Raw genomic sequence first — 57,671 nt, 5'->3', positions numbered from 1 at the left:
ATCAGCTGGTCAATCGCACGTTGTTCAAGGGCATTGTGTCCGTTCAGGGCTGCTGCGATTTCGTTGTTGACATAGTTTACCGCGGTCAGTACACCTTTACCCAGGTAACGAGCTTTATCACCGTCACGTAATTCAAGTGCTTCGCGAGTTCCTGTTGATGCACCTGATGGTGCACATGCGCGGCCCCATGCGCCCGACTCTAAATGAACATCGGCTTCAACGGTAGGGTTACCACGTGAGTCCATAACTTCACGGCCAATCACTTTTACGATTTTTGACATCTTGATTCCTCTTTTCCCAAAGTGGTGAGTGTGTTGTGTGTCTGCTTTCGCATTGCTATATACCCGCTTGTTGCAGTTACATAGCAATACGCTGTGTTATTACGGTGATTAAAAAAGCCGTGCACTGAGGCACGGCTTTTCATTATTAAGAGTCAGCTTTTTGATAGCTGAACGCAGCTGCAACGAACCCTTCAAATAGAGGGTGGCCGTCACGTGGCGTTGAAGTAAACTCAGGGTGGAACTGAGCCGCAATAAACCAGGGGTGATCTTTATTTTCGATGATCTCAACCAGTTTTTTGTCTTCCGACAGGCCAGTGAATGCAAGACCTGCCTGCTCAAGGCGCTCAACGTAGTGGTTGTTTACCTCATAGCGGTGACGGTGACGTTCGGTGATCTCAGCATTACCGTATACGTCGCGTACTTTTGAGCCTTCTTTAAGATGACACAACTGAGCGCCCAGGCGCATCGTACCACCCAGGTCTGACTCTTCAGTACGGGTCTCAACGTTACCATCAGCATCTAACCACTCGGTGATCAGACCAACTACCGGATGAGGTGATTTAGCATCGAACTCTGTTGAGTTAGCGCCTTCCAGACCCGCCACGTTACGTGCATATTCAATCAAAGCAACCTGCATACCTAGACAGATACCCAGATAAGGCACTTTGTTTTCACGAGCATATTTGGCCGCCAAAATCTTACCTTCAACACCCCGGTTACCAAAGCCGCCCGGTACCAAAATGGCGTCCAGATGGTCAAGCAGTTCAGTGCCTTTGCTCTCGATATCCTGTGAATCGACATACTCGATGTTTACAGTCACTCGATTCTTCAGACCTGCGTGCTTAAGCGCTTCGTTCACTGACTTGTAGGCGTCCGGCAATTCAATGTATTTACCAACCATACCAATGGTCACTTCACCCGTCGGGTTTGATTCCTGATATAGCACCTGTTCCCATTCAGACAAATCTGCTTCCGGTACATCCAGGTAGAAACGACGACAAACCAGGTCATCCAGTTCCTGTGATTTAAGCAGTGCCGGGATTTTGTAGATGCTGTCTACATCCTGCAAAGAGATTACAGCTTTCTCTTCCACATTTGTGAACAGCGCAATCTTGGCGCGCTCATTAGCAGGCAGCTTGCAGTTTGAACGACACACCAGGATATCAGGCTGAATACCAATTGAACGCAGCTCTTTCACTGAATGCTGAGTTGGCTTGGTTTTTACTTCGCCCGCAGCGCCCAGGAACGGCACTAAGGTCAGGTGCATAAATAAGGCATGTTCACGGCCCAGCTCTGTACCCAGCTGTCGGATGGCTTCAAGGAAAGGCTGTGACTCAATGTCACCCACAGTACCACCGATTTCAACGATAGCGATATCATGGCCTTCAGCACCTTCCAGTACACGACGCTTGATGTCGTTCGTGATGTGTGGGATCACCTGAATGGTCGCGCCCAGGTATTCACCTTTACGCTCGCGACGCAGTACATCTTCAAAAACACGACCCTGCGTGAAGTTGTTGCGGCTGGTCATTTTGGTGCGAATGAAACGCTCGTAGTGACCTAAGTCCAGATCAGTTTCTGCGCCGTCTTCCGTTACAAAGACTTCACCATGTTGGATCGGGCTCATTGTGCCAGGGTCAACATTGATATAAGGATCCAGCTTTAGGATAGTGACGTTTAAACCACGCGCTTCTAATATTGCAGCCAATGAAGCAGCTGCAATACCTTTACCCAAGGAGGAAACAACTCCGCCCGTTACGAAGATAAATTTTGTACTCATGCGAACCCTAGAATATCAGGAAAAATGGAATTTAAATAAGAATCAAGACGGGGCAATAGTATAGCAAAAGCGCAAGGGGCAATCCAGCGAAAAATCACCCCCTTTAATTATTCTCACCTGAACGCTGACGTCGCTTAACTTCTTCCCAGGCGTCATCCATTTGCGCCAGACTTGCCTCGGATAAGGCAATCCCCTGCTCTGTCAGAATGCCTTCAATTGCACTAAAACGGGCAGTAAATTTGTCACTGGCACGGCGCAATAACTGCTCCGGGTCGCGTTTAACATGGCGCGCCACATTCACGGTGGCAAACAATAAGTCACCCAACTCTTCGGCACTGTGTTCAGAATAAGGGTCCTGGCTGAGTGCTTCACTGACCTCCGTCACTTCCTCAGCTACTTTGTCCAATGCGCCCTGATAGGTGGGCCAGTCAAATCCTAAAGAGGCAGCGCGCTTTTGAATTTTTGCAGCGCGAGACAAGGCGGGCAGATTTAAAGGTACATCATCGCCAAAACGGACCGGCTTTGCACTACGCTCCTTATCTTTGATGGCCTGCCACTGCGCATTTAAATCAGCTTCGCTCAAAGTGCTACCCGGTGTCTCAAAGACATGTGGGTGGCGGCGTACCAGTTTGTCGTTGAGGCCTTTCACTATGTCGTCAAACTCAAAAAGCCCGGCTTCTTTGCCCAACTGAGCATAAAAAATCACCTGAAACAGCAAATCGCCCAGTTCGTCTTTAAGCCCGGCAAAGTCTCGCTGCTCTATGCTGTCGGCCACTTCATAGGCTTCTTCCAGTGTATGCGGCACTATGGTTTCAAAGGTTTGCTGTTGATCCCAGGCGCAGCCCTTTTGCGGGTCGCGCAGGGTCGCCATAATTTCAAGTAGTTGCTGTAATGAGGCACTCATACTCAGTGTTGTCTCCTGGCTTCAAACACGCCTTCTATTTGCATCAGTTTAGTCAGTAAGCGGTTCATGGCAGACAAATCACCCACTTCGAGTTTCATAGTGAAAATGGCAATGTGCTTATCATCCTGAGTATTAACGTTCATATTCATCACATTAAGCTTTTCATTGGCCAGTACCGAGCTGATATCACGGATCAGACCATGACGGTCATTGGCTTCGATGTGTAAGGTGACCGCATAACTGGCACGTACTTCATCTGACCAGCTAACCGCAATTTCCCGCTCCGGATGCTGCTCGCATATATGCGCAAAGGAATCACAGTCAGCGCGATGCACGGCAATGCCCCGCCCTTGGGTAATATAACCAACAATCTCATCACCAGGGACAGGCTGACAACATTTGGCTACATGGCTCATCAGGTTACCAACGCCTTCGACCACAATGCCATTGCTATCGCCTTTGTGCTTTTTCGGCGTGCTCATTTTAAGCTTAGGCATAGGGTCTGGCTTGTCCTGAACATAATTCAGGAACTGATTGATACGGATATCACCTGCCCCAATGGCCACCATTAAATCGTCGAGCTCTTTAAAGTTAAAGCGCTCAATAGCTGAGTCCAGGTCTTTGTATGTTAAATCCAGCTTTTGCAAGTGGCCATCGAGGATCTCTTTACCAGCCTGCAGGTTTTTATCTCTGTCTTGTTGCTTAAACCAATGATGGATCTTGCTGCGCGCTCTGGATGAGTGCACATAACCCAGCGACGGGCTGAGCCAGTCTCGACTTGGTGAGGGGTTTTTCTGGGTCAGTATCTCAACCTGATCGCCGGTTGATAACTTATGGGTAAAGGGCACGATTTTGCCAAATACCTTAGCACCGATGCAGCGATGTCCAACATTGGAATGAATGTAGTAGGCAAAATCCAGTGGCGTTGCACCCAATGGCAAGTCAAAAATATCGCCTTTGGGTGTAAAAACATACACCCGGTCTTCTACAACCTGGTTTTTGAGTTCTTCGGCCAGCTCGCTACCATCAACGACCTCTTCTTGCCATTGCAGCAATTTTCTCAGCCAGCTGATCTTCTGCTCATATCCCGAACCACGGCCCGGCAAAGCCCCTTCTTTATACATCCAGTGTGCCGCCACGCCCAGCTCAGCATCCTGGTGCATTGCCTGGGTACGGATCTGGATCTCAACGGTTTTGCCTTCAGGACCAAATACCACAGTATGGATAGACTGATAACCATTCTGCTTTGGTGTGGCAACATAGTCGTCAAATTCTTTATGCAGATGACGCCAGTTGGTGTGCACTATGCCCAGCGCGCCATAGCAGTCCTGAATTTCATTGACCACCACCCGCATCGCGCGGATATCAAAGAGCTGATCGAATTCATAATTCTTCTGCATCATTTTTTTATAGATGCTGTAAATGTGTTTGGGTCGACCATACACTTCAGCCTCAATGCCCGCTTCCTTAAGCTTACTCTGGACCAGGTCGACCATATTGGTCATATAGGCTTCACGATCAAGACGTTTATCCGACAGCTGCTTAGCGATGCTCTTATAGGTTTTCGGGTGTAAATAGCGAAATGAGAGATCTTCTAGCTCCCACTTAAGCTGTCCGATCCCGAGGCGGTTCGCCAGTGGCGCAAAAATGTTGGCCGTGGCTTTAGCTGCCACCACCCGCTCTTCCTCGGAGGCATTTTTAACGGCCCGCAGATAACAGATCTGCTCTGCCAGCTTGATCACCACAGCACGTACATCTTCCACCATGGCCAATAACATACGCCGGATTTTGTCTATTTGCAGGCTGCCTTTGCCCTGATGTGCCAGGGTGCTGATTGAGGCCATCTGCTCAACCCCTCTGAGCAATAAGGCAACATTTTCGCCTTGTGCTTGTTCTATCGCATCTATTTCAACCTGGCCGGATAAAAAGTAGGGCGTCAGGAATGCGCCGGCCAGTGATTCTGAATCGAAATTCAGTTCCGCCAGGATCTCTACCATCTCTATGGCTTTGGCCAGGGTCGTTGTCGCTTCCTCTTCCGGACACAAGGCATAGACCTGATCCAGCCTGTCTCGCTTTTCCTGCGATAAGTTGAGCAGTGCAAGCCGGGCATGAAAGTCTGCCGGAAGACCGGATTGATGAGACTGGCGAGTCGCAACCATATGACTACCTCCTTTGAAACAACGCCATGGTTTCTATATGTCCAGTGTGCGGGAACATATTCATTAAACACACTTTATCGACCACAAAGCCAGCTTCCAGTAACAGCGCCGCATCTCTGGCCATAGTCACCGGATCGCAGGACACATATAAAACCTGTTTAAATTGCGTCAATGGCAACTGACGTAATATCTCATATGCCCCGGTACGTGAAGGGTCCAGTACTAATACATCCAGCGACGAGTGAAACCAGTCGGCTTCAGTCAGTGGCTGGGTGAGGTCGAACTGATGAAAGCTAACCGTGTCGATGTGGTTAGTGTGCGCATTTTGGCGTGCCATTGCAACCGAGGCTGCGACCCCTTCGACTGCGACCACTTCGTTTGCATGTTTTGCCAGCAATAAAGAGAAATTGCCAATTCCACAGAACAGGTCCAATACTTGTTCGTCGCCAGTAAGTTCAAGCCACTCTAACGCCCTGTGAAGCATTTGCTCATTGATATCGCGGTTAACCTGAATAAAGTTATCGAGTTTAAACTCAAACGTCACCCCGGCACTTTCATAGGCAGGTAATAACGCATACTCAGGCTGCGACTTTCCATCATCCCAGACAAACTCCCAGTTCTGAGCAGCAAGGCGCTCTGCAAATTGTGCTTTCACCTGAGCGCTGATTGAACGGGTATGACGCAACAATACAAATGCACCATTATCCGCTGCACAAAACTGGATATGACTGACACTACGCAGCTCCGGATGCGCATTTAAACTCTGACGCAACGCCTCAAAGCCACCAGCGAAGGCATCGTCCATGACCGCGCAGTGATCAACTTCTACAATCTTCTTTGACCCGGCAGCACGAAACCCCAGTTTGAGCTGGTGATTTTGTTTGTCATAGATGCAGGCAATGCGCCCGGCGCGGCGATAATGGCGCTCAGGCCCTGTCAGTGCGGGTAGCCAGGGCAACTCAGTTGCTTTGGCGAATTTGTCAAATAAGGCCGACACTGCCTGCTGTTTGTGCACCAACTGAGCACTGGCTTTCAGGTGTTGTAATGAACAGCCACCACATTGCTGATAGTATTCACAAAATGGCGTAACCCGCTCCTCACTTGGCTCAAGCACTTTCATGGTATGCGCTTCGAAAACACGACTTTTTTGTGCCTTGATACGTGCTTTAACCCGCTCTGAGGCCAGTGCGCCGTCCACAAAGCCGACTTTACCCTGATGCCTGCACACCCCCCGCCCCTGATGATCCAGCGAGTCGATTGTCAGCTCAACTGTTTCTGCTTGTTTACTGCGTTGTTTAGAAGATTTTCCAGCACGAAATATTTGTGCCATATTGCCGCCCCTATAAGATTGCTAAACACCTGTTAACTCGATACTCTAGGACTCAGACTACTTACTGTTTTACATCCAATTTATGTCTAAATTGAGTTTGCGCGACAGCGTATTAGTGTTGACCCTGATCCCAACGGTGTTAATCGGCCTGGTACTTGGCGGCTATTTTACTATAAATCGCTACGTTGAGCTTGAACAAATCCTCAAGCAACAAGGCACCAGCCTGGCCAACACCCTGGCAATGACGGTGGAGCAACCGCTGGCAGAACGAGATAAAGCCAGGTTACATCGGGTGATCACCACCACCCACAATCAACATGGCAACTTCGTCAATAGCATCGCGCTGTTCAATGAAGACAATCAACTGCTGCTAACCAGTAATTATCACAACGATTTTGACCAACTGCATTATCGCGGCAACGTGACAGAGTTACACGCCACAGAAATAGTGCAGTATCTCGACAGGTACATCATTTTTGCACCGGTTAAGCTACAGCAACAACCCGCCGCTGACTGGCAAAATGCCCACACTCGCACCACCGCAGTACTCATGATTGAGCTCAGTAAAGACCAGGCTATCATTGGTCAGCAGCAAGCCCTGTTGTTTAGTGGTGCCATCATTATGGTGGCCTTGTTGCTCAGTGCCTTTGTGTCGACCCGACTCAGCCGGATGTTCTCCACCCCCCTGTCTCATCTGTTACTGGCAACAGATAAACTGCTTGAGGGCAAAACTAAAATTGGCGTAGATCAGCCCATGCAAGGGGAGTTTGACTTGCTCCGTGAAGGGTTGATCACCATTAGCGAAAAAATGGTGCTGCAGCGGGATGAAATGCAAAAACACATAGATCAGGCCACCTGCGATTACCGTGAAACCCTGGAGCAGTATGAAACTCAGAACATTCAGCTGAACATTGCCAAAAAAGAAGCGCAGGTTGCCAACCGGGTTAAGTCTGATTTTCTGGCCAAAATGAGTCATGAATTAAGAACCCCGCTTAACGGCGTGATTGGTTTCACCCGCCAGCTGTATAAAACCCCACTCAACAAACACCAGAAAGACTATCTGGATACCATAGAGTTATCTGCCAACAGTTTGTTGACCATTATCAGTGACATACTAGATTTCTCTAAACTCGAAGCCGGTGCCATGGAGCTTGAAAGTATTCAATTCCAGCTCAGGGATGCAGTAAATGAAGTGATGACCCTGCTTGCCCCCAGTGCTTATGAGAAGCAACTGGAGCTGTCGATTGCCATTAATCGACAGGTCCCGGATAATCTGGTTGGTGACCCCACACGCTTTAAGCAGGTGCTGATCAACCTGATCAGCAATGCCATCAAGTTTACCGAAAAAGGCTCAGTCAAAGTCGATATCAGCCATCGCCTCAAAGGAGATAGCCAGACATCGCTCCTGATCTCTGTCAGTGATACCGGGCTGGGCATTGCACAGGAAAAGCAGGACACTCTGTTTACCCCGTTTGCTCAGGCTGATTCCAGCATTACCCGCAAATTCGGCGGCACAGGACTTGGCTTAATCATCACTAAACATATTGTCGAAGCCATGAGTGGCCGCATCACGCTAAACTCTGCGCCGGGCAATGGTTCGTGCTTTACCTTTAACGCCATTTTTAATCTGCCAAGCCGATTGTTCGACGACGACCTGCCAACCAAACCTCTGGAAAACAAGCGCGTGCTTTACTTTGAGCCACAGGAACACACCCGCAATGCCGTTCAGGCTCAGCTTGAGGATTGGGCAATGCAGGTGACTTGCTGTAAAAATGAAGAAGCATTCTTCGAAGCTCTGGAGCAGGAGTTTAAATACGACATTTGCCTGATCGGGAATATGGCAACGGTGGACGATATGCAAACCGTGAAGGCCTACATTGCACAGGCCAGAGAAATGGCGGATTATCTGTATCTGATGGTTAATACCATTTCTCATAATATGCGCGAATCCTTAATCGGTAGCGGTGCCGATGCCTGTATCAGTAAACCCATGCACCACCGTAAACTGTGCGATATGCTGGCAGCGCCTTACCGTTTAGATCACCCTAGCGTGTCGATTGACGACACTGACTTAGCACACCTGCCGCTCAAGGTGCTGATCGCCGACGATAATGACGCTAATTTGAAGCTACTTTATACGTTGCTCGAAGAGCAGGTCGATACCATAGATACTGCTCACAATGGCGCGCAAGCAGTGAGTTTATGTAAATCGCAAAAATATGACCTGATCTTTATGGATATTCAGATGCCTATCATGGATGGCATCACCGCATGCAGAACCATTAAAGAATCTTCCTTAAATGATGATACTCCTATCATTGCAGTGACGGCGCACGCACTCACAGGTGAAAAAGAGCAATTGATAAAGGATGGTTTTAACGGTTACATGACTAAACCCATAGATGAAGATATGCTGCGTCAGATCATTTGCGACCACAGTCCTTCATTGCCTCCAGAAAAGCAAAAGGTACAACAACCTCAAGTCGCCAGCATAGCCCCGTTTGAGAGTCACTTACTGGACTGGGAATTGGCGCTTCAGCGCGCTGGTAATAAACCAGAACTGGCTCTGGAGATGTTGGATATGTTGTTACAAAGTGTGCCGGAGACACTTGGTCAGTTGACTGAATCGGCGCAGCAGGAAGACACTCAGACCCTGCTGACCGTGATCCACAAGTTCCATGGTGCCTGCTGCTATACAGGTGTACCGACGCTTAAAAACCTGGCCGAAACCCTGGAGACCGCCTTAAAACAGTCACGCGATTTTGATTATATAGAGCCGGAGTTGCTCGAATTAATTGATGAGCTGCAACACCTGGAGCGGGACGCACAGGTCGTGCCTGGGCCAACATTGACCCACTAGCTCACAAGCATGTCGACCTGTAAATGTCTTTATCGGGAATGAATAGACACTAAAAAAGGCGCTGACGCGCCTTTTTTGTTTTAGCATGAAATTTTATGCTTATAGTGCTGCAAAGATCTCGTCAGTTTTCGCTGCACAGATGAAGTCATTTTTGTGCAGACCTTTGATAGAGTGGCTCCACCAAGTTACTGTTACTTTGCCCCACTCAGTCAACAGACCAGGGTGGTGACCTTCATCTTCCGCCATATCACCTACTTTATTGGTAAATGCGATGGCTTGCTTGAAGTTCTTAAACTTGTAAACACGCTCAAGCTGCATAATGCCATCACGTACTTCTGGCACCCAATCCGGGATCAGCTTGATCAATTCAGCTAATTCGGCATCTGACACTTTAGGCGCATCCGCACGACACGCTTCACATTTTTGTGCACTTAAATCAGACATCAATAAATCCTTAACTTGCTAGTTTATTTTTAGGTGGGAACTTGGGTTCAAACAGACCCAGTTCTTTGGCCTTACGTACCTGCGCCATAATATCCATTTGTGAGATATCAAACAAATCGTCAATGGCGTTAATGGTGTAGTACAAAGGCTGCATAATATCAATTCGGTATGGTGTACGAAGCACGTCAAGTACTTCTAACGGGTTGATCTCTGGCTCACCGCTGTAAACATACTGAGTTTCACCCGGGCTTGATAAGATCCCGCCGCCATAAATGCGCAGGCCATCTTTGGTTTGCATCAGACCAAACTCAACGGTAAACCAGTACAAACGGGCCAGGTATACGCGGTCTTTTTTCTCTGCAGCATAGCCCAGCTGACCGTACTTATGCGTAAACTCCGCAAATGCCGGGTTGGTCAGCATCGCACAATGGCCAAAAATTTCGTGGAAAATATCCGGCTCCTGCAGGTAATCAAATTCCTCGCGACTGCGGATAAAGGTTGCAACCGGGAACTGCTTGTTAGCAAGCAGGCGGAAAAACTCATCAAAGTCTATCAACGCAGGTACTGGCGCGACCTGCCAGCCCGTTTCACGCTCCAGTACCTCGTTCAGCTCATGTAACTGAGGGATACGATCGTGCGGTAAATTGATTTTTTGCAGGCCTTCGAGATACTCATCACACGCTTTGCCTTTGATGCACTCAAGCTGTCTGGCAACCAGTTCAGACCAGATCTGATTTTCTTCTTTTGACCATTCGATCAGGCCCTGCTCATTGGGCTGTTTAGACGTGTATTTACTCGATTTAGCCATAGTAACCTTCTTGGTAGTGCGTCGCATCTGAACAAAAACAACGCGTCAAAGTGTTATCCGGATACTATGTAAAAGTGAGGAAAAGTTTAATAGCCAGGCCTGAAATCGGCCCGGCCAGAAAGGTCAATTTTGTATACCTTAATTTACACAACTGACCACAAAAAAGAACACCCTATACAAACCAACCCCTACAGGGATATCAAGTGTAAATTTTTATATACACAAAAACGCTTTATCCAGGTCTTCGATGATATCTTCGACAGCCTCAAGTCCGACAGAAATGCGGATCAGGCCATCCGAGATCCCCGCAGCCTGACGCTCTTCAGGCGTGTAAGGAGAGTGCGTCATAGATGCAGGATGCTGGATCAGTGTTTCCGGATCGCCCAAACTCACCGCCAGGGTGCACAACTCAGTCGCATTGATGAACTTTTCACCTTCACTGACCCCACCTTTGATTTCAAAAGCAATCACCCCCCCGGCGCCCTTCATCTGCTCGCCAAGGAAACGGTAGCCAGGGTGAGATGGCAAACCTGGGTAGTAAACGGTGTCGACCTTAGGATGATTATCGAGAAACTCGGCCACCTTCTGCGCATTTTCACAATGCCTTGCAACGCGCACATGTAAGGTTTTAAGCCCCCGATTGATAAGCCAGGCATCGTGTGGGCTGATAGTTGCGCCGATGTCTTTTAGTACGGTGAGCTTGATTGTCTCTATGTGCTCAGCACTGCCACAGACAATACCGGCTACGACGTCACCATGACCATTGAGGTACTTGGTCGCACTGTGGATCACGATATCGATACCAAAGTGTTTGGGCTTTTGTAGTAATGGCGTCATAAAGGTGTTGTCGACCACACTGATCAACTTGTGCTGCTGAGCAAACTGTCCCAGCATAGCTAAATCCAGTACCGTCATATTGGGATTGATCGGTGTTTCGGCAAACAACATCTTACTGTTAGGCTGCAGCGCATCGGCCAGTGCTTGCGGATCCGTCATGTCGACAAAAGTTACCTCAATGCCGAACTTGGGTAACATGTGTGCAAACAAAGCAAAGCTGCACCCATACAAGGCTTTGGATGCGATCAAATGATCGCCCTGCTGTAAAAAGCTCAGCACGGAGGCTGATACTGCGCCCATGCCTGTCGCCGTAGCGGCAGCATCTTCCATTTCTTCGAGCTGCGCCAGCTTTTCTTCCAGCTCACGGGTGGTCGGATTACCAAGACGCGTATAGATGTAACCAGCTTCTTCGCCAGCAAAACGCGCAGCGCCTTGTGCTGCATCCTTGAATTTAAACGTCGAACTCTGATACAGAGGTGCGGTCAGGGCACCATGTGGATCATCAAAGTGGTGTGGACCATGAATACAATTGGTCTGATCATGTAACTTCTTCATTGCTTGCCTATTTTTGTTATTCGGACGAATACCAATTAGATATTCCAAGACACCGCAATGTACAAGCGTGCCGGACGCGCAGATGGCTAACCCGGGTCGGTTAAATTAACCCGGGTGTACACATAAGTTGTCAAACGGAAGAAGGATTTAAGTCAAAACTCAGACGATTCAGGAGCAAAAACAAAAGTAAGTATTTACACGCTACTTTCTAGCTTTCTCATCGGACCTGTCAGTAGACTGACGGATTAACAGGTTCGCCAGTTTACGTGCAGTCTGTGATAAGTAGCCAGAAGCAGGCGCACTGGCGGGAATAGGTCGACATAAGGCCATGGCTTTGTATCCCAGTCGAGCTGTGAAAACACCTGCGCTGAGCCCCTGTGCAGAACGCGCCGACAGTTTACCCAGTAATTCTGCACCCAGGCTGGTTGCCGCCAGATCGCTCAGTAATTCACTGGCCCCGACAAAAACGATCTGCTTGAGCAGCAAACGGTACAGTTCAATGCGGCTGCGATAACCCAGTTTGATGCCGTATAACTGGCTGATCTTCTCTATCAAAACAACGCCTCTCCACAACACAGCCAGCATATCGGTGATGGCCATGGGGCTGATCGCCACCATCAAGGCTGACGTACTGGCAAACTGAGCAATGAGCGCTCGGGCGCGCTCATCTACATCCTGAAGTAAGGTTTTGTCGTACAGTGCCAGTACTTCCCTATCAGTAAAATGAGGTTGTATGGTCGCCATAAACTGGCTGACCTGCTGCTGGTCGTGTTGCTTCAGAAGTGGCTTTAACCAGGTTTGTGCCTCTCCAATTTGGTTGCTGCTCAACAACCTTTGTGCCCCGACGCGTTGCTGCTCGAGCTTTTTTAACCTGCCAAGGGCGCGGACTTCAGACCAGCCGAACTTGCAAAGCACGGCCAGTGCACTCACAATCACAAACCCATATAGTGCGGCCAAAACCCAGCTGCGGTTTAGCGCATCCAGCAGGGTCAGGGTCATTTCTACCGGGATCAGAACAGCCAACCCCAGCAGCAACAGTTTGCGCCAGGTCAATCCAGATCGGGCCGGTTTTGTAACAGGCTCTATAGAAAGTGACGGCAACTGAGTATCAAAGCTTTGATCGGGCGCAGATGAAGTACTTACACTCTCCTGCTCAGGGTTTTGTTCGACGCGTCGGGCCTGTTGTTCGGCTTCAGGTGCTGTCGATGACTGGGGCGCCTCGGGATCCGCTTCAACCTGAACTCGTCGTCCGCGATATGACTGGGCTGGCTCACTCATTGAAGTTTATCTCCCAATAAAAACTGTAATACATGATCGAGGCGGATATGCTCAATTTGTCCCTGGTAGGCCGGATAAGGCTCAAAGGACAAAAATTCATATCCCTGTTTGGGCCATTGTTGTGCATCGGGCAGATGTTCTGGCGGGATCGGAGGTAAGTAGCTGATATACTTAGATTCACCGACCGGCTTACCATAAACACAGGATAAAGTTTTCCCCTGCTCAATCACCTGCTTCGGCTGCGTGCTTTTCACCGAAGAAATTGCCATAGTATCGATTTCCACGCCTGAAAATTTCAATTCGTTTTCATTGGGTAAAAGCAATGAATGCAATAGGCGCGTCAGCTTATCCTGGTCGGCCAGCGCCACGCTGTCGCATTTATTCGCTGCAAACAACACTTTATCTATGCTGGGACGAAATAGCCGTGACAAGATCCCACTTTTACCATGACGAAACATTGCCAGCGTATCACTCAATGCACTTTGCGTTTCCGTCAACGTGGTATGGCCATCGTTAAGTGCACTGAGCAAGTCCACCAGTACCAACTGGCGGTCAAAGCGGCAAAAGTGCTCACGATAAAAAGGCGTGATCACTTGCTTTTTATACGCCTCAAAGCGCTGTTCAAGGTGATGATACTGAGTCTGCTCCACAGTATTATCTGGCACGGTTAATGGGAAAAACTGTAAAATAGGCGCACCATCGAGCTCTCCGGGGATCAGCATACGCCCGGGCTGCAACTGCGCCAGCCGAGTCTGAGCCTTGAGCTGTTTTAAGACACCCGCGTAGACACTGGCCATTGCCGTCAGTTCGCTTTCATTGACTGTTGCGTGCGCATCAAACTGAGCCAGTTGCTGCAAAAAAGGCGCGCTTACCTGCGCGTAGTCAGGTTGAGCCAGTCTCCTGAGCTGTTGTTCGCTCCACTGAGCAAAACTTTGATTGAGCATAGGCAAATCCATCAACCACTCACCCGGATAATCAATCAGTTCAAGATAGACGGTATGGGTTTCGCTCAGATGCTGCCTAACGCCCTTCGCGGATCGAAATTTCAATGCCAGTGTGAGTGTATTGATCCGCTGCGTTGAGGGCGGCCAGCTGGGAGGATCCGCTAATAAATGACTTACCGCATTGTGGTATTCAAAGCTGGGAATATCCAGCGCGCTTTGTGGCACCTGTTTGCAGGCTATCAGGCGCTGTTCTCGCACCACCTCCAAAAAGGGCAGGTTTTGTGCCGTAGCCTGAGTGGTTAGGTGTTTTACCAAAGCCGTGATGAAAGCGGTTTTACCGCTACCACTGAAACCTGTTACAGCCAGTTTGACATGTCTATCCAGGCTTCGGGTAAGGGTTTTGTGGGTAGTTTGCTGTAATTTTTGCAGCGCTCTGGCAGTCAGGCCCGATACACTCATAAAGGCACACATTCCTTATTCTGTCAGCAAAGGTGGCTGGGCTGCCGACGCCCGGGCAGCGCCCCTTTGCGTATCTGTCAGTTACTATATGTCAGTTACTATAGTTTATTGATTTCGCGTTTTACCGTGTACTCGCTCGACGTCACATACGTTTCCATGTGCTGGATACGACCATCGAGGCGCGTTAAACGCTCTTTCAGGTCAAACAGCGCCTGGCGTGGCGGCTCGCCTTTTTGCCAAACTTTAAACTTTACCGACACCGGATCTTCGTCTTTGCTAGAGTAGTTACTATCTGCGCCTGGCGTCTGAACTGTCTCTGCTTTTTTATCCAGAATGAACCAACAGGCGATATAGACTACAATAAACAGTGGACCACCGGATAACAGCACCGCAGTGACAAACAGGATCCTGACCAGCCATAACTCCATATCAAAGTAGTCGCTCAACCCCGCACACACTCCGGCTAACTTGCCCCTTTTTGGGTCACGGTATAATTCTCGTCTACGTTTACTCATACTTTGCGTCTCCATTCTGGTGACTCTTGATCAAGCAGGGCCTCCAACGTTTCAACGCGTTGCGCCATTTTCTCTGCTTTATGCGCCAACTCGACCAGCTGGCGGTGCTCGTGTTCGCTCAGCCCCTGACTGACCTGCTTTTTGCTGCGATAGTGCAGGATCAACCATAGCGGTGCCACTACAATCATAAAGATGATGATCGGGGCGACTAAAATCTCTGCATCAAACATATTCCTCTCCTGTCTAACCTGGGCACGTTGTTCTTTTCATTATTGCACCTACCTTAACAGCAGGTGCAGTCAAATTCACTTGTCGGCCAATTTTTTCTTCAGTGCCGCAAGCTCGTCGTCTACTTTCTCATTCTTTTGCAGATCGGCAATTTCATCTGCCAGTGACTTTTTACCCAAGTCGTAAGACTCAACCTGAGACTCCAGTCCGTCGATTTTGCTCTCATAGCGCTCAAAACGATTCAGGGCATCTTCGACTTTACTGCTATCCAGTGCCTTTTTGACATCCAGGCGAGACTCAGCTGAACGCTGACGCAATACAATGGCTTTTTGCCGCGCTTTGGCATCGGCCAGTTTTTCCTGCAACGTGGTCACTTCCTGCTGCAGCTTCTCGATGTGCGACTCAACATGTGCCAGCTCCTGTGTCACGCTGTCTGCCGCATCGGTGGCTTTTTGCTTTTCCAGCAACGCCGCACGAGCCAGATCTTCACGGTCTTTGGTCAGCGCCAGTTCGGCTTTTTGTTGCCAGTCATCCGCCTGAGAGCGTAACTGCTCAACACGACGCTCCAGCTCCTTTTTCTCTGCCAGCGTTTTGGCTGACGTCGAACGCACTTCAACCAAGGTGTCTTCCATTTCCTGAATAATCAACCGGACCATTTTTTCTGGATCTTCCGCTTTATCCAGAATCGCATTGATATTAGAATTAACAATATCAGCAAAACGTGAAAAGATTCCCATAATCTATTACCTCTTTGGTTAGTAATTTAGTTTGCTGATTAGATGTATCAATTAGCTTGCCAACTTTTCAATAAAATTAGCTTATTAAAATCAATAAGTTATAATAATAGAAAAACACTTTCGCTTCACTGCTTTTTAAAATACACTAGATGTTAGTCAAAAATACTAAGAGTTAGGCAATATGAGTCAGTTTCGCCAACAGGATAATTTGCTCGGCCAGTCGGATAGCTTCCTTGCTGTATTGGATCAGGTGTCTCAGCTTGCTCCGTTGGAAAAGCCGGTACTGATCATCGGTGAGCGTGGAACAGGTAAAGAGCTCATTGCAGCTCGGTTACACTACTTATCCGAACGATGGGATCAGAACTATGTCAAACTCAACTGCGCGGCATTGAACGAAAACCTGTTGGAAAGCGAGCTGTTTGGTCACGAAAGTGGTGCTTTCACCGGCGCCAGTAAACGACACGAAGGCCGCTTTGAGCGCGCCAACGGTGGCACACTGTTTCTTGATGAGCTAGCCAATACCTCAGCCATGGTGCAGGAAAAACTCCTGCGGGTCATAGAATATGGCGAATTTGAACGGGTTGGCGGTAAGCAAACGGTCAAAGTCGATACCCGACTTGTCTGCGCGACTAACGAAGACTTACCAACCCTCGCGGATAATGGCGAGTTTCGCCACGACTTGCTCGACCGATTAGCCTTTGACGTTATTACATTACCGCCACTGCGTGAGCGTAAAGAAGACATCCTGCTATTAGCTGAACATTTTGCAATTAACATGGCTCGCGATTTAGGCTGGTCTTTATTCAGTGGTTTTACCCGTAGCGCCACTGAAATGCTGCTCGACTATGCCTGGCCGGGCAACATTCGTGAACTTAAGAATGTGGTAGAGCGTAGTTTGTATCGTCACGGCAGCGAACAATTGGCCGTACACCAGATTGTATTCGACCCGTTTGCCAGTCCCTACAGGCCCACTCAAAGAATTAAAAAAGCCGCTGATATTCCGGCTCAGACGACTGCCGCCCCCGTGCTCATGTCAGACACGCCGCAGACCAAACCATCTGTTTCCTCATTCCCGTGCGATCTCAAATCGCTCTCCAATGAATTTGAAATCGACCTGCTGCGCAATGCGCTGGAGCATAGCCAGTTTAACCAGAAAAAAACCGCTCAGAATCTGGGGCTGACCTATCATCAGCTGCGTGGTTATCTGAAGAAGTACAACCTACTGGACTCGCAACAAGAGGCTTAGCCGTGGCTAACAGAGCAACCGATAAACCACCTCGCCAGACGCCTTGCGTCCGGCACCAGCGTCGATATCTAGCTAAACACTGGCTATTACCGGTCACCGTTCTGTTAGGTACACTGCTCAGTGGTTGCAGTGACAACACTGCACAGGCCCAACGCAAAATCCAGGGTATCGTATACTGCGCCGAAGCCAATCCGGTGTCATTTAATCCGCAAGTGACCACCACCGGCTCGACCATAGATATTATCGCTAACCAACTATATAACACGCTGATTAGCATTGATCCCCTTACCGCGGAGTTTCGCCCTGAGCTGGCAACCAGCTGGGAAATTAGTGAAGATGGCAAGCAAGTCACTTTTGCACTGCGCAAGGATGTGACCTTCCACAGCACAGATTATTTTACCCCCACTCGTACCATGAATGCGGATGATGTGGTGTTTTCATTCAGTCGCCTGTTCGATGTTTATAACCCATTTCATTTTGTGGGTGATGCAAACTACCCCTATTTTCAAAGTGTGGGCATGGATCAGCTGATCCGCCAGATAGTCAAAGTAGATGACTATACTGTGCGTTTTGAACTGTTCAGCAGTGAAAGTAGTTTTTTGTCAAACATTGCTACAGACTTTGCTGTTATCCTATCGCATGAGTATGCCATGCAGCTGGTCGCACAGGAACGCAAACAAGATTTCGATATTTTGCCTGTGGGCACCGGCCCCTACAAATATAAGGGGTTCCTGCGAGATAACCTGATCCGCTACCACAAACACTCAGGCTACTGGAAACACGACCTGGCCATGGATCAGCTGGTATATGACATCACCACTAACAATACCAGCCGTATCGCTAAGATGCTGACTAAAGAGTGTGATATCACCGCCCACCCCAGTGCCACTCAACTCGAAACGCTGGCCGCGCGCAAAGACATCCGAGTTGATAAAGCTGTCAACCTGAATGTCGGTTACTGGGCGTTTAACACTGAAAAGCCGCCCTTTGATAATGTTCTGGTCCGCAAAGCACTGGCACACAGCATCGACTTTCAAAAAATCATGAAAGCGGTATTCTATGGCAACGGGATCCAGGCACGATCGATATTACCCCCCTCATCCTGGGCCTTCCAGACTCAGGCCATGCCCAGCTATGACCCGGAACGCGCCCGAGAGTTTTTGACGCAAGCAGGCTATCCAGATGGGTTTGAAATGGATTTGTGGGCCATGCCGGTTTCTCGCATTTATAACCCGAATGCCCGAAAAATGGCCGAACTTATTCAGAGCGACCTGCGTGAAATAGGGATCCGTGCGACCATAGTTGAATACGAGTGGAACACCTTCCTGGAACGAGTTGGTCGCCACGAGCATGACAGTGTTCTGCTCGGCTGGGCTGCGGATACCCCGGATCCGGACAACTTTTTCAGTCCCTTATTAAGCTGTACGGCCACATTTAGCGGTAAAAATCCGGCGAACTGGTGTAATCCCGAGTTTGACTTATTGCTGACCCAAGCCCTCGACACCACAGATCTGCAGCAGCGTAAACAGTTTTATCAGCAAGCTCAACAAATGCTGATTGCGGAGCTACCTGTTGTGCCAATCGCTCATGGTATGCGTTTTCAGGCAAGTAGCACCAGCGTGATGGGCATAGAGCTACGCCCTTTTGGTGGTATTTCATTGGCTAACGCGAGGAAAAACTGATTATGTTTGCAGATTTTTTATTTCGTCGCCTCAGCCTGCTGCTATTTATGCTGTTTGCACTCACCGCATTTACCTTTGCGCTGAATTATCTGTTCCCGGGAGATCTGCTGACCAACTTCAGTGGTGAACTGAATGCAAACTTCAGCCAGACACAAATTTTACAGCAGAAATACCATATCGATGACAGCCTTCTGGTCCAGTATCAAGCCTTTCTGATCCGCCTCTTTCAGGGGGACTGGGGATTATCTTTATCTTCTGGTCAGGAAGTATTCGGCCATGTAAAACAGCTGTTTCCGGCCACCATAGAACTTTGTGTCTATGCACTGATTGTCGCACTGTGCCTTGGCATCCCAGCCGGCGTGATTGCCAGTGCTTATCACAACAAGTGGCCAGATAAAGTGATCAGTTCACTGACCTTACTCGGCTTTTCAATACCGGTCTTCTGGCTGGCACTGTTACTGATCATGATTTTTTGTCTCAGTTTTGGCTGGTTTCCTATGTCGGGTCGTATCGGTCTGCTCTACGAAATTCCGCCCGTCACGAATTTTATTTTATTGGATATCTGGTTGCATGACTTCCCTTATGGTGGCCAGGCCTTTGCAGATGCACTGCATCACCTGACGCTACCGACGGTAGTATTAGCTATGTACCCTACCACAGTGCTCGTTCGCTTTACCCGGGACTCCATGCTAACCGTACTGGAACAAAACTATATTAAAACGGCGAGAGCCAAAGGTCTTAACCGTCGGCAGTTGATCCTTGATCATGCTCTACGTAATGCATTGCTACCGGTGATAAAACAGATAGGGCTGCAATTTAGTACGCTGATCACGCTGGCCATGGTGACAGAAGTCATTTTTTCCTGGCCGGGGATCGGTCGCTGGATGATTGAGAGTATTTATCAGCGCGACTATCCGGCTATTCAAGGCGGTCTGCTGGCAGTCTCCTTTTTTGTTATTTTCGCTAATATGCTGGCAGATGTGATCCACACCCTCCTTGACCCGCTAGCCAGGAACCAGGCCCATGGCAAAGTTTAATCTCTTTACAGAAGAGTCTAACCGCTCTCCGCTATCCCGGCTGTGGCGCAAGTTTAAAGCAAACCACCCGGCACTGGTTGGTCTGTGGCTATTTATTGCGTTGACACTGTTAGCCCTGTTAGCACCATTGTTAGCCCCATATGGTATTGATCAGCAGCATGCCGATGCCTTATTGCTCCCCCCTTCGTGGCATGATGAGGGCAATGTTAACTTTATTCTGGGGACTGATGATTTAGGCCGTGACGTCTTATCTCGCCTGATGCGCGGGGCCACTTATACCTTTGGCTTGTCCATCGTAGCAGCACTGCTAACCACTTTGTTAGGCGTTGTGCTGGGCACGCTAGCTGGTTGTAGTCAGGGCTTTAAGTCTAGCTTGCTCAATCACCTGCTGGATATCACTCTGGCCATTCCATCCCTATTGCTGGCCATCATCATTATTGCCATCTTGGGCCCCGGTCTCTTTAACACCGTGTGGGCGATTATTTTCGCACTACTCCCTCAATATATTCATTCAATTCGTAACCTGGTGGTTGAAGAACTTAATAAAGATTACATCAGTGCCTTCAGACTGGATGGCGCAAGCCGCTGGCAATTAATCATTCGTGGTGTCTTACCTAATATTTATGAACATATCGTGGTTATTTTCACTTTGGCACTGTCGACTGCGATTCTGGATATCGCGGCCCTGGGCTTTTTAAAGCTCGGAGCTCAACCGCCTACCACTGAGTGGGGAGCAATGTTGGCGGAAAACCTGGGGTTGATTTATCTCGCCCCCTGGACCGTAGGCTTACCCGGCGCGCTGTTGTTTTTATCCGTGCTTGCGACTAACCTTGTCGGTGACGGGCTACGCGACGCACTGCAGGCGAGAAAGGCAGACTAATGCAATTACTTGATATCAAAAACCTCACCATAGAACTCCCCACAGACAATGGTGTTATCCGCGCCGTTGATCGGGTCAGCCTGAGTCTTAAAGAGGGTGAAGTACACGCCCTGGTGGGCGAATCTGGCTCTGGCAAGAGTTTGATAGCAAAAGCCATCGTTGGGGTTTTAAATAATCGCTGGCGCATCACCGCTGACCGAATGCACTGGCAAGGGGTAGATCTGATGCGCCTGAGTCCGGAAAAACGCCGTAAGCTGGTGAGCCGGGATATTGCCATGATCTATCAGGAGCCAAGCCGCAGTCTGGATCCGACCGCCAAAATTTTTGAACAGGTGGCAGAGTCACTGCCCGATACCTGTTTTAAAGGCGGCTTTTTTAGTCGCCGCAATGAACGCAAAGAAAAAGTAAAAGCCTTGCTGCACAAAGTCGGGATCCGGGATCACCGTCGTGTGTCGAGCAGCTACCCTCATGAGCTTTCAGAAGGTGTCTGTCAGAAGGTGATGATTGCCATGGCCATTGCCAGAAGTCCTAAGCTTTTGATTGCAGACGAGCCGACTACAGCACTCGAAACCACGACCCGGGCGCAGGTTTTCCGTTTATTGAAAAGCCTCAACCAGCTTAAAAATATGTCAATTTTGATGATCACCCATGAGCTGGAGGAAATCGCTGACTGGTCTCATGCCATGCATGTACTTTATTGTGGCCAGATGGTCGAAGCGGGACCCACAACGAAAGTATTTTGTCACCCCTATCACCCCTATACACAAGCGCTGGTGAAATCACTGCCTGACTATGCGCACGGTATTGGCCACAAAGCATCATTCTTTGCACTTAAAGGCACTATACCACCACTACAGCACTTACCTATTGGTTGCCGGCTGGGCCCTCGTTGCCCGCAAGCACAGCGTGAGTGTGTCGTTACACCGGATCAGGTCAAGTCGCACGGTCATGCCTATGCCTGCCACTTTCCGTTGCTTCAGGAGAAGAAAAAATGCAACCCGTGTTAAAAGTGCAGTCACTGAATAAGACTTTTAACACGCGCGCAGGCCTGTTCCGTAGAAAGCGCGTCAAAGTACTTAAAGACGTTTCCTTCGCCGTTGCTCCCGGTGAAACGCTGGCGGTTATTGGGGAAACGGGGTCCGGAAAAAGTACTCTGGCCCGCGTTTTGGCTGGTGCCGAACACGCCGACTCTGGGCAGATCTTACTTAATGGTGAGATGATTGAAGATAATGGTCACCAAAACCATGACTGCCGTCATATTCGTCTTATCTTTCAGGACCCTACTCGCTCACTCAACCCGGGCCTGACCATAGGCGATATGCTGGACGACTGTCTGAGATTAAATACCCAGCTGACCAAACACCAGCGTGATAAAAAAATAGTCGCCACCCTGTCTCGTGTCGGACTGCTCTCCGAGCACTATGATTATTATCCACATATGTTCAGTGGCGGACAATTACAGCGGGTCGCACTCGCCCGAGCGTTGATTCTGGATCCTAAAGTCGTGGTGCTGGATGAAGCGCTGTCTTCACTCGATCCCTCAGTACGTGCTCAAACCGTCAACCTGCTGCTGGAGTTACAACGTGATTCCGGACTCAGCTACATTTTGATCACCCATCATCTGAGTCTGGTGCGCCATATGAGTGACAAATTGCTCGTCTTGAGTCGGGGCAAAAGCGTAGAGTATGGCCAGAGCGAGTCCATCTTTCGCGCTCCCAAATCTAAAGTCATGCAAAAGCTTCTGGCAGTTTAAACCAACTAACGCATTATTCAAACGTAAAAAAACGCCGGACAATGCCGGACAATGCCGGCGTTTTTTATCCAATATTACTTTATATTATTGAACTTCGTCGCTGAACTGAAGCGTTGGGCGAACCACATCCGCGTCAGACTCCAGCGCATTTAATAATGCCAGGAAGTTCTTATTCACGACAGACATAGTAATGTTCTGCTTCTGTTGTGGCTCAACATCACCCGTTACTTCCGTGGTCGTTACGCCCTTCAGTACCAACAGTGCCGCGTCACCGCTATTTAGCTCAACTAACGCTGGCGGTGTCTGATCTGCCTCAGGGTGCGCCAGTTTAAACGCCTGCTGGACAATCTCAGGGGCAACTGTAAAGCTTTGTCGCTTCAATGCCACTTCGCTTTTCACTTCAACAGACGCCGCAGCAGCAATATCACTCAGCGCTTTGCCGCCTTCCAGCTGTGCAAATAACGTTTTTGCTTTCTCTTTGATAAGCTCAGAAGCCTTTTCATTCTCAAGACGCATTTTGATCTGTGCAGTCACTTCTTCCAGCGGTTTAACTGTTGCAGGCTTGTGATCCAGCACACGCACCACAACAATGTGCTCATTACCCGCTTCTAATACTTCTGAGTTCACTCGGTCTTCGATCAGCTCAGGCGTAAAAATAGCATTGGCAATTGCCGGGTCGTTAAGCGGTGCAGGCAAGGCCATGCGCGATACCAGTTCTGTGCTTTTAAGCTCAATGTCTGCGACAGCGGCTGCATCTTCAAGAGAGTCCGCGACTTCAAAAGCGATTTCAGCGATCTGAGATTGCTTTTCATAAAAGGCATTTGCCTTAGCGGTGCTTTCCAACTCAGCACGCAAGTCCGCCGCAACATCTTCAAATGCTTTAGACTGCTGCGCCTGAAGGTCCGTCAGCTTAATGATATGGAAACCAAATTCAGTTTCGACTACCGAAGAGATATCACCGACATTTGCCAGTGCAAATGCCGCCTCTTCAAACTCTGGTTCCATCATATCACGCTCAATCCAGTCCAGATCACCGCCCACTTCGGCAGACGCAATATCATCAGACTCGGTTGATGCAAGCTCCGCAAAGTCTTTTCCACCTTGCAACTGCTGGTAAAGAGACTCCGCTTTTTGTTTCGCCGCATCTGCATCTTCTGCACTCTCAATTAGAATGTGTGCCACACGACGACGTTCTTCTTCCAGATATTGTGCCTGATTTTCTTCATAGTAGGCACGTACCTCTTCGTCAGAGATTGGCTTTTCCAATGTAATATCGCCTGACTTTAGCTCAAGATACTGCAGTGCAATCTGCTCAGGGGCCTGAAACTGCTCCTGATTGAGCTGATAGTAGTCAGAAATCTCTTCCTCAGTGACAGCAACGTCCTGCTTCACCGTGTCTTTGCTCAGCGTCAAGTAATCAATGTCCCGAGTCTGCTGTTGCAAAGCTAAGGTTTGCTTGAGTTCGTTGTCCAGCACAAAATCAGACCCTGCCACAGCTGAAACCAGTTGATTACGGGTCATTTCTTCACGCATGTATTCGCGGAATGAATCTGGTTGGAAGTTCATCTGACGGATCAATTGCAGGTATCTGTCGTTGCTGAACTCACCACCAAGCTGGAAGTAAGGCAGTTCAAAAATTGCCTGCTTGACTTGATCATCGCTGACTCTGAGTCCCAGCTCAATCGCCAACTGGTTTTGTAATTCTTGTTGTACCAGACGGTCAACGACCCCACTGCGGACCTGAGCCATGTATGCCGGATCAGCAGAGATTTGCGTAAAATACTCACCAAACTGACGCTCCAGACGTGCACGCTCGTTTTCAAAGGCACGTGAGAATTCCATTTGTGTGATCTTAACCCCATTGACTTCTGCTACGGCCTGCTCTGTGGTTTGACCTAGGTAACCACCGATCCCTGCCAACGCAAAAGACAAGATCACTACACCAAGAATAATTTTGGCTGCCAGGCCTTGTGAGCCTTCTCTAATCTTTTCTAGCATTTATTCTATCTCTTATCTAAGTCAAAGCATGTTCAGTACTTTGGGTTTATCGCATATCCAGGCCTGTTGTGCGTGTCACATCAGCACCTGTCTTGTCTCTGTACCTATTTATATGGATAAGTGCTGCGATTGCAAGCGTATTTATACGACCTGTAAGCAGGCCACTTGCACTTCTATATGATTAGCTCAGTCCAGATTGGAACAAGCCAATATACGGCATCATCCAGATGGTATAAAAAAAGCGTATCTTAACAGATACGCTTTTTATCTTGAAGCTTATCTCGCCTAATTACACTATCTTAACATAGGTAGTTCGGCAGATTGAGCTGAATCTGCTTAGTTTACCGCGTCTTTCAGAGCTTTACCGGCTTTGAAAGATGGGATGTTAGCTGCAGCGATTTCGATTGCCGCGCCAGTTTGCGGGTTACGACCAGTACGTGCTGCACGCTCGCGTACTGAGAAAGTACCAAAACCAACTAAGGCAACTGAGTCACCGTCTTTTAGCGCACCAGTTACTGACTCAATGAATGAATCCAGAGCACGACCAGCAGCCGCTTTAGAAATATCAGCATCAGCTGCGATTTGATCGATTAATTGAGATTTATTCACAATATCATCCTCTTACATTGTTATTATCAAGAGCGATGAGGGCTTACCACTAACATCACTTTTGTAGTTAACTCAGAGAAATCTGACGATTCTCTATTTCATCTAATGTCTCAAAGCCTAGTAACTACGGGGGTTTGTGAGCTACCAGGCTAAATACAGTGCTTACGTTAGCATACCATTTAGATTTGAAAACCCTTTTTACGCACTTTTATGTACTTTTTCTGCTTTACCCGGCCGACTTTTGCGACTCAATGGTAAAACTGTCTACCGGATGAGCAAGTGCCAGCGATAAAACGTCATCAATCCAGCTCACCGGATGGATTTCAAGACCTTCCAGAACATTCTGCGGGATCTCTTTAAGATCGCGCTCATTCTTTTTAGGGATAACAACTGTTTTGATGCCGCCTCGGTGTGCTGCCAACAGTTTTTCTTTTAGTCCACCAATTGGCAAAACTTCACCACGTAACGTAATCTCGCCCGTCATAGCCACATCGCTGCGCACAGGGTTGCCAGTCAAGCTTGAGACCAGGGCTGTTACCATTGCAATACCGGCACTTGGACCGTCTTTGGGCGTCGCCCCTTCTGGCACATGCACATGGATATCACGCTTCTCGTAGAAATCGTCATTAATTCTGAGCTTGTCTGCACGATTGCGTACGACCGTCGTTGCAGCCTGAATCGACTCCTGCATAACATCACCCAGTGAACCTGTGTAAGCAAGCTTACCTTTACCCGGCACTGCTGCACACTCTATGGTCAGCAAATCTCCGCCCACTTCAGTCCACGCCAGACCAGTTACCAAGCCAACACGGTCACCATCTTCTGCCTTACCGTAATCGAAGCGCTGCACACCCAGATAGCTTTCGAGATTGTCGGCATTGATCACTACCTTGTCTTTAGATTTACTTAGCAAAATGCTCTTAACTGCTTTACGGCACAGTTTTGATAACTCACGCTCAAGGTTACGCACACCCGCTTCGCGTGTGTAGTAGCGGATAGTATCAATAATGGCACTATCTTCAATCTCGATCTCATGCTCCTTCAAGCCGTTACGTTTAATTTGTTTCGGAATGAGGTGCTGTTTAGAAATGTTGAGTTTTTCATCTTCGGTATAGCCAGAAAGACGGATCACCTCCATCCTGTCAAGCAAAGGGCCTGGAATGTTGAAGCTGTTAGAGGTGGCCACAAACATTACGTCAGACAGATCATACTCTACTTCCAGATAATGGTCGGCAAAGCTGCTGTTTTGTTCCGGATCCAGGACTTCGAGCAATGCTGAAGCCGGGTCGCCACGCATATCTGAAGACATTTTGTCGATTTCATCCAGTAAGAACAGTGGATTCTTCACACCCACTTTGGTCATGCTCTGGATCAGCTTGCCTGGCATAGAACCAATGTAGGTGCGTCGGTGGCCACGGATCTCTGCTTCATCACGCACACCACCCAGTGCCATACGTACATACTTACGACCTGTTGAACGTGCAATAGATTGTCCTAAACTAGTTTTACCTACCCCTGGAGGACCTACTAAACACAAAATAGGCCCTTTCAGCTTGTTGGTGCGCTGCTGAACCGCTAGATACTCAATAATGCGATCTTTGACTTTCTCAAGTCCATAGTGGTCTGCATCAAGGATTTTTTGCGCATTCGCAAGATCTTTTTTGACCTTAGAGCGTTTCTTCCAAGGGACACCTATCAAGGTATCTATGTAGGAGCGTACCACAGTCGCCTCTGCCGACATCGGCGACATCATCTTAAGCTTGTTCAGCTCAGAGGTCGCTTTTTCTTCGGCTTCTTTGGGCATCTGAGCTTCGCTGATGCGTTTTTTCAGTGCTTCAAATTCGTCTGGCACATCATCCAGCTCACCCAGCTCTTTCTGGATGGCTTTCATTTGTTCATTGAGATAGTACTCACGTTGAGACTTTTCCATCTGCTTTTTGACACGTGAACGGATTTTCTTCTCAACCTGAAGCAGATCTATCTCACCTTCCATCAAGGCCATCAGATACTCCAGGCGATCTGTGACGTTGTAAAGCTCCAGTACTTTTTGTTTCTCCGGCACTTTAATCGGCATGTGTGCCGCCATAGTGTCAGCAAGGCGCGCCGTTTCATCAATACCAGAAACGGAAGTCAGTACTTCTGGCGGGATTTTCTTATTGAGCTTTACATACCCTTCAAACTGACTAATGGCACTGCGAATAAAGATATCCTGCTCTGGGCCTTCAATGTTTTCGGAGGCAATAAACTGTGCTTCAGCTAAAAAGTAATCGTCAGTGACCAGAAACTTTTCAATTTTCGCTCGCTGAGTGCCTTCTACCAGTACTTTGACCGTACCGTCAGGCAACTTTAGTAATTGCAATACCGTGGCGACAGTACCGACCTGATAAATATCATCAGTGTCAGGATCATCAATAGATGCCTCTTTTTGCGCCACTAAAAAAATTTGCTTGTCATTTTCCATCGCAGCTTCAAGGCATTTTATTGATTTTTCTCTGCCTACAAATAGCGGGATCACCATATGAGGGTATACGACCACATCACGCAGTGCCAATACGGGTATTTCGACTCGATCCATTCTCTCAAGCGTCATTATATTCTCTTCGCACTTCATTAATTTCAAGGATTAGGGTGGTATATGGGGATTGTCTTCAAAAAGTTCAACCTATCTACCAACCCGTATCGATTTCTAGTTTGAGTTTATACCAATTTGCTTAATTAAGTGTTCTATTTTGAGGCGAGAAAACAGGCTCGATAACAAGGCAAAAATTTTGCTATTTAGTTGTTCTAAATGAGAAATTTTTAACGCTGTTAGCGTCATATTTGCTCCGTCAAATTGAACAGGTATTAAGTGAAATTGGCATTATAGATTGCTGCTACTACCAAACTGTAGACAAAAAAAGGAGCCAGAGGCTCCTTTTGCGATAAAACGAGGCCGTTATTCCGACGCTGCTTTATCCTGATTGTTATTTTCGTATATTAAAATCGGGTCGGACTCACCTTTAATAACGGTTTCGTCTACCACAACTTTACTCACGTCTTCTATCGAGGGTAGCTCATACATGGTATCCAGCAGTACGCCTTCCACAATGGAACGTAATCCACGGGCACCCGTTTTTCTTTCCATCGCCTTATGAGCAATCGCTTTGAGCGCATCTTCACGGAACTCAAGCTCAACCCCTTCCATTTTGAACAACGCACCATACTGTTTGGTTAATGCATTCTTAGGTTCATTGAGGATTTGGATCAACGCGTCTTCATCCAGCTCAGCTAAAGTAGCTACCACAGGTAAACGGCCAATGAATTCAGGTATGAGGCCATATTTGACCAAGTCTTCTGGCTCAACATCTTTGAAGGTTTCGCTCAGCGAACGTGCACTGTCCGACGATTTAACCTGTGCACCAAATCCGATCCCAGTGTTAGTGTGGCTACGCTGCTCGATCACTTTGTCTAAACCAGCAAATGCACCACCGCAGATAAACAAGATTTTTGATGTATCAACCTGCAAAAACTCTTGCTGCGGATGCTTACGTCCACCTTGAGGCGGAACCGATGCAACAGTGCCTTCAATCAGTTTTAGTAGTGCTTGTTGCACCCCTTCACCAGATACATCCCGTGTGATTGACGGATTATCTGATTTACGCGAAATTTTGTCGATTTCGTCGATATAGACAATACCGCGCTGTGCTTTTTCTACGTCGTAGTCACACTTCTGTAAGAGCTTCTGGATAATATTTTCGACATCCTCACCCACATAGCCTGCTTCGGTCAACGTGGTAGCATCTGCCATTGTGAAGGGCACATCCAGCAAGCGTGCCAGCGTTTCGGCAAGGAGGGTCTTACCACTCCCCGTTGGACCGATCAGCAAAATGTTACTTTTGCCCAGCTCAACATCGCCTTTCAGCCCCTGATTTTTCAGACGCTTGTAATGGTTGTACACTGCAACCGACAGCACTTTTTTAGCATGCTCCTGACCGATTACATAATCATCAAGGTGATTTCGGATCTCTCTTGGTACCGGCAATTTATCAGACGAATCATGTTGCGGCGCTATATCCTTGATTTCTTCTCTAATGATGTCGTTACACAGTTCGACGCATTCATCACAAATGTACACTGACGGACCAGCGATCAACTTGCGTACTTCATGTTGGCTCTTACCACAAAATGAGCAGTATAAGAGCTTACTATTCTTGTCGCCGTCTGTAGGAGTGTCTGACATTCAGCTACCTCTTAAATTTGGTCAGTTATCTACTTAGATAACACAATACATATTTTAACTATACCAAAGAAATTTGCCTTTAGCATAGCCGGGCCAGGTGCATTTATCTAACGAATCTCACAATGCCTCTGGCCCAAATAGATTACTTGATGTTTCTGCTGCTGTGAACGGCATCAACCAGGCCATAATCTACGGCTTGTTCTGCATTCATAAAGTTGTCACGATCGGTGTCATTCGCAACCACTTCATATGGCTGACCCGTATGTTCAGCCATCAGACGATTGAGCTTTTCTTTGATCGTCAGGATTTCTTTCGCGTGGATTTCAAAGTCGGACGCCTGGCCCTGGAAACCACCGAGAGGTTGGTGGATCATCACGCGTGAATTTGGCAAGCAGTAGCGTTTGCCTTTCGCACCACCAGACAGCAAAAATGCGCCCATACTTGCAGCCTGCCCCACACACACAGTACTAACATCTGGCTTAATAAAATTCATCGTATCATAAATAGACATACCTGCAGTGACGGAGCCACCCGGTGAATTAATGTAAAGGTAGATGTCTTTTTCGGGGCTTTCTGATTCCAAGAACAGCAGCTGAGCAACGATCAAGTTTGCCATATGGTCCTCAACCTGACCGGTCAAGAAAATGATTCGCTCTTTAAGCAAACGAGAATAAATGTCATACGAACGCTCGCCTTTCGCTGTTTGCTCAACAACCATCGGGACTAAAGCGTTTAGAGGATCAAACATACCGTCATTCATTTTATAGATTCCTTATAAACAGGGAAGTGCACTGCAAAACCTGCCCACCTGTCTGTCTCATCGGGAAGACAAGCGATATTCGTTTACTCAATTGACTGGGAGTTTATAGACATAAGTTTATACATGAGACGATGATAAACAAAAGTATACACACAACCGTGTTGCTTTGAGCAAATAAACAAAAATGGCTCGCAGCACTGCAAAACACAGAGCAATACGAGCCATTTAAACGTTAGCTTAACAGTAAGTCAATAATTTCGTCTTTGACGAGATTAAAAGGGCTTACTGAGCCGCCTGTTGTGGGTTCATGATGTCGTCAAAAGACTTTTCAACATCAGCAACCTGAGCAGCTGCCAGAATCGCATCTACTGCCTGCTCTTCCATTGCAACGTTACGCATTTGCTGCATTAGTTGGTCGTTACCTTTGTAGTAAGCAACAACTTCACTTGGGTCTTCATAAGCAGAAGCAACAGTCTCGATTAGCTCTTCAACTTTTGCATCGTCTACTTTAATGTCATTCGCTTTGATCACTTCACCTAGCAGAAGACCCGTTTTAACACGAGTTACTGCTTGCTCGTGGAACAGCTCAGCCGGAAGCTCAGGCATGTTCTTAGCATCACCACCGAAACGCTGTGCAGCTTGCTGACGTAGCGCGTCGATTTCTTGGTCGATCAGTGCTTTAGGTACGTCAACTTCGTTAGTCTCTAGCAGACCTTTGATTGCTTGATCTTTGATCTGAGCTTTTACAGCCTGACCAAGTTCACGCGTCATGTTTTTCTTCACTTCTTCTTTCAGTGCGTCAACGCCACCTTCAGCTACACCGAACTTAGTTGCGAATTCGTCAGTCAGCTCAGGCAGCTCCTGAACTTCAACTTTCTTCACAGTGATCTTGAACTGAGCCGCTTTACCTTTCAGGTTTTCAGCGTGGTACTCTTCAGGGAAAGTCACGTCAGCAACCACTTCTTCGCCTGCTTTCTTACCGATGATACCATCTTCGAAACCAGGGATCATGCGACCTTGACCTAGCTCAAGTGGGAAGTCTTCAGCTTTACCGCCTTCGAATTCTTCACCTTCAACAGTGCCCAGGAAGTCGATTGTTACACGGTCTTTTTCACCCGCAGCTGCATCGCTTTCAGTCCAGCTTGCGTGCTGTTTGCGCAGAGTTTCCAGCATGTTAGCCAGATCTTCTTCTGTTACGTCAACAACAGGCTTCTCAACTGAAATCTTTTCAAGATCTTTCAGTTCAACTTCTGGATAAACTTCAAAAGTCGCATCAAATTCAAGGTCCTTACCCGCTTCCAGTGACTTAGGAGCAAAAGTAGGTGCGCCAGCAGGATTGATCTTTTCAGAAACAATTGCCTCGATGTAGTTGCGTTGCATCAGTTCACCAGCAACTTCTTGCATTACAGCGGCGCCGTAACGCTTTTTGATAACAGATACTGGTACTTTACCCGGACGGAAGCCGTCGATACGCTGTGTTTTAGCCAGTTGTTGTAAGCGTTTTTTTACTTCAGTCTCAACGTTCTCAGCTGGAACTGTGATAGTCAGACGGCGCTCAAGACCTTGAGTCGTCTCAACAGAAACTTGCATGATATAACCTCAATTTTCATTTTTGGCGACTACGCGCCTTCCTTACAAACAAGCCGACTTTTTATCAGATCAGATGACAGCAGAGCATCATACTTACTCAATCTCGATTGAGTAAACCACCGCAAAAAACACCCCTACATTTGATGTTTAGAATCAGTGCTGATCCCCGTCAGACTTGCTGCCTGCCCAGACAGGGCGCTATGTTAAATAATAGACGCGGCATTATAACCTATAAAACGGGAGAGTCGAGCAATCACGGCAAATAATTGATGCTACATGGGGCAAAATAAAGGGATAAAGTAAGATTTGAATAAAACAAAGAAAAGAAGAGATGGTCGGCGATGCAGGATTTGAACCTGCGACCCCTTGGACCCAAACCAAGTGCGCTACCAAGCTGCGCTAATCGCCGAATTTAATTTTTTGAAGATGGTCGGCGATGCAGGATTTGAACCTGCGACCCCTTGGACCCAAACCAAGTGCGCTACCAAGCTGCGCTAATCGCCGAACATATAGGTTTTGTAGATGGGGCGACTGACGAGGCTTGAACTCGCGACAACCGGAATCACAATCCGGGGCTCTACCAACTGAGCTACAGCCGCCACTACAATGTGGATTTTAAAATGGCGCACCCGGAAGGATTCGAACCTTCGACCGACGGCTTAGAAGGCCGTTGCTCTATCCGACTGAGCTACGGGCGCGGCGCAAAGAATGCTTCTTCGTGCATACCACCAACTTTCGTTGATTACTTCAATTCCGCAAGGAATAAAAGTGGTCGGCGATGCAGGATTTGAACCTGCGACCCCTTGGACCCAAACCAAGTGCGCTACCAAGCTGCGCTAATCGCCGATTTTCGTTATTCTCGGAGTTTCTCTTGCGAGCCCCTCGTTGACAACGGGGTGCATAATAGTGATTTGCCTGAGAGAGGTCAAACATTTTTTTTAGAAATCATGCCAACTGACTATTTTTACTGCAAAACGTTTAATTTATATAACAAGACGACTGGTTTTTCAGCAATTTTGCCTGACACTGAGATAATAAAGCTGCCCTGTGTCGGATCCAGCTTGGCTATTTGGGGGATTTTTGCGAAAATAGTAGCGGCTTCCTAAGTTTTTCGGTACTCAGTCCTGAGCAAGCCCTCACGCTGATACAGATGACTCAGTGAACCCCAATAATAGAGTACCCCCTTTAATACACTCTATAATCGTTCAAGTAATTAACCCTTAAATTTAAAGGTCAGTCATGACGGCAAACATCATCGACGGTAAAGTCATTGCGAAACAAGTTCGCAGTACCGTAGCCAACCGCGTTGCAGCGCGGATCAATCAGGGGCTCAGAGCGCCAGGACTCGCAGTTGTACTCGTTGGCCAGGACCCCGCCAGCCAGGTATACGTAGGCTCAAAGCGCAAAGCGTGTGAAGAAGTAGGCTTCGTATCTAAGTCATATGATCTTCCCGCAGACACGAGTGAAGCGCAATTACTGGAGTTGGTGGACACGCTTAACCAGGATCCCAATGTTGATGGTATCCTTGTTCAGCTGCCATTGCCTGACGGATTAGATGCCGAGAAAGTGCTGGAACGTATCCACCCTCACAAAGATGTTGATGGTTTCCATCCTTATAATGTCGGACGACTGGCGCAACGTATGCCAGCGCTACGCCCGTGTACTCCAAAAGGGATCATTACGTTACTGGACTCAACCGGTGTCAGGTACAAAGGTATGCATGCTGTTGTTGTTGGTGCCTCTAATATTGTTGGCCGCCCAATGTCATTGGAGTTGTTGCTGGCAGGGTGTACGACGACTGTTTGTCATAAATTTACCCAAGATCTGGAAGCACACGTGAGACGCGCAGACCTATTAGTTGTTGCCGTGGGTAAGCCAGAGTTTATTCCGGGTGAGTGGGTTAAAGAAGGCGCCATGGTCATTGATGTTGGCATTAACCGCCTGGAGTCAGGCAAATTGGTGGGCGATGTACAATATGACGTTGCTGCACAGCGGGCGAGCTTTATTACCCCTGTACCAGGCGGTGTTGGACCCATGACCGTTGCCAGCTTAATTGAAAATACACTTGAAGCTTGCGAAAACTATCATAGTTAATGCTTCCACCGCAGGTGCGCTCAGCACCTGCTTGTCCTCTGCCTTCTTTTTTGTTCAACCTCGAACAAAACTAGCACCTTCTAAAATTTGGACTACTATTGAGCAGCGATTGCTCTCAATAAAGGACCATGATGACGGCTTCCACCCAACCACAGCTACCAGCCTATTCGCTGCATTGTTACATGCCGGGTACGCTTAACGGCACAGACAAACTCAAACTGGGCCAGTTTCGCAGCATGATATGGCGCGAGCAAGGACATACCATCAGTCACTGTACAACACCCGATTCCTGGCTTGAGGGCGCAGATAGTGACGCATATATCTGGCTGGCAGAATCTCAGGGTAATATCATCGCGACAGCCAGAATGAATCTTTGTACTGATCTGGCACACTTACCCGAGCAACAACTTTACCAACCACTAAGCAATCAGTTGCCCACCCCACTGGCAACCTGGGGAAGGCTTGCCGTCGCTACACAGTGGCGAAACCAAGGGTTAGCTACCCACCTTATTAAAGCACGCCTGATACTGGCAAAAGAGTTAGGCTGTCGGACTATTGTGTTAGATTGCCCGGTGTCACGGATTGCAGCTATGCAGGCACATCATTTTGATGTTTTGCTACCACCCCAGGCGGGCATTTTGTTCCCAGATATTCAATTTGTCGTCATGGGTCGTACGCTTTAAAGCGCCAGTCTTATTTAATCAGGCGGTGCCAGAGAGCTCACTATAAAGCTGTAAGGGTGCAAGTCTGAAAAAGTGATCACATCACCCAGGTTCAGTTCTATATCTGCATCTGGCAATATCTTAACTTGGTTCACAAACACACCGTTTTTACTGGTGTCTCTGAGCGTCCAATGCTCACCTGTCCAGGTAATTACAGCATGGTGACGTGAGATTTCAATCCCTAACACCTGAGTGTCGACCCCACTCTCTGCACGACCAAAACGGTGGTGAGCTTTAAGAAGGATGTGATCATTGGTTTGTGCTAATAAAAGGTGTGCCATGCCTGTGCCTATCTGAGTATCCTGACGTCGAATCTTGCTACAGTGCGTATCTCGGGAAGAAGAAATACCCATCTCCTGGGCATGAGATTGTAATCGTTCCTTCATAATGATGACATTACGCCACCTTACACTTAGTACAGCTTGCATTATAAATTCTGTATACAAACCCAATACTGGCATCTGAACAGATATTATCTACAGTTAAAATAAGATCTCCCGCTGGAAAGACAGCTGTGTCGGAAGTAGGTAAGGCAAGGCAATGCAGGAGCCTGCATCGCAAGTGTTCTGGTTATGTGCAGGTGTTACGCTTGCTGGTGTTATATTGCTTTTTTGCGAGTGCCGTTGTGCGTGCTGCAAGCCCGATACCTGTCACAATTTTGGCAGATGACAGCTACCCCCCCTACTCTTATGTTCAGGATGGCAAACTGGTCGGTATATACCCTACTCTCATCCTGGAAGCTGCGAAGCTCATCAAGGAGGAGTACCTGGTTGAATTACGTCCCATTCCCTGGAAAAGAGGTGTCGCAGCGCTCGAACATGGTGAAGCATTCGCTTTGATGCCACCTTATATCCATCTCGACACGCGCCCCTATATCTGGCCCTACTCGGTCCCCCTAAAACAAGAAGAGGTCGTGGCGTTTTGTAACCCTGGCGTCACTTTACAAAATATCACTCAGCGTGACGACGAGCTTGCGCCAATTAATGTTGGCTTAAATGCGGGTTTTCTGATCCTCGACGATGCGCTTAAACGCGCAAGAAAAGCAGGACATATTATTGTTTGGGAAAACAAGAATACCCGCGCTAACATCGTCAAACTATTTAAGAAAAGGATCGACTGCTACATTAACGACAGACTCTCCACTCTGATTGGTATTAGTGATCTGCAAGACCAGTTGCCAGGCTTAACAGCACAATCATTTGTCGAAGACCGTGTGGTACTGAGCCGCAGTGCCCATATCGGTTACTTAAAAGGGTACGAAGGAAAATATCCATTTAAAGCTGACTTTATCGCAAAAATGGATGAAGCCTTGAACACCGTTTTACAAAAAGCGACGCATCCCTGACTTTTACTTAAATCGCACGGCATCAACTTGCACTAAAAAGGCAGCCTCGGCTGCCTTATCATAAATGATCTAGTGTTTATTCAGCGACAACCTGCCAGTCAACGCTAGCACCCGCCTTGATTGGTACGACCTGAGTATCGCCCAGAGGATAGGACTCTGGAACCTGCCAACTGGTTTTTTCCAATGTGATGGTATCTGTATTGCGCGGTAGACCATAAAAATCCGGTCCAAAGTGACTCGCAAAACCCTCTAGCTTATCCAATGCACCGGCCTCTTCGAACGCTTCTGCGTATAGTTCAATGGCAGCATGGGCTGTATACGCGCCGGCACATCCACACGCCGCTTCTTTTTTATCTTTGGCATGAGGCGCCGAATCCGTGCCCAGGAAAAACTTTTTACTGCCACTGGTCGCGGCACGTAATAACGCTTGCTGATGTGTATTGCGCTTTAGTATTGGTAAACAGTAGTAGTGAGGGCGGATGCCACCAGCTAACATATGATTACGGTTGTACAGCAAATGGTGCGCAGTAATTGTCGCTGCGACATTGTCCGGTGCCGATTCAACAAACTCGACCGCATCCTGAGTGGTAATATGTTCTAACACGATTTTCAGATTGGGAAACGCATCGACGACTTTTTTAAGTTTAGTGTCGATAAACACTTTTTCACGATCGAAAATATCAATCGAAGAGTCCGTCACTTCACCGTGCACAAGTAGTAACATTCCTACTTCCTGCATCACTTCAAGAATAGGGTAAATATTTTCAACGTCAGTCACACCTGAGTCTGAGTTGGTGGTCGCACCTGCAGGGTAAAGCTTTGCGGCAACTATGTGTCCGCTGGCTTTTGCAGTTCGGATCTCTTCAGCACTGGTATTATCAGTCAGGTACAATACCATCAGCGGCTCAAATTGCGCTTTCGGCTGTGCTGCGAGGATACGCTCCCGATAAGCCAGTGCACTTTGCGTACAAGTCGCCGGTGGCACCAGGTTAGGCATGATGATAGCACGCCCCATATAGCGACTGATGTCGCGCACAGTGTCAACGAGTACCGCACCATCACGCAGATGTACATGCCAGTCGTCCGGACGAGTGATTGTTAAGGTCTGTTTACTTGTCATTGCTCTTTCCCACTACTGAATTTGCCCGATCATAGGCTGAGCCAGCAGGTTAGTAAAGTTTTTAAGGCCAACCCGGCACGCTTTGAAGCTTACAAAGTCGTAAAAGTGTCATCAGGTTTACAGTGAATAGCAATTTAATTGCAACATTGATTGTAACGCATGATTTAAGAGCGTTAACATGGTCGAAGATTAAGTAATCAGGCCTATGCCATGCCAATACTGTCAGAAGCAAAACTAGAATCAAAAACCGAACAGTTAAGCATCATCAACCAGTTTTCATCGTCGCTATTGCAGATCACACATCTGGATGAACTCTTTGAATATGTTACCAGCCAGGTGGTAAGCCGACTGGGATTTGTTGATTGTGTTATTTATCTCAGTGATCCGGCAGGTCAGTTCTTGGATGTCGTCGCCAGTATGGGGGTTGCCCATAAAGACATTGGCCACGAAGTACGCCAACAACGCATCCCCATTGCTGCGGGGATCACAGGCCATGTGGCACGTACTAAGCAACCTTTTCTTTCTGGAAACGTTGCTCTTGAGCCAATGTACATAGCAGACGCACGGCCTGCGCTGTCGGAGCTATGTGTGCCTTTGGTTTATGAAAACACGTTATTGGGCGTGATTGACTGTGAACACCCTGAGCCGGATTACTTTACACAAGCGCATTTGCAGATCCTCTCCACCGTTGCCCATTTACTCAGCGCTAAAATTCATCAGGTTCGAACTCTGGACCACCTGACAGCCACTGTAGATCAGCTGCATCAGGCACAACAGCTAGAAAAGTGCTTGCTGAAGATCGCGAATATTACTTACCAGTCACGGAACCTAGACGCCTTTTATGATGAGCTGTATAGCATCATTTGCTCACAATTACCGGCGGAAAACTGCTTTATCGGCCTTTACGACACCCAGCTTGATGTCCTGGAAATAGACTACCTCATTGAAGCAGGAATAAAATGCAGTGCTCATCAAAAAGTATCCAAAGAGCAGATTAAACACACTGCCTCTTATTACATCATCAAACAACAAAAACCCTTGTTGTGTGACCACCAGCAGTTTTTAACGCATATAAAGCAGCAGAACTTTAAAATGGTCGGTCGTTCACCACGCTCCTGGCTCGGCGTCCCCTTTGTGGTCAATGACCAGTATCAGGGCGTTGTTGTACTGCAAAGCTATGACAACGATCAGGCATTCAGCCAACATCATAAAGCCATTCTAACCTACATCAGTCGACAGCTCAGCATGGCTATAGACCGACGCCTCGCCCGCCAGGCACTGGAGCACAGAGCATTGCACGATGACTTAACAGGCCTGGCAAATCGATATCTGATGCTGGAGCGCATTAAACATGCCATTTTGTCTTTAGGTCGGAGTCAGTCAGCACATCAGCATTGTTTGTTATACCTTGACCTGGATCGCTTCAAAAGCATCAATGATGCGCTGGGGCATGATGTCGGCGACCACTTTTTAGTAGCCATTGTGGAACTGATAAGAGGCTGCATTCGCAAAACTGACACCTTTGCACGCCTGGGAGGCGATGAATTCGCCATCTTCATGGAAAATATTAGTGACAAACACCAAGTCGAACTTGCCCTGGAACGCATCACAGGAGCCATCGCGAAACCCATTCATATCGACGGCCATTTGCTACAAGCTTCAAGCAGCATTGGTGTCGCCTTTACCTCCAGCGACTCTGATAACGCCATTACCCTGCTGCAACAGGCTGATGCCGCTATGTACGAAGCTAAATCAGCGGGGCGCAGTCAGATCCGCTATTTCAATAATGAGATGCGTAAAAAGCTAAAACAGCAGGCCGACATAGAAAACGATCTACAAAATGGGATTAAGAACGGAGAGTTTGAGCTTTATTATCAGCCCATTTTCACTCTCTCTCATCCTAAGGTCGTCAGCTTCGAATCACTGGTTCGCTGGCATCACCCAAAAAATGGCTTAGTCACGCCTGATAACTTCATTCCCATCGCAGAACAAACGGGTCAAATTATCGAGCTCGATTTGCACTTGCTCGAACTGGCGGCAAAACAAGTCGCGCAATGGCAAACTGCCGGGTTTGAGGGCATCAGCCTGACCGTCAATGTCTCTTCACGTCACTTTGCCAGTTTGGAATTTGTAGAGCAGATCGCAGCCTTATATCATACCTACCAACTAAACCAAGGGGCGCTCAGCCTTGAAATCACTGAATCAGGGCTGATTGAAAACCTCAGCCTGGCGACTAAAGTAATTAATGGTCTGTCACCCTTTGGCGTGAAGCTGTATCTCGACGACTTTGGTACCGGATATTCTGCGCTTGGCTACCTGCACCAGTTGCCTATTCATGTACTTAAAATCGACAAGAGTTTTATTAATCAACTAACAGATGAAGAAAACCCGCTGGTTGACGCGATTTTGTCGCTCGCCAAGTCACTGGACCTGGAAGTAGTAGCAGAAGGCATAGAAACTCTGCAACAGTTTCAGCTGCTGAGCACAAAATCATGCCAGTATGGGCAAGGTTTTTTAATTTCTCACCCCCTTAAAGCTTCGCAGGCACTGGCTTTTTTACAGACAGAGCAGATTAAGGCCAAAACGAAAAATGCCCCCTGAGGGGGCATCGGGTAACTGGCTTACACACATTAAGCCAGTGTGGCTCTCAACGCTTTGCTCCATGCTAAATCGATTATGTGGCTCACCGCCCAGTAAGACTGGTCTTGTAAACTCAAACCCGGGAACAGATACAGACAAGTTCACCGATCAAGGCTGGCGCTTTTCATTATCAGTGTTTAGCTGGCCGTAGAGACCCTGCGCAGCACATATTGTCAGACTTGCTCACTTAATACTTAAACTATTTGAGTAAACAAAGCTTTGAAATACACACGAACCTCAGCGTGTGCCGTATCAGCGCACCAAACACACTTTGACGGTCTAGATGGCTAAAATTTACGTCTCAGCCCTCATTTTCACAACTGATTCTTTCTCAAAATCAACTTGAGTAAAATTAAATTGTAATTTTTTTAAAAAAAGTCAAATAAAGAATGACAACGCTGTCAAAAATAGTGCTATAGTGATTTTGTAAATATTTAGTCAATCGCTGCTGGATTTGTAGACGTCTAGACGTTGAATAGCTAGGATTCACAGCGTAGTATGGGTGTAATCTGAGTTTTACTCACGTTTAGAATGAGATTTGTTGATGATGATAGATATAAAGCACTTAAAAACCATAGCGACCCTGAAAGAAACCGGATCACTGGTCAATACAGCGCGTGAGTTATTCCTCACTCAGTCAGCACTTTCTCACCAAATCAAAGATTTGGAAAACAAACTAGATTGCCAGTTGTTTGAGCGCAAGACTCAGCCCGTTCGCTTTACCCCACAGGGCATGCTTTTGCTAGAACTTGCGAATGACGTTTTACCTAAGGTAGAAGCCACCAAGTGCCGTCTTAAAGAAAGTCTCAATCAACCTATCTCACAGTTGAGGCTCAGTGTTGAATGCCATGCCTGTTTTCACTGGTTACTGCCGACTATTAAAGAGTTCAATAACTTCTGGCCAGACATCAAGGTAGATTATGAACGTGGTTTTAGCTACGACGCGATCCCTGAACTACTCAGTGATGAGTTGGATTTGGTTCTGACCTCAGATATTCGAGAGCCTGAGCACGTAGAATACGCACATATTTTTGACTTTAAACTGAAACTCATTGTTGCACCTGATCACGAACTCGCTAAAAAAGCCTATGTCACCGCACTCGATTTGAAAGACGAGACCATCATTTCTTACCCCATCCCTAAAGAGCGCCAGGATATCTTCAAACACTTTATCCAGAATGCCCGATTTGACGGCACTTTGAAAACCGTGGACCAGGGGCTACTGATATTTCAACTGGTTAGTGCCGGTATGGGCGTTGCGGCGCTACCAGATTGGTTAGTTACTCCTTATGAGAGTCAGGGATTGATTAAATCTATACCTTTAGGTGCTTTGGGCTTGAATCGCCCCATGTATCTTGCGATGAAAAAGAATATGAAGGATAACCCGGTTTACCGACACTTCCTGAATACGTGCAAGCAATCCGTAAATCGCTAAACAAGAAATCAGCAGAATTACCCACGCAATTGAGAGTTAATAGAGGTAAACTAGGCGCAGACTGATAAATACGGATCATTGTTTATGTTTGAGGTAAAAAAGGTAATTGGGTCTTTGTTAATGCCCCTACCTGTGACTCTGCTATTACTTGCGCTCTGCTTGCTGTTTATCGCCAGAATAAATGGCAAATCTTACCTGACCAGCTGGCTGTTGGTGATCTGCCTCTGGACAATCAGTACTCCTTTCTTTGCAGATGTGCTCATAACGCCCTCAGAGAAAAAGTTGACTCCGTTTTCAATAAGTAAACATAAAAATGTAGACTATGTCGTCGTGCTGGGGTGTGGTGTATACCCCGCCCCACATCTGCCGGCGAATTTACAACTATCCGGCTGTACACTATCTCGCCTGACCGAAGGGCTCAGACTACTTCATGCCTATCCACATGCGCAGCTTATTGTTTCGGGCGCCGGACATGGCAACGCAACAAATAGCGCCTTGATGGCTAAAACAGCAATAGCCCTTGGCCTTTCTGCAGACAAAATAATTCAAAATCCAAGGGCCAGAGATACAGCCGAAGAAGCTTTATTGCTTGCAACCAGACTAGTTGACAGTAAAGTCGCCCTGGTCACATCTGCCAGCCATATGGCGCGTGCACAAGATTTGTTCTCTGCACAGGGTGTGGATACCCTTGCCGCGCCCGTACAATTTTACAGTTACGGTAATTCGCCGGAGTATCGGCGCTTTATCGCCAATGCATCGGTATTAAACGCAGTAACGACTTATGCCCATGAACTGATAGGAAGGCAATGGATAGCACTGCGTCGAATGATTGACCCACAAGCTTTGTAATACCAAAGTTGGATATATCCCCCTTGAACAGGGACTGATTTGCGATGAATCAGAGCTTAAAAACGCAAAAAATTGAAAAATTACTCAAAAATAGGTATAAATATCGTTTAATCTTAACCTGCGTATCCGCGTATAACACGACTGGGATTTACGATGAGTAAACTAGATAAAACTGAAGTTTTAAGTGCATTTGAAGCCGCATATGAAGCCACACACGGTAAAAAGCCAGAGATCACCACTAAACCTGGCTGGTACAGCATTGACGGTGGCAAAAATATGCGTCTGGCAGATGTAGCAGCTTTAACCGAAGAGCTAACTTCAGGAACAGCCGCGACAGAACAACCTGCGCCTAAGAAAAAAGCAACAACCAAGGCAGCAGCGCCAGCGGTTAAAAAAGCAACCCCGTTCACGGTTGTCAAAGCAAATGAAGATGGCTACACAGCAGAAGAAGCCTGGATCATTGAGCTGGCAGAAAAGGATCATGACTGCCGTTTACCACGCGGAGTTGTTTAATCCTCTGCATATGGGCCAGCACTTTAGAGCTGGCTCACCCTCTTTCTAAAGTAACACGATTTCAAATACCTGCCACACTAAATCTTTGCCTTATACAGGCACTTTCGGCTATGCTTTTGTGCAATAAACAACCACTTGAGCTTTCCAGGTTATGCACCTACTCTATCGCTGCTATCACTTTTTACTGAAATGCATTGTCAGATTTATTGGCATTCCAGCACCAGAGCTGTACAAAGGTTTAACGGGACTGGCCAGTGCCATACAAGATCTAGCTCTACCACATGGTACTCAGGTCATGCTGGTAACAGACAAAGTCCTGAATGAGTTAGACGTCATTTCCCCCGTTATCACGGCACTGGAGGCTCAAAACCTGCACCCTGTCGTTTATGATAAAGTGCAGGCTAACCCCACGATAGAGAATATCGAGCAAGGCTATCAAACCTACCTGTCAAACAACTGCAAGGCAATTATCAGTGTTGGCGGTGGTTCGGTACTGGACGCTGCAAAATTAATTGGTGCTCGGGCTGTCCGCCCAAAACGCTCAGTTGACGCCTTTTCAGGTTTGTTTAAGGTGCTTAAAACACTCCCTCCTAACATTGCAATACCGACCACAGCAGGCACTGGATCTGAGACAACGGTTGCGGCAGTGTTTAACGACGAAAAAAAGGGCAAAAAGCTCGCTGCCGCAGACTTTTGCCTGGTCCCACAGCGTGCGGTTCTATTGAGCCAGCTCACGACCAGTTTACCGGCCGGGATAACGGCAACCACAGCCATCGACGCACTAACTCACGCTATTGAAGCGATCTTAAGTATTAACGCGACTCAACTGACGAATGAAAAAGCACTCGAGGCGTGTGAGCTTATCTTCTGCCACCTGCCTATTGCTTACTCTGATGGTCAGAACCTTGAGGCAAGAGAAAAGCTGCTCTATGCCTCTTTCCTAGCTGGACAAGCATTCACGCGAACATCGGTAGGCTATGTGCATGCTATCTCACACCAGCTCACAGCCAAATATGGCACTCCGCACGGCCTGGCAAACGCAGTATTGCTATTGCCAGTTCTGCATTGGTATGGCAGCCGGATACACCGCCAGTTAGCCACGATCGCGCGTCATTGTAATCTGACTTCTTTGGATTACCCTATTGAGCGGCAGGCGCAAGACTTCATCACACACATCACAGATTTGCTGGCGCAACTCAACATTCAGGCTCACCTCAGTGAAGTGCTCAGTGACGATATTCAGTCACTGGCAGTCCTGGCACTTGAAGAGGCACACCCCGATTACCCAGTGCCACACTTTATGGCGCTGCCAGACTGCCAGCACATCCTGACACAGATACGCGCCTGACAGCCTAACTCAGTTAGACGATTACATATCGTATCTGAATCGCTGGCGCATCACTGTGCCCCAGTATGGGTCATGGTAGGTGTCTTCTTCCATCTCTTCTATGCCGGCTTGAGCAATTGCACGACGCCAGAATTGCGTTGCATAGTCGGCACCAGCAATCTGCTTAATGGTCCACAGACCCGGAGAGTTCGCCCAGATAGCGCGAGCAAATCGAGCGCCGAGCCCGGCTTTGCGAAAACGAGGTACTATATAAAACTCACAAACCTCAAACTCTCTTTCCTGATGCTGCGCTATCGCTGCCAATCCGACCGGCGTTTTGTTGACATAACATAAATATCCTCTGACGTTACCGTCCAGCAACGTATCTAATGCAAATACGCCGTCAGGGCCAGGGCTTTTATCTGTAAGAGGAGAAAACTCAGCCTCATAAGCCTGCGCCAGATTATGATAGATGATTTGATTATGGGAGGTAACTGGGGTCAGCATTAGACGCTTCCATTATTGAGCAACACACAACAATAAGTATATTACCCAAATAAGGACACAGTATGCAGATAACCCCAATATTAATACCTGCGCCTTACATTAGTCACTTGGAATGCCAGCTTCATCACTTGGTACTATATCCTGCTCAAGCAGCGCGTCTGCGCGCCACCTCTGAATGGCAGGGCAAGCAAGTACTTTTTCTATATATGCAGTTGCTTCTGGTCCAGGCTCAATGCCATAAGTGATAAACCGCATAACAACCGGTGCAAACATCGCATCGGCTATACTCCATTCACCGAATAACCAGCCACCCTGTTGGCCAAATTCCCGCATTTGTTCTCGCCAAATTTGTGCAATCCTTGCTATGTCTTTTTGCGCGGCTACAGATAAGTCCACATAACGTTTTGCCCGAATATTCATTGGCATTTCCGATCTGAGTGCCAAAAAACCACTGTGCATTTCACTGCTAAGTGATCGTGCGCGCGCACGTAACTCAGGATTTTCAGGCCAGGCTTTCCCTGAAAGATAAGTTTCGTTGATGTATTCGCAGATTGCCAGAGATTCCCAGACCACCACATCTCCATCAATAAGTAGCGGTACCTTGTTGGTTGGGCTAATACCTGACAAGGTCTGATAAAATGTGTCTGTTTCTAGTTTCAACATGGTTTCCTGACGCTTTAGCCCATATCTTTCAAATAATAACCAAGCTCTCAAAGACCAGGTAGAGTAGTTTTTGTTGCCAATGTAAAGCTTCATAGTCGTCCTTATTTCAATAGCGATGATTGTTATGGCTCCTACTTTAAGTTGCTTTATCAAGCTAAACCAACGGATAATTCTAATATCAAACATCAACAACTCTTATAGATATGGACATTGAATCATTACGTAGCTTTATCGCCTGCGTCGAAAATGACAGCTTTACTCGCGCAGCTAACCAGCTACACCGAACTCAATCAGCCATTAGCATGCAGATGAAAAAGCTCCAGGAAGATGTAGGTAAGCCCCTGTTTGAAAAATCAGGTCGAAAGTTACATCTGACTCAGGATGGGCACACCTTAATGCGTTACGCAAAACAACTGGTTAGATTGCACGATGATACTCTGGCACATATGCGTCAAAGCGAGCGACCTACGCTTCTCAGACTGGGTTGCCCAGACGATTATGCTGACACTATATTGCCTTCACTCACCACTCAGCTGCATCAACTATGGCAGAACCTCGAGCTTGATATTCACTGCATGTCCAGCAACCGAATAAAAGATGCGCTGGATCAGGGTGAGCTTGATTTGGGCGTGATCACGCGAAGCCCAGACTCCGAGGAAGGATTCTTTCTATACCATGATCAAGGGGTATGGGTTGGTACTTTGCATCCAAAAGCCCTCATTTCGCTCGCTGTATTTCAACGAGACTGTCGTTTTCATCAGGCCGCCATCGAGGGTTTAATGAAGCAGGAGCGACCATTTAAAGTCATTGCTAATTGTCAGAGCGCTTCAGCATTGCGCGCGCTTGTTAAAGCAGAGTTGGCGCTCGGCGCACTTGCACAAAGTAGTGCAGAGGGCCTTTCTATCCTGAGTGACCAGGGTTTACCTCCCTTACCTTCAATAGATGTTGTCCTGGTCAGAAGTAATACCCCCTCCAACCCTGTCAAGGCGACAGACCTGCAGACCATAAGCCGTGCTTTTCATTGCGCAGACTAGCTGAGACATAGTTACTCACAGCCTTCCTACAAGCACTTACATTTTATGACACCCCACAAACAGACTCTCACAAGGAGTCTGAATAAACTTGTCAGCAAGTTAATCAAACGGAATGACAGCAATGAAATCTTTATCTCTCCTCTCACTGGTTTTGGCAGTTTCAGCCTCTTTTGCATCACAGGCTGCACAAAATGATGAACAACACCGCGTAGGCGCACAACTATTCGGCGGCAGTGCCTCTTACAATAGCTCAGATCAGGATGGTGATGGTGTTACACACGTATACTTTTACTACAACTATCAATACGACTCGACCTGGGCGCTGGAAGCCGCTTACAACACAGGTATGGAAGCGGATGAATGGGAATGTAAGGACGATAGTGACGACAAGTTTACTTGTACACGCAATGACAAAGCATTGTTTGGCCTTGGTGCAAATGAGCTAGACTATGACAACTTTGTATTGGCTGTTAAAGGTCAGTACCAGATTACCGATAATAGTTACCTGTTCGCCAAGCTCGGCGCGCATTATTACGATTACGAAATTGGCTACAAAGGCAAAACCATGGTTGAAGAAGATGGCATAAGCTTCATGACAGAAGCTGGCTGGCAATACGACTGGGACAATGGGATGTCGGTTAATGCCAGTATTCAATACCTGGACATGGGTGACCTGGACACAACCAACTTAGGCTTTGGTGTCAGTTACCGTTTCTAAAGGAATTAGTTAAAAGCGCAGCCAGTGGCTGCGCTTTATTGTATCAGCTTTTCAGTAACTGCTGCTGCAACAGATGCACTTCATCCCGTATCGCAGCTGCCTTCTCGAACTCCAACTCACGTGCGTATTGCATCATCTGCGACTCTAGCTGCTTTATCTGCTCAGTCAATTCAGCGACACTATGTGTTTGCTTAGAAGGAGCTGTCTTTTTCGACACTTTCGGCATAACTTTAGACTGCTCTGCCGAGACTTCTTCACCCAAATCCATTACATCTGTGACTTTCTTCACCAAGGCTTGCGGTTTTAAGCCATGCTTTTCGTTGTAAGCATGCTGAATAGCTCGACGTCGCTCTGTTTCATCAATTGCCTGACGCATAGATTTGGTGATCGAATCCCCATACAAGATAGCTTTACCATTGATGTGCCGTGCAGCCCGACCAATTGTCTGGATGAGTGACCGTGTTGAACGTAAGAAGCCCTCTTTATCCGCATCCAGAATGGCAACCAATGAAACCTCTGGCATATCCAGGCCTTCACGTAGCAAGTTAATGCCAACCAAGACGTCAAACACACCTTTACGCAGATCCCGGATAATTTCCATTCGTTCTACAGTATCAATATCAGAGTGTAAATAACGTACCCGGACATCATGGTCATTGAGGTAGTCGGTAAGATCTTCAGACATACGCTTGGTCAGAGTCGTGACCAGAACACGCTCTTTAAGCTCGACTCGACGATAAATTTCAGATAAGAGATCATCAACTTGAGTTGCCACGGGGCGTACTTCCAGTTCCGGGTCTAACAGCCCCGTAGGGCGGATCACCTGCTCGGCCACTTCACCACAGGATCTATTGAGTTCATAGTCCCCAGGCGTAGCAGAGACATAAATCGTCTGCGGTGCAATCGCTTCGAACTCTTCAAATTTCAGTGGGCGATTATCCATGGCAGAAGGTAGCCTGAATCCGTACTCAACCAAGTTCTCTTTGCGGCTGCGATCTCCCTTATACATGGCACCAATCTGTGAAACGGTGACATGAGATTCGTCAATGATCATCAAGGCATCATCTGGCAAATAATCCAGCAAGGTCGGTGGTGGCTCACCAGGTGCACGACCGGATAAGTAACGACTGTAGTTTTCGATGCCTGAGCAATAACCCAACTCGGTCATCATTTCAATGTCATACTGTGTGCGTTGCGCGACCCTTTGCTCTTCGACCAAGCGATTGTCAGTCAATAACTTGTTGCGCCGCTCTTTGAGCTCAAGTTTGATTTTTTCAATCGCATCAAGGATTTTCTCACGCGGTGTAACATAGTGAGTTTTAGGATAAATAGTGGCCCGAACTAAGTGCTTTTCCACCGCGCCAGTTAGTGGGTCAAACATGCTGATGCGTTCGATCTCTTCATCAAACATTTCCACTCTGATAGCATAGGTATCGGATTCTGCCGGGAAGATATCTATCACTTCACCTCTGACCCGATACGTGCCACGACTAAAATCCATATCGTTACGGGTATACTGAAGTTCAGCCAAACGCCTGAGCATTGCTCGCTGCTCCATGGTTTCGCCCACTTTCAGCAACAGCATCATCTTCATATATGAATCTGGATCACCCAAACCATAAATGGCAGAGACAGATGCAACGATAATCGTATCCCGACGCTCCAGGAGTGCTTTTGTCGCAGATAAGCGCATCTGTTCTATGTGCTCATTGATTGACGCATCTTTCTCTATAAAAGTATCACTGGCAACCACATAAGCTTCGGGCTGATAATAATCATAGTAAGAGACGAAATATTCAACCGCGTTATTTGGGAAAAACTCTTTCATCTCACCATACAGCTGCGCCGCCAGAGTTTTATTGTGCGCCATGATGATAGTAGGCCGATTCAGAGTGTGGATAATATTGGCCATGGTAAACGTTTTACCGGTCCCGGTTGCCCCCAGCAGAGTCTGATGGGCCAGACCGGCTTCTAACCCATCACAAAGTTGAGCTATTGCCGTAGGCTGATCACCACTGGGTGAAAAGTCAGAAACCAAGTCAAATACATCACTCATACCACTTCCTCCTGTCGTGTGCACTGTTGCATTGCGGCTAACGTACTTGTGAACCATTTATACGCCAATATGGCGGTGAACAGATTACCAAATGCAGCACCGATAAATAGTCCTTGAATGCCCGCAAAATGAGAACCCAGATAGGCACAGGGTATATAGAACACAAACAACCTAACGACACTTAATACTAATGCGCGCATTGGCTTATGCAACGCATTGAACGATGAATTGGTCAGGATGATTACCCCTTGCAAACCGTAACTCAAGGGTAAGGTGTAAATAAACAACTTAATGATCTCGACGACTTGTGGCTCATCACCAAAAGCCTGACTGATCCAATGAGAAGCCGCTATGAGCAATATATAGATGCCAAATTGCCAGGCCATAACAAACTTCAGGGTGGTCCGGTATGCGTCTTCAACTCGCTGATATTTCTGAGCTCCGAAATTTTGACTGACAAAAGGTGGTAAAGTCATAGATAAGGCTAGCACCACCAAACTGGCAATGGATTCAATACGACTGCCTACACCAAAAGCAGCCACAGCTTCCGCACCATAGGTAGCAATGATGGCCGTCATGACTGCCATCGCTATTGGCGTGAGCATGTTAGCCCCTGCCGCAGGCAACCCAATCTTCAATATTTTACTGGTAGCCTGAGTGATGCTTTGCTGCGGACTACTAATTTGTAGTAAGCGCTTCTTAACTGCCAGTAAATACAAAATAAACACTACGCCTACGCTCCAGGCAATCACACTGGCGATCGCCGCCCCTTTTACACCAAGTTCCGGAAATGGACCATAACCAAAAATTAGCAAGGGGTCCAAAATGGCATTGATAAGCCCGCCCAACCCCATAATTAGACTGGGCGTTTTTGTATCACCACTGGCTCTGAGTATAGAGTTACCAATCATCGGCATAATCAGAAATATGGCGCCCGCAAACCAGATTGAAATATAGTCGTATATATAAGGCATAGTTTGCGCACTGGCACCCAGCAAGGTAAAAATGGGCTCTATCAATACATAACCAATGGCTGATAAAACAGCCACCATCACCGCAGATACCAGTAATGCGACAAAGCCGTCGAATTTAGCTTCTTCCATATTGTTGGCACCCAAGGCTTTTGCAATGACCGCAGATGTACCGATACCCAGCCCGATGGCAAGACTAATAACAGTAAAAGTAACAGGAAAGGTAAAACTCACTGCCGCGAGCGGCTCTGTACCGAGTAAGCTGATAAAAAAAGTGTCGATTAAGTTGAAACTCATCAGAGTGATCATGCCAAAAATCATGGGAACGGTCATGCGTCTAAGCGTTTCCACGATTGACCCATTGAGAATATCACTACCGGGATTTGATTGACGAACTGCGGACATAGTTTGCTTTACCTCATTTGGAAGCGAGTATTCTAATGGATCACTTTCGATGATGCACTTAATTAAACATCCAGCCTGTGCGGATGATACGGCTGATGTGTATTACGTTTGACATTACCACCTGGGTTTAGCCAAAACGGCGTATCGCACGACGATATCTTGTTTTAACGACAAACGAGTGAATCCCATAAGTTAGCGGATATCTGGCAGCGCATTAAAAATTGTTTTATTGGGGTATTTCACACCAACTCAAACATTTTTCGGAAAAAGTTGGTTTTTTAGAAAAATAGAACTTGATTCGGGTCACTTTTTGCACATCAATGGGGCGAGGACGAAATAAATCCGTCATATTGTGCATTTCTCGTTCCAGTATGGTGCAAATTTAATAAGCTATTGATTTATAACAACCAATTATTTTTCATCAAAACGCTTGCATCGTCGCTATGCCGCGGAATATATGGCGTTGTAGCACTTTTTAAAGTTTAATAAACAATGTTATCCACAGATTCCGTGGATAACTTATCACAGCCTTTAAAAATAAAGGCCTAGCTTGCGATCCGAATGAAAGATCGCTCCCTTATACTTGATCACCTGCTTATTCGATCGGGATCGAGTCGCTTTTCGGGGAAAGATCCAGTGCTACTAGACCAATATCAAAATATTGCAAATTAGTGGCAATGGCCCCAAAAACCACCTAACTACATGATACTTATAACCTTTAAATTTTCCAGAACATTTATATGCAATAATTCTGTATATATTGAGTAATTTTTGTGCAACAAACCCCAATTATACTGGATTGTTATTCGATCATTTCCAGGATCTTTATGAGATCTCAAATCGCTGACAAATCGGATCTCTGTTAAAGTGCAAAAAAAGTTCGCTTCGAACAAAATAACGACACAAGCATCAAAAATTGTACATTTCGTCACTTTGACACTTTCCGTCGCATTATCTCCCTTGCACTAGATAAGGTACTGAAGTGGCTTAAAGGCAGCCAAAAAAGGCGCAAATCGAGCATTAATTCAACGAACGAACTGCTTTTTTACAATTCAATGATTTTTATTGTTGACACCTTGCCTAGCGGTCATTAATATTTCGCCCCGTTGAGAGACATGCTTCCCCCTTAGCTCAGTTGGTTAGAGCGACGGACTGTTAATCCGCAGGTCCCCCGTTCGAGTCGGGGAGGGGGAGCCAATCTTTCAATATAAACGATTCCCCCTTAGCTCAGTTGGTTAGAGCGACGGACTGTTAATCCGCAGGTCCCCCGTTCGAGTCGGGGAGGGGGAGCCAATTTACTTGGTTCATCGTTTTTAACTCAAAAAGTTCCCCCTTAGCTCAGTTGGTTAGAGCGACGGACTGTTAATCCGCAGGTCCCCCGTTCGAGTCGGGGAGGGGGAGCCACTTTGAGTAACTTCATTCTGTTCCCCCTTAGCTCAGTTGGTTAGAGCGACGGACTGTTAATCCGCAGGTCCCCCGTTCGAGTCGGGGAGGGGGAGCCAACTCATAATATTCCCTTATTTATATCCACTTTTAGTTCATTTCGCATTGGCAATTGTTCGATTATATTAGACTTTTTCTGATGAATGCTCTACCCTACAGGCATTCTAGGCGGCTATTTCACTCCTCAAAAAGGCTGCTAATACAAGTCAGTCGACGAACGGAATTTAATCCCAGTTTCAGGTAGATGAATAACAATGGCAGGTTTTAAAAAACTCATATTTCTCCAGCTCGTTTCCTGGATTGTTTTTTCTGCGCTTGGTAGCTTCTTGATTGCAAGTAGCTTTGACAACGCCGTCAGCAGAGCCCAGCAAAATGCACAGAGTATGGTAAGCAACTATATTCAGGAAAAAACCATGGCAGATGTCACGCCCGAGCATATTCGCTTGTCTCTTGGCAGTGGTAATGTCTTTTCTTCCTTTATTGTGCGTGACTTTGCCGGGCAAACTGTACTGAACATCAATACCCAAAGCGAAATGCCCGTATTGGCGGGCATCATTGCCGACACACTAAACTCTATCAGACCTCAGTTTGCGGTTAATAAAAGTAAAGACATCAAAATTGAATTTTTGATCAATGTGCAGAGTCAGGCTGAATTGTTACAACAGGCGCTCGTTTTCATGATCATCATCTCCGCACTGATGGCCTTTATACCCATCTTCTATATGAAGACAATTTATCGCAAGCTAAATCGCAATGTCAGTATGACGGTTGCCGATGCCGTCGACATCTATATTACTCAAAACCAAGTTTCTGAAAGCATAGATCAGGATTTCAACACCAATAAAGTGGCTGAGCTTGGCGCAGAATTAGCCCCCTCTTTCAATCGACTTGCACACTTTTTAAAGAGCAAGCAGGAAGACATTAAGTCAGCGGCCCAGTCTATCAAACAAGAAGCCTATAAAGATGTGGTGACCGGACTTGGAAACCGCAATATGTTTGTTGAGTACTACGAACACCAAATTGAGTCAGCCAGCGATAAAAGTTTCGGTTCACTGGCAATGGTGCGCTGCAGTGAATTGCAAATGATTAACCAAACTCGAGGCTACCAGAAAGGCGATCTGTATATTAAAGGGATTGCCGACATCGTCAAACATGTCAGCGGTACTTATACCGGTAGTCAGGTGTTTCGCCTCAATAGCTCAGATTTTGCGGTTATCTTACCAAATATTCCATCAAAAGAAGCTGAGCGTTTTGGTGAAACCCTGCAAGCCAGGTTCACTCAATATCAGCAAAACCAGGAATTAAGTTCGGTTGCGAACACAGGTATTGTCCCTTATGAGTCGGGCAAGCCTTTAGGCGAATTGCTGTCCGTTGTGGATAACGCAATGAGTATGGCACAGAGCAAGCAAGCCAACGCCTGGCACCTGCAACGCGAAACCGACTTAGTAAATAATGTCGGCGCGGGTTTCGGCAACCAGAACTGGCGACGCGTTATTCGTGAAGTCATTGAAAGCCGTCGCGTTATGCTGATGATGCAAAACATTATGCCGATTGGTAAAAATGTCAAAGCCTATGCCGAAATACAAGCACGCTTTAAAACCGAAGACGGGCAAATGCTACCCACGGCCTCTTTCCTGGCAATGGCCGAAAAGCTGGAGATGGCAGTAGAAATAGATCAACTTATCATCGACACCTCAATCGAGATGATCAAGTCGCGCAATTTCAATGAGAAGTTCTTCGGGATAAATGTAACCGCGTCCAGTGCGCACAGCGACCAGTTTGTTATTTGGCTTGAGCGTCGACTGCTAAAAGAAGCCAACCTGGCATCTAAGCTTATCTTTGAAGTCAGCGAATTCGGCTTGCAACAGAATATCAAAGCCAGCAAGCGCTTTATCGATATGGTACACCGGGTTGGTGCTCGGATAACCGTTGAGCGGTTCGGTGTTGGACTCACATCCTTTAAGTTCTTCCGCGACCTGAAACCCGACTTTATTAAGATGGATGCCAGCTATACCCGAGGACTGGAAGAGGACAAAAACAACCAGTACTTTATGCGTCTGATGGTCGACCTGGCTCACCGCATCGGGGTCAGTGTGTTTGCCGAAGGAGTCGAAAGCCAGGAAGAAAAACACATCGTTGAAACCTTATGTCTGGACGGCGTTCAGGGTTACTACATAGAAAAACCAAAAGAAATTTAATACTCTGATGACAATGGGGCGAACCTGTCGCCCTATTGTCAACTTTACTAGCCATTTTTAACAAACTTTCCCCCCTCTCTCCCGGCTAAATGCTGTGATCTCAAGCCCGAAATTGTTAGAATTCTCAGTCTATTCTGGTTCTCTGTAAATTCATTCACACTAAGGGGCAAGCATGACAGAGTATATTCTGTTGCTTATTGGCACAGTGCTGGTAAATAACTTTGTATTGGTGCAATTCCTCGGCTTGTGCCCGTTTATGGGTGTCTCGGGCAAACTCGAAACCGCTATTGGTATGTCACTCGCGACCACCTTCGTTCTGACGTTGGCTTCTGTCACCAGCTACCTGGTCAATCAATACATTTTGCTGCCACTGGATCTCACCTTCCTGCGCACCATGAGCTTTATTTTGGTGATTGCTGTGGTTGTGCAGTTTACAGAGATGGTCGTTCGCAAGACCAGCCCAACCTTATACCGCCTGCTCGGTATTTTCCTGCCGCTTATCACCACCAACTGCGCGGTGTTAGGGGTAGCATTGCTCAACATTAAAAATGACCACACCTTCATTGGTTCGGCAGTGTATGGGTTTGGTGCTGCCGTTGGTTTTTCACTGGTGTTGGTGTTGTTTGCCGCACTGAGAGAACGTCTGGCCGTCGCGGATGTACCTGCACCGTTTAAAGGTGCCTCAATTGCCATGATCACAGCCGGACTGATGTCGCTGGCCTTTATGGGTTTTTCTGGATTGGTGAAGTTCTAAGATGACACTGTTTTATGCACTAATTGCCATCGGCGCACTGGCGCTGGTTTTTGGCCTTATTCTCGGCTACGCCGCCGTAAAGTACCGGGTTGAAAGCAACCCCATTGTTGATCAGGTAGATGCCATCTTGCCACAAACACAATGTGGTCAGTGTGGCTACCCCGGTTGTCGCCCCTATGCAGAAGCGATTGCTAATGGTGATGACGTAAATAAATGTCCACCTGGTGGCGAGGCAACGGTGAAAAAACTGGCCGATTTAATGGGCGTTGAGGCCAAGCCTCTGGCTGGGGGTGAAGAAGCAGAGCCCATTAAGAAGGTTGCCTATATACGCGAAGATGAGTGCATTGGTTGCACTAAGTGTATTCAGGCCTGTCCGGTTGATGCCATCGTCGGCGCAACCCGGCAAATGCATACCGTCATTGCAGACGAGTGCACCGGCTGCGACCTGTGTGTTGACCCCTGCCCTGTCGATTGTATTGATATGATCCCGGTGGCACAAACCGTCCAAACCTGGAAATGGCAAATTGACGCCATTCCTGTAAAGCAAATCGACTAAGAGGTTTAAGTGGAAACTTTACTTGAGCAAATTGAACACGGTAAATTGTGGCAGTTTCCCGGCGGCATTCATCCACCGGAGCAAAAATCTGTGTCAAATCAGGCGAGTATTGGTCGTATTCCCCTGCCCGACTATCTGGTACTACCTCTGAAACAACATATTGGAGCCAACGGTCAGCTGCTGGTAAATAAAGGGGACAGCGTACTAAAAGGTCAGGCATTGACCCGCCCGGGCGCAAACTGGTCTTTGCCTGTGCATGCGCCAACTTCTGGGGTGATCAGTGACATCAAACCCATGCCTTCAGCACACCCTTCCGCTTTACCTGAATTGAGTATCGTACTCACGCCAGACGGAGAGGACAGCTGGTGTGAACTTAGTCCGGTTCCAGACTACACCCAGCTCGATAACCAGGCCTTGATCGACATTATTCACCATGCCGGTATTGCCGGAATGGGCGGTGCGGGCTTTCCAACCTATGTCAAAGCCGACAGCGCAAAGCATAAACCTGTTGAATTTTTAGTGGTCAACGGCGTTGAGTGCGAGCCTTACATCACCGCAGATGATCTACTCATGCGCGAACATGCCGAGCAAATTGTGCAGGGCATAGAGATCATGCAGCACCTGCTAAGCCCGGAATATGTGCTGGTTGGTATTGAAACCAACAAACCTGAGGCTATTCAGGCGATGACCGCTGCGGCCGCTCACAATAGCAAAATCCTGATCCGTGGCCTACCGGTTAAATACCCCTCGGGCGGTGAGAAACAATTGATCCAGGTATTGACCTCTAAAGAAGTCCCCAGTGGCGGAATACCTGCCGATGTTGGCGTCTTGGTACAGAATGTCGGTACTTTGTTTGCCGTCAGCGAAGCCGTGTGCAAAGGCAAACCGTTGATTGAGCGCGTGGTAACTGTGACCGGAAACACCATCCAGACACCACAAAATGTCTGGGCACTGCTGGGCACAGAAATTAAGCACTTACTTACTTGCCAGGGCTTTGAACCTGTGGCAGAACAGCGTGTTATCATGGGTGGCCCTATGATGGGCTTTACCCTGCCAACAGTGCGAATTCCAGTCGTAAAAACCACCAACTGTATTCTCGCACCGGATAATCAGGAGCTGGCCGTTGCCGGCCCCGAACAGGCATGTATTCGTTGTAGCGCATGTGCCGATGCCTGTCCGCAAACCCTGCTGCCACAACAACTGCAGTGGTTTGCCAAAGGCAAAGAGTACGACAAACTGGAAGAACATAATTTGTTCGACTGTATTGAGTGTGGTGCTTGCGCCTATGTTTGTCCGAGTGAAATCCCGCTGGTGCAGTACTACCGGGTTGCCAAGGCCGAGATCCGCGAGCAAAAGCTCGAAAAAGTGAAGGCGGAGCGTGCTAAAGAACGCTTTGAGGCACGCAAAGAGCGACTCGAGCGGGAGCAGGAAGAACGTCAAAATCGTCATAAACGCTCAGCGCGCAGCAGTACCCGCAGTGCAGAGCAAAGCGATAAAGTCAGCGCCGCGATGGAGCGCGTCAAACAGAAAAAAGACAGCCAGTCTGCTGTACAAGCCGCGATTGAGCGGGCCAAAGCCAAAAAAGCGGCCGATGGCACGCTGGAGCCGGACAATTCAGAAGTGGCACTGGAGCGTGCTAAGCGCAAAGAAAAAGCGCGTCAGTACAAAGCAGAAAAAGACGCACAAGCTGCACCTGAGATGCATGCCGGCGGAGAAGGCTCACGCAAAGATGCCGTTGCCGCCGCCATAGCAAGGGCTAAAGCTAAAAAAACAGCACAACAAAATGACGCGACTGATTCTTCAGCTGCCACTGCAGAGGATCCGCGTAAAGCCGCTGTTGCTGCGGCCATTGCACGCGCCAAGGCGAAAAAGTCAGCCCAGCAGGACAACGAGGCGACGCCATCACAAAGCGACACAGGAGCCGAAGATCCTCGCAAAGCTGCTGTTGCCGCCGCCATCGCTCGTGCGAAAGCAAAGAAAGCCGCTAAAGAGACCGAGCAATCAACAGGTGCTGAAGCAGCCGAGGCCAACGCTGAGCCGGAGGATCCCCGCAAGGCCGCCGTCGCCGCTGCAATTGCCCGCGCTAAGGCAAAGAAAGCCGCCAAAGAGGCCGAGCAGCAAACAGACGCTGAACCTGCCGAAACTTCTGCTGAGCCGGAAGATCCTCGCAAGGCCGCCGTCGCTGCTGCGATTGCCCGCGCTAAGGCAAAGAAAGCCGCCAAAGAAGCCGAGCAGCAAACAGACGCTGAACCTGCCGAAACTTCTGCTGAGCCGGAAGATCCTCGCAAGGCTGCCGTCGCCGCTGCGATTGCCCGTGCTAAAGCGAAGAAAGCCGCCAAAGAAGCCGAGCAGCAAACAGACGCTGAACCTGCCGAAACCTCTGCTGAGCCGGAAGATCCTCGCAAGGCTGCCGTCGCCGCTGCGATTG

46 protein-coding genes and 9 tRNA genes (1 of these 55 running past the window's edge) are annotated in these 57,671 nt (G+C 47.6%); 25 read left to right on the top strand and 30 right to left on the bottom strand.

Annotation, left to right across the window (positions count from 1 at the left end; genetic code table 11):
- The 5 genes from eno to rlmD all read right to left on the bottom strand — a co-directional run.
- Positions 1-281: the beginning of a phosphopyruvate hydratase gene (gene eno / locus ACXAH1_RS14865; protein ID WP_046003480.1), read on the bottom strand. Its footprint begins 1,012 nt before the window's first position; the window shows 281 of its 1,293 coding nt (coding positions 1-281); it begins with the start codon at positions 279-281; the stop codon falls past the left edge of the window.
- Positions 282-426: 145 nt separating this feature from the next.
- Positions 427-2,061, bottom strand: a complete 1,635-nt coding sequence (locus tag ACXAH1_RS14860) for a CTP synthase (protein WP_054017337.1) — start codon at positions 2,059-2,061, stop codon at positions 427-429.
- Between the two features lie 103 nt (positions 2,062-2,164).
- On the bottom strand, positions 2,165-2,965 hold the full coding sequence (mazG, locus tag ACXAH1_RS14855; RefSeq protein WP_475197680.1) for a nucleoside triphosphate pyrophosphohydrolase: 801 nt from the start codon (positions 2,963-2,965) through the stop codon (positions 2,165-2,167).
- A 2-nt stretch (positions 2,966-2,967) separates the two neighbouring features.
- The gene (relA, locus tag ACXAH1_RS14850) at positions 2,968-5,124 is read right to left on the bottom strand and encodes a GTP diphosphokinase (protein ID WP_475197679.1); all 2,157 of its coding nucleotides are present in this window, start codon (positions 5,122-5,124) and stop codon (positions 2,968-2,970) included.
- 4 nt (positions 5,125-5,128) lie between these two features.
- The gene (rlmD, locus tag ACXAH1_RS14845) at positions 5,129-6,454 is read right to left on the bottom strand and encodes a 23S rRNA (uracil(1939)-C(5))-methyltransferase RlmD (protein ID WP_475197678.1); all 1,326 of its coding nucleotides are present in this window, start codon (positions 6,452-6,454) and stop codon (positions 5,129-5,131) included.
- Between the two features lie 82 nt (positions 6,455-6,536).
- Here rlmD and barA point away from each other — a divergent pair, with 82 nt between their 5' ends.
- Positions 6,537-9,314 (top strand): two-component sensor histidine kinase BarA, encoded by a 2,778-nt coding sequence (gene barA, locus ACXAH1_RS14840; protein ID WP_475197677.1) that lies wholly within the window; start codon positions 6,537-6,539, stop codon positions 9,312-9,314.
- A gap of 99 nt (positions 9,315-9,413) precedes the next feature.
- Here barA and ACXAH1_RS14835 read toward each other — a convergent pair whose 3' ends face one another.
- The 8 genes from ACXAH1_RS14835 to pspA all read right to left on the bottom strand — a co-directional run bounded on the left by ACXAH1_RS14835 (position 9,414) and on the right by pspA (position 16,119).
- Positions 9,414-9,758 (bottom strand): 4a-hydroxytetrahydrobiopterin dehydratase, encoded by a 345-nt coding sequence (locus ACXAH1_RS14835; RefSeq protein WP_010386740.1) that lies wholly within the window; start codon positions 9,756-9,758, stop codon positions 9,414-9,416.
- A 10-nt stretch (positions 9,759-9,768) separates the two neighbouring features.
- Positions 9,769-10,566, bottom strand: a complete 798-nt coding sequence (gene phhA, locus ACXAH1_RS14830) for a phenylalanine 4-monooxygenase (protein WP_253050637.1) — start codon at positions 10,564-10,566, stop codon at positions 9,769-9,771.
- A 213-nt stretch (positions 10,567-10,779) separates the two neighbouring features.
- Positions 10,780-11,958, bottom strand: coding sequence for a trans-sulfuration enzyme family protein (locus ACXAH1_RS14825; protein ID WP_138545080.1), 1,179 nt, complete (start codon positions 11,956-11,958; stop codon positions 10,780-10,782).
- 201 nt (positions 11,959-12,159) lie between these two features.
- Positions 12,160-13,236, bottom strand: coding sequence for a TIGR01620 family protein (locus ACXAH1_RS14820; protein WP_475197676.1), 1,077 nt, complete (start codon positions 13,234-13,236; stop codon positions 12,160-12,162).
- Positions 13,233-14,639 carry a YcjX family GTP-binding protein gene (locus ACXAH1_RS14815; RefSeq protein WP_475197674.1) on the bottom strand — a complete coding sequence of 469 codons (1,407 nt, stop codon included), beginning with the start codon at positions 14,637-14,639 and terminating at the stop codon, positions 13,233-13,235. Before ACXAH1_RS14815 ends, ACXAH1_RS14820 begins: the two co-directional genes overlap by 4 nt.
- A 98-nt stretch (positions 14,640-14,737) precedes the next feature.
- Positions 14,738-15,154, bottom strand: a complete 417-nt coding sequence (pspC, locus tag ACXAH1_RS14810) for an envelope stress response membrane protein PspC (protein ID WP_475197672.1) — start codon at positions 15,152-15,154, stop codon at positions 14,738-14,740.
- The gene (gene pspB / locus ACXAH1_RS14805) at positions 15,151-15,384 is read right to left on the bottom strand and encodes an envelope stress response membrane protein PspB (RefSeq protein WP_010386732.1); all 234 of its coding nucleotides are present in this window, start codon (positions 15,382-15,384) and stop codon (positions 15,151-15,153) included. Before pspB ends, pspC begins: the two co-directional genes overlap by 4 nt.
- 75 nt (positions 15,385-15,459) lie before the next feature.
- The gene (gene pspA, locus ACXAH1_RS14800; protein WP_253050627.1) at positions 15,460-16,119 is read right to left on the bottom strand and encodes a phage shock protein PspA; all 660 of its coding nucleotides are present in this window, start codon (positions 16,117-16,119) and stop codon (positions 15,460-15,462) included.
- A 181-nt stretch (positions 16,120-16,300) separates the two neighbouring features.
- Here pspA and pspF point away from each other — a divergent pair, with 181 nt between their 5' ends.
- The 6 genes from pspF to ACXAH1_RS14770 all read left to right on the top strand — a co-directional run bounded on the left by pspF (position 16,301) and on the right by ACXAH1_RS14770 (position 22,717).
- Positions 16,301-17,365 carry a phage shock protein operon transcriptional activator gene (gene pspF, locus ACXAH1_RS14795; RefSeq protein ID WP_253050625.1) on the top strand — a complete coding sequence of 355 codons (1,065 nt, stop codon included), beginning with the start codon at positions 16,301-16,303 and terminating at the stop codon, positions 17,363-17,365.
- Positions 17,366-17,466: 101 nt separating this feature from the next.
- Positions 17,467-19,047 carry an ABC transporter substrate-binding protein gene (locus tag ACXAH1_RS14790; protein ID WP_253050714.1) on the top strand — a complete coding sequence of 527 codons (1,581 nt, stop codon included), beginning with the start codon at positions 17,467-17,469 and terminating at the stop codon, positions 19,045-19,047.
- 2 nt (positions 19,048-19,049) lie between these two features.
- Positions 19,050-20,084 carry an ABC transporter permease gene (locus ACXAH1_RS14785; RefSeq protein WP_475197669.1) on the top strand — a complete coding sequence of 345 codons (1,035 nt, stop codon included), beginning with the start codon at positions 19,050-19,052 and terminating at the stop codon, positions 20,082-20,084.
- On the top strand, positions 20,071-20,964 hold the full coding sequence (locus ACXAH1_RS14780) for an ABC transporter permease subunit (RefSeq protein ID WP_253050621.1): 894 nt from the start codon (positions 20,071-20,073) through the stop codon (positions 20,962-20,964). The genes ACXAH1_RS14785 and ACXAH1_RS14780 overlap by 14 nt, the downstream gene beginning before the upstream one ends.
- Entirely contained in the window at positions 20,964-21,971 is a 1,008-nt protein-coding gene (locus ACXAH1_RS14775; protein ID WP_253050619.1) for a peptide ABC transporter ATP-binding protein, read from the top strand. The genes ACXAH1_RS14780 and ACXAH1_RS14775 overlap by 1 nt, the downstream gene beginning before the upstream one ends.
- Complete coding sequence (locus ACXAH1_RS14770) at positions 21,956-22,717, top strand: ATP-binding cassette domain-containing protein (RefSeq protein ID WP_253050617.1); 762 nt, start codon at positions 21,956-21,958, stop codon at positions 22,715-22,717. The genes ACXAH1_RS14775 and ACXAH1_RS14770 overlap by 16 nt, the downstream gene beginning before the upstream one ends.
- Before the next feature lie 84 nt (positions 22,718-22,801).
- Here ACXAH1_RS14770 and ACXAH1_RS14765 read toward each other — a convergent pair whose 3' ends face one another.
- From ACXAH1_RS14765 to ACXAH1_RS14715, 11 genes are all read right to left on the bottom strand, one after another.
- On the bottom strand, positions 22,802-24,715 hold the full coding sequence (locus ACXAH1_RS14765; protein ID WP_475197665.1) for a SurA N-terminal domain-containing protein: 1,914 nt from the start codon (positions 24,713-24,715) through the stop codon (positions 22,802-22,804).
- A gap of 336 nt (positions 24,716-25,051) precedes the next feature.
- Positions 25,052-25,324, bottom strand: a complete 273-nt coding sequence (gene hupB, locus ACXAH1_RS14760) for a nucleoid-associated protein HU-beta (RefSeq protein WP_010386462.1) — start codon at positions 25,322-25,324, stop codon at positions 25,052-25,054.
- A gap of 226 nt (positions 25,325-25,550) precedes the next feature.
- Entirely contained in the window at positions 25,551-27,914 is a 2,364-nt protein-coding gene (lon, locus tag ACXAH1_RS14755; RefSeq protein ID WP_253050613.1) for an endopeptidase La, read from the bottom strand.
- Between the two features lie 345 nt (positions 27,915-28,259).
- Positions 28,260-29,543 (bottom strand): ATP-dependent protease ATP-binding subunit ClpX, encoded by a 1,284-nt coding sequence (gene clpX, locus ACXAH1_RS14750; protein ID WP_138551566.1) that lies wholly within the window; start codon positions 29,541-29,543, stop codon positions 28,260-28,262.
- Positions 29,544-29,685: 142 nt separating this feature from the next.
- A complete protein-coding gene (gene clpP, locus ACXAH1_RS14745) occupies positions 29,686-30,303 on the bottom strand; it encodes an ATP-dependent Clp endopeptidase proteolytic subunit ClpP (RefSeq protein ID WP_054017318.1) in 618 nt (205 codons plus the stop codon).
- Positions 30,304-30,585: 282 nt separating this feature from the next.
- Complete coding sequence (gene tig / locus ACXAH1_RS14740) at positions 30,586-31,893, bottom strand: trigger factor (protein ID WP_475197663.1); 1,308 nt, start codon at positions 31,891-31,893, stop codon at positions 30,586-30,588.
- 332 nt (positions 31,894-32,225) lie between these two features.
- A tRNA-Pro gene (locus ACXAH1_RS14735) sits at positions 32,226-32,302 on the bottom strand.
- Positions 32,303-32,320: 18 nt separating this feature from the next.
- Positions 32,321-32,397: transfer RNA gene (locus tag ACXAH1_RS14730), tRNA-Pro, on the bottom strand.
- A 19-nt stretch (positions 32,398-32,416) separates the two neighbouring features.
- Positions 32,417-32,492: transfer RNA gene (locus ACXAH1_RS14725), tRNA-His, on the bottom strand.
- A 22-nt stretch (positions 32,493-32,514) separates the two neighbouring features.
- Positions 32,515-32,591 (bottom strand) — tRNA-Arg (locus ACXAH1_RS14720).
- A gap of 71 nt (positions 32,592-32,662) precedes the next feature.
- Positions 32,663-32,739, bottom strand: a tRNA-Pro gene (locus ACXAH1_RS14715).
- Positions 32,740-33,132: 393 nt separating this feature from the next.
- On the opposite strand from ACXAH1_RS14715, the gene folD reads away from it, so the two are divergent.
- The gene (gene folD, locus ACXAH1_RS14710; RefSeq protein ID WP_253050609.1) at positions 33,133-33,987 is read left to right on the top strand and encodes a bifunctional methylenetetrahydrofolate dehydrogenase/methenyltetrahydrofolate cyclohydrolase FolD; all 855 of its coding nucleotides are present in this window, start codon (positions 33,133-33,135) and stop codon (positions 33,985-33,987) included.
- A 131-nt stretch (positions 33,988-34,118) separates the two neighbouring features.
- Positions 34,119-34,670, top strand: a complete 552-nt coding sequence (locus tag ACXAH1_RS14705; RefSeq protein WP_475197660.1) for a GNAT family N-acetyltransferase — start codon at positions 34,119-34,121, stop codon at positions 34,668-34,670.
- 14 nt (positions 34,671-34,684) lie between these two features.
- Here the strand turns inward: ACXAH1_RS14705 and ACXAH1_RS14700 are convergent, their stop codons facing one another.
- Positions 34,685-35,095: an FHA domain-containing protein gene (locus tag ACXAH1_RS14700; RefSeq protein ID WP_475197658.1), complete on the bottom strand. Its 411-nt coding sequence runs from the start codon at positions 35,093-35,095 to the stop codon at positions 34,685-34,687.
- A gap of 128 nt (positions 35,096-35,223) precedes the next feature.
- Between ACXAH1_RS14700 and ACXAH1_RS14695 the strand changes: the two genes are divergently transcribed.
- Entirely contained in the window at positions 35,224-36,054 is an 831-nt protein-coding gene (locus tag ACXAH1_RS14695) for a substrate-binding periplasmic protein (RefSeq protein ID WP_475197657.1), read from the top strand.
- Between the two features lie 76 nt (positions 36,055-36,130).
- On the opposite strand, the gene pyrC is transcribed toward ACXAH1_RS14695, so the two are convergent.
- Positions 36,131-37,174 (bottom strand): dihydroorotase, encoded by a 1,044-nt coding sequence (gene pyrC, locus ACXAH1_RS14690; RefSeq protein WP_475197655.1) that lies wholly within the window; start codon positions 37,172-37,174, stop codon positions 36,131-36,133.
- A 210-nt stretch (positions 37,175-37,384) separates the two neighbouring features.
- Between pyrC and ACXAH1_RS14685 the strand changes: the two genes are divergently transcribed.
- The 5 genes from ACXAH1_RS14685 to ACXAH1_RS14665 all read left to right on the top strand — a co-directional run bounded on the left by ACXAH1_RS14685 (position 37,385) and on the right by ACXAH1_RS14665 (position 43,959).
- Entirely contained in the window at positions 37,385-39,775 is a 2,391-nt protein-coding gene (locus ACXAH1_RS14685) for an EAL domain-containing protein (protein WP_475197654.1), read from the top strand.
- Between the two features lie 586 nt (positions 39,776-40,361).
- The gene (locus ACXAH1_RS14680) at positions 40,362-41,249 is read left to right on the top strand and encodes a LysR family transcriptional regulator (RefSeq protein ID WP_054017350.1); all 888 of its coding nucleotides are present in this window, start codon (positions 40,362-40,364) and stop codon (positions 41,247-41,249) included.
- An 84-nt stretch (positions 41,250-41,333) separates the two neighbouring features.
- Positions 41,334-42,098 carry a YdcF family protein gene (locus tag ACXAH1_RS14675; protein WP_475197652.1) on the top strand — a complete coding sequence of 255 codons (765 nt, stop codon included), beginning with the start codon at positions 41,334-41,336 and terminating at the stop codon, positions 42,096-42,098.
- A gap of 153 nt (positions 42,099-42,251) precedes the next feature.
- Entirely contained in the window at positions 42,252-42,611 is a 360-nt protein-coding gene (locus tag ACXAH1_RS14670; protein WP_475197650.1) for a hypothetical protein, read from the top strand.
- 151 nt (positions 42,612-42,762) lie between these two features.
- Positions 42,763-43,959, top strand: a complete 1,197-nt coding sequence (locus ACXAH1_RS14665; protein WP_475197649.1) for an iron-containing alcohol dehydrogenase — start codon at positions 42,763-42,765, stop codon at positions 43,957-43,959.
- A 21-nt stretch (positions 43,960-43,980) separates the two neighbouring features.
- Here ACXAH1_RS14665 and ACXAH1_RS14660 read toward each other — a convergent pair whose 3' ends face one another.
- The gene (locus ACXAH1_RS14660) at positions 43,981-44,445 is read right to left on the bottom strand and encodes a GNAT family N-acetyltransferase (protein ID WP_475197648.1); all 465 of its coding nucleotides are present in this window, start codon (positions 44,443-44,445) and stop codon (positions 43,981-43,983) included.
- 99 nt (positions 44,446-44,544) lie between these two features.
- Positions 44,545-45,201 carry a glutathione S-transferase family protein gene (locus ACXAH1_RS14655; RefSeq protein WP_475197646.1) on the bottom strand — a complete coding sequence of 219 codons (657 nt, stop codon included), beginning with the start codon at positions 45,199-45,201 and terminating at the stop codon, positions 44,545-44,547.
- A gap of 110 nt (positions 45,202-45,311) precedes the next feature.
- Between ACXAH1_RS14655 and ACXAH1_RS14650 the strand changes: the two genes are divergently transcribed.
- A complete protein-coding gene (locus tag ACXAH1_RS14650) occupies positions 45,312-46,142 on the top strand; it encodes a LysR family transcriptional regulator (RefSeq protein ID WP_475197645.1) in 831 nt (276 codons plus the stop codon).
- 121 nt (positions 46,143-46,263) lie between these two features.
- Positions 46,264-46,860, top strand: coding sequence for an outer membrane beta-barrel protein (locus ACXAH1_RS14645; protein ID WP_475197643.1), 597 nt, complete (start codon positions 46,264-46,266; stop codon positions 46,858-46,860).
- Between the two features lie 43 nt (positions 46,861-46,903).
- On the opposite strand, the gene uvrB is transcribed toward ACXAH1_RS14645, so the two are convergent.
- Together uvrB and ACXAH1_RS14635 are read right to left on the bottom strand one after the other, a co-directional pair.
- Positions 46,904-48,916 carry an excinuclease ABC subunit UvrB gene (uvrB, locus tag ACXAH1_RS14640; protein ID WP_475197641.1) on the bottom strand — a complete coding sequence of 671 codons (2,013 nt, stop codon included), beginning with the start codon at positions 48,914-48,916 and terminating at the stop codon, positions 46,904-46,906.
- Positions 48,913-50,292 carry an MATE family efflux transporter gene (locus ACXAH1_RS14635; protein ID WP_475197638.1) on the bottom strand — a complete coding sequence of 460 codons (1,380 nt, stop codon included), beginning with the start codon at positions 50,290-50,292 and terminating at the stop codon, positions 48,913-48,915. The genes uvrB and ACXAH1_RS14635 overlap by 4 nt, the downstream gene beginning before the upstream one ends.
- Positions 50,293-51,412: 1,120 nt before the next feature.
- Here ACXAH1_RS14635 and ACXAH1_RS14630 point away from each other — a divergent pair.
- From ACXAH1_RS14630 to rsxC, 8 genes are all read left to right on the top strand, one after another.
- A tRNA-Asn gene (locus tag ACXAH1_RS14630) sits at positions 51,413-51,489 on the top strand.
- A gap of 19 nt (positions 51,490-51,508) precedes the next feature.
- Positions 51,509-51,585, top strand: a tRNA-Asn gene (locus ACXAH1_RS14625).
- A 34-nt stretch (positions 51,586-51,619) separates the two neighbouring features.
- Positions 51,620-51,696, top strand: a tRNA-Asn gene (locus ACXAH1_RS14620).
- A 21-nt stretch (positions 51,697-51,717) separates the two neighbouring features.
- Positions 51,718-51,794, top strand: a tRNA-Asn gene (locus ACXAH1_RS14615).
- A 195-nt stretch (positions 51,795-51,989) separates the two neighbouring features.
- On the top strand, positions 51,990-53,933 hold the full coding sequence (locus tag ACXAH1_RS14610; RefSeq protein WP_475197637.1) for an EAL domain-containing protein: 1,944 nt from the start codon (positions 51,990-51,992) through the stop codon (positions 53,931-53,933).
- Between the two features lie 172 nt (positions 53,934-54,105).
- The gene (rsxA, locus tag ACXAH1_RS14605) at positions 54,106-54,687 is read left to right on the top strand and encodes an electron transport complex subunit RsxA (RefSeq protein ID WP_010386487.1); all 582 of its coding nucleotides are present in this window, start codon (positions 54,106-54,108) and stop codon (positions 54,685-54,687) included.
- Position 54,688: 1 nt separating this feature from the next.
- Positions 54,689-55,243: an electron transport complex subunit RsxB gene (rsxB, locus tag ACXAH1_RS14600; RefSeq protein WP_046006703.1), complete on the top strand. Its 555-nt coding sequence runs from the start codon at positions 54,689-54,691 to the stop codon at positions 55,241-55,243.
- 9 nt (positions 55,244-55,252) lie between these two features.
- A partial coding sequence (rsxC, locus tag ACXAH1_RS14595; protein WP_475197634.1) for an electron transport complex subunit RsxC occupies positions 55,253-57,671 on the top strand: 2,419 nt, incomplete at its 3' end.

This window comes from Pseudoalteromonas sp. AWH4_217, assembly GCF_056161105.1.
Note: the sequence above shows the minus strand (reverse complement) of the source record. Positions and strands in the feature narration are given on the sequence as shown.

Coding starts and splice junctions, on each gene's coding strand:
- ACXAH1_RS14860 (WP_054017337.1), bottom strand. CDS start 2,061: ATGAGTACAAAATTTATCTTCGTAACGGGCGGAGTTGTTTCCTCCTTG.
- mazG (WP_475197680.1), bottom strand. CDS start 2,965: ATGAGTGCCTCATTACAGCAACTACTTGAAATTATGGCGACCCTGCGC.
- relA (WP_475197679.1), bottom strand. CDS start 5,124: ATGGTTGCGACTCGCCAGTCTCATCAATCCGGTCTTCCGGCAGACTTT.
- rlmD (WP_475197678.1), bottom strand. CDS start 6,454: ATGGCACAAATATTTCGTGCTGGAAAATCTTCTAAACAACGCAGTAAA.
- barA (WP_475197677.1), top strand. CDS start 6,537: ATGTCTAAATTGAGTTTGCGCGACAGCGTATTAGTGTTGACCCTGATC.
- ACXAH1_RS14835 (WP_010386740.1), bottom strand. CDS start 9,758: ATGTCTGATTTAAGTGCACAAAAATGTGAAGCGTGTCGTGCGGATGCG.
- phhA (WP_253050637.1), bottom strand. CDS start 10,566: ATGGCTAAATCGAGTAAATACACGTCTAAACAGCCCAATGAGCAGGGC.
- ACXAH1_RS14825 (WP_138545080.1), bottom strand. CDS start 11,958: ATGAAGAAGTTACATGATCAGACCAATTGTATTCATGGTCCACACCAC.
- ACXAH1_RS14820 (WP_475197676.1), bottom strand. CDS start 13,236: ATGAGTGAGCCAGCCCAGTCATATCGCGGACGACGAGTTCAGGTTGAA.
- ACXAH1_RS14815 (WP_475197674.1), bottom strand. CDS start 14,639: ATGAGTGTATCGGGCCTGACTGCCAGAGCGCTGCAAAAATTACAGCAA.
- pspC (WP_475197672.1), bottom strand. CDS start 15,154: ATGAGTAAACGTAGACGAGAATTATACCGTGACCCAAAAAGGGGCAAG.
- pspB (WP_010386732.1), bottom strand. CDS start 15,384: ATGTTTGATGCAGAGATTTTAGTCGCCCCGATCATCATCTTTATGATT.
- pspA (WP_253050627.1), bottom strand. CDS start 16,119: ATGGGAATCTTTTCACGTTTTGCTGATATTGTTAATTCTAATATCAAT.
- pspF (WP_253050625.1), top strand. CDS start 16,301: ATGAGTCAGTTTCGCCAACAGGATAATTTGCTCGGCCAGTCGGATAGC.
- ACXAH1_RS14785 (WP_475197669.1), top strand. CDS start 19,050: ATGTTTGCAGATTTTTTATTTCGTCGCCTCAGCCTGCTGCTATTTATG.
- ACXAH1_RS14780 (WP_253050621.1), top strand. CDS start 20,071: ATGGCAAAGTTTAATCTCTTTACAGAAGAGTCTAACCGCTCTCCGCTA.
- ACXAH1_RS14775 (WP_253050619.1), top strand. CDS start 20,964: ATGCAATTACTTGATATCAAAAACCTCACCATAGAACTCCCCACAGAC.
- ACXAH1_RS14770 (WP_253050617.1), top strand. CDS start 21,956: ATGCAACCCGTGTTAAAAGTGCAGTCACTGAATAAGACTTTTAACACG.
- ACXAH1_RS14765 (WP_475197665.1), bottom strand. CDS start 24,715: ATGCTAGAAAAGATTAGAGAAGGCTCACAAGGCCTGGCAGCCAAAATT.
- lon (WP_253050613.1), bottom strand. CDS start 27,914: ATGACGCTTGAGAGAATGGATCGAGTCGAAATACCCGTATTGGCACTG.
- clpX (WP_138551566.1), bottom strand. CDS start 29,543: ATGTCAGACACTCCTACAGACGGCGACAAGAATAGTAAGCTCTTATAC.
- clpP (WP_054017318.1), bottom strand. CDS start 30,303: ATGAATGACGGTATGTTTGATCCTCTAAACGCTTTAGTCCCGATGGTT.
- tig (WP_475197663.1), bottom strand. CDS start 31,893: ATGCAAGTTTCTGTTGAGACGACTCAAGGTCTTGAGCGCCGTCTGACT.
- folD (WP_253050609.1), top strand. CDS start 33,133: ATGACGGCAAACATCATCGACGGTAAAGTCATTGCGAAACAAGTTCGC.
- ACXAH1_RS14705 (WP_475197660.1), top strand. CDS start 34,119: ATGACGGCTTCCACCCAACCACAGCTACCAGCCTATTCGCTGCATTGT.
- ACXAH1_RS14700 (WP_475197658.1), bottom strand. CDS start 35,095: ATGAAGGAACGATTACAATCTCATGCCCAGGAGATGGGTATTTCTTCT.
- pyrC (WP_475197655.1), bottom strand. CDS start 37,174: ATGACAAGTAAACAGACCTTAACAATCACTCGTCCGGACGACTGGCAT.
- ACXAH1_RS14685 (WP_475197654.1), top strand. CDS start 37,385: ATGCCAATACTGTCAGAAGCAAAACTAGAATCAAAAACCGAACAGTTA.
- ACXAH1_RS14680 (WP_054017350.1), top strand. CDS start 40,362: ATGATAGATATAAAGCACTTAAAAACCATAGCGACCCTGAAAGAAACC.
- ACXAH1_RS14675 (WP_475197652.1), top strand. CDS start 41,334: ATGTTTGAGGTAAAAAAGGTAATTGGGTCTTTGTTAATGCCCCTACCT.
- ACXAH1_RS14670 (WP_475197650.1), top strand. CDS start 42,252: ATGAGTAAACTAGATAAAACTGAAGTTTTAAGTGCATTTGAAGCCGCA.
- ACXAH1_RS14665 (WP_475197649.1), top strand. CDS start 42,763: ATGCACCTACTCTATCGCTGCTATCACTTTTTACTGAAATGCATTGTC.
- ACXAH1_RS14660 (WP_475197648.1), bottom strand. CDS start 44,445: ATGCTGACCCCAGTTACCTCCCATAATCAAATCATCTATCATAATCTG.
- ACXAH1_RS14655 (WP_475197646.1), bottom strand. CDS start 45,201: ATGAAGCTTTACATTGGCAACAAAAACTACTCTACCTGGTCTTTGAGA.
- ACXAH1_RS14650 (WP_475197645.1), top strand. CDS start 45,312: ATGGACATTGAATCATTACGTAGCTTTATCGCCTGCGTCGAAAATGAC.
- ACXAH1_RS14645 (WP_475197643.1), top strand. CDS start 46,264: ATGAAATCTTTATCTCTCCTCTCACTGGTTTTGGCAGTTTCAGCCTCT.
- uvrB (WP_475197641.1), bottom strand. CDS start 48,916: ATGAGTGATGTATTTGACTTGGTTTCTGACTTTTCACCCAGTGGTGAT.
- ACXAH1_RS14635 (WP_475197638.1), bottom strand. CDS start 50,292: ATGTCCGCAGTTCGTCAATCAAATCCCGGTAGTGATATTCTCAATGGG.
- ACXAH1_RS14610 (WP_475197637.1), top strand. CDS start 51,990: ATGGCAGGTTTTAAAAAACTCATATTTCTCCAGCTCGTTTCCTGGATT.
- rsxA (WP_010386487.1), top strand. CDS start 54,106: ATGACAGAGTATATTCTGTTGCTTATTGGCACAGTGCTGGTAAATAAC.
- rsxB (WP_046006703.1), top strand. CDS start 54,689: ATGACACTGTTTTATGCACTAATTGCCATCGGCGCACTGGCGCTGGTT.